This window comes from Kitasatospora sp. NPDC096077 (genome assembly GCF_040303245.1).
GTDB lineage: Bacteria > Actinomycetota > Actinomycetes > Streptomycetales > Streptomycetaceae > Kitasatospora.
In genome coordinates this window covers 1-57,671 of sequence record NZ_JBEOSV010000042.1, presented here as the reverse complement: position 1 = coordinate 57,671, position 57,671 = coordinate 1, and the positions used below count along the sequence as shown (strand labels likewise).

General features: G+C 74.7%; 36 protein-coding genes, 1 tRNA gene and 1 pseudogene (1 of these 38 running past the window's edge). 17 read left to right on the top strand and 21 right to left on the bottom strand.

Annotated elements, in window-relative coordinates; genetic code table 11:
- From ABTZ03_RS29145 to ABTZ03_RS29090, 12 genes and pseudogenes are all read left to right on the top strand, one after another.
- On the top strand, window positions 1-6,867 hold the 3' portion of the coding sequence (locus ABTZ03_RS29145; protein ID WP_350516082.1) for a non-ribosomal peptide synthetase. 1,242 nt of this gene lie to the left of the window's left edge; only the last 6,867 of its 8,109 coding nucleotides appear in the window; its start codon lies off the left edge, out of view; its stop codon occupies window positions 6,865-6,867.
- Window positions 6,864-14,291 carry a non-ribosomal peptide synthetase gene (locus ABTZ03_RS29140; protein ID WP_350516081.1) on the top strand — a complete coding sequence of 2,476 codons (7,428 nt, stop codon included), beginning with the start codon at window positions 6,864-6,866 and terminating at the stop codon, window positions 14,289-14,291. The genes ABTZ03_RS29145 and ABTZ03_RS29140 overlap by 4 nt, the downstream gene beginning before the upstream one ends.
- Window positions 14,288-14,491, top strand: a complete 204-nt coding sequence (locus ABTZ03_RS29135) for an MbtH family protein (protein ID WP_350516080.1) — start codon at window positions 14,288-14,290, stop codon at window positions 14,489-14,491. The genes ABTZ03_RS29140 and ABTZ03_RS29135 overlap by 4 nt, the downstream gene beginning before the upstream one ends.
- A gap of 273 nt (window positions 14,492-14,764) precedes the next feature.
- Window positions 14,765-15,013 (top strand): acyl carrier protein, encoded by a 249-nt coding sequence (locus ABTZ03_RS29130; protein WP_350516079.1) that lies wholly within the window; start codon window positions 14,765-14,767, stop codon window positions 15,011-15,013.
- Window positions 15,014-15,142: 129 nt separating this feature from the next.
- Window positions 15,143-16,417 (top strand): beta-ketoacyl-[acyl-carrier-protein] synthase family protein, encoded by a 1,275-nt coding sequence (locus ABTZ03_RS29125; protein WP_350516078.1) that lies wholly within the window; start codon window positions 15,143-15,145, stop codon window positions 16,415-16,417.
- Window positions 16,417-17,643 carry a beta-ketoacyl synthase N-terminal-like domain-containing protein gene (locus tag ABTZ03_RS29120; protein ID WP_350516077.1) on the top strand — a complete coding sequence of 409 codons (1,227 nt, stop codon included), beginning with the start codon at window positions 16,417-16,419 and terminating at the stop codon, window positions 17,641-17,643. The genes ABTZ03_RS29125 and ABTZ03_RS29120 overlap by 1 nt, the downstream gene beginning before the upstream one ends.
- Window positions 17,640-18,368 carry a 3-oxoacyl-ACP reductase FabG gene (gene fabG, locus ABTZ03_RS29115; RefSeq protein ID WP_350516076.1) on the top strand — a complete coding sequence of 243 codons (729 nt, stop codon included), beginning with the start codon at window positions 17,640-17,642 and terminating at the stop codon, window positions 18,366-18,368. Before ABTZ03_RS29120 ends, fabG begins: the two co-directional genes overlap by 4 nt.
- Before the next feature lie 23 nt (window positions 18,369-18,391).
- The gene (locus ABTZ03_RS29110; RefSeq protein ID WP_350516075.1) at window positions 18,392-20,215 is read left to right on the top strand and encodes a phytoene desaturase family protein; all 1,824 of its coding nucleotides are present in this window, start codon (window positions 18,392-18,394) and stop codon (window positions 20,213-20,215) included.
- 58 nt (window positions 20,216-20,273) lie between these two features.
- A complete protein-coding gene (gene sbnB / locus ABTZ03_RS29105) occupies window positions 20,274-21,320 on the top strand; it encodes a 2,3-diaminopropionate biosynthesis protein SbnB (RefSeq protein WP_350516074.1) in 1,047 nt (348 codons plus the stop codon).
- 161 nt (window positions 21,321-21,481) lie between these two features.
- Window positions 21,482-21,925, top strand: a pseudogene (locus ABTZ03_RS29100) (MaoC family dehydratase); the annotation flags it as partial.
- Between the two features lie 195 nt (window positions 21,926-22,120).
- Entirely contained in the window at window positions 22,121-23,440 is a 1,320-nt protein-coding gene (locus ABTZ03_RS29095) for a sensor histidine kinase (RefSeq protein ID WP_350516073.1), read from the top strand.
- Window positions 23,404-24,048, top strand: a complete 645-nt coding sequence (locus ABTZ03_RS29090) for a LuxR C-terminal-related transcriptional regulator (RefSeq protein WP_350516072.1) — start codon at window positions 23,404-23,406, stop codon at window positions 24,046-24,048. Before ABTZ03_RS29095 ends, ABTZ03_RS29090 begins: the two co-directional genes overlap by 37 nt.
- 59 nt (window positions 24,049-24,107) lie before the next feature.
- Here the strand turns inward: ABTZ03_RS29090 and ABTZ03_RS29085 are convergent.
- A tRNA-Thr gene (locus ABTZ03_RS29085) sits at window positions 24,108-24,181 on the bottom strand.
- Window positions 24,182-24,333: 152 nt separating this feature from the next.
- Here ABTZ03_RS29085 and leuE point away from each other — a divergent pair.
- Window positions 24,334-25,035, top strand: coding sequence for a leucine efflux protein LeuE (leuE, locus tag ABTZ03_RS29080; protein WP_350516071.1), 702 nt, complete (start codon window positions 24,334-24,336; stop codon window positions 25,033-25,035).
- Window positions 25,036-25,052: 17 nt separating this feature from the next.
- Here leuE and ABTZ03_RS29075 read toward each other — a convergent pair whose 3' ends face one another.
- From ABTZ03_RS29075 to bldG, 11 genes are all read right to left on the bottom strand, one after another.
- A complete protein-coding gene (locus tag ABTZ03_RS29075) occupies window positions 25,053-26,783 on the bottom strand; it encodes an alpha/beta hydrolase (RefSeq protein WP_502894619.1) in 1,731 nt (576 codons plus the stop codon).
- Window positions 26,784-26,946: 163 nt separating this feature from the next.
- Window positions 26,947-28,101: an alpha/beta hydrolase gene (locus ABTZ03_RS29070; RefSeq protein ID WP_350516069.1), complete on the bottom strand. Its 1,155-nt coding sequence runs from the start codon at window positions 28,099-28,101 to the stop codon at window positions 26,947-26,949.
- A gap of 275 nt (window positions 28,102-28,376) precedes the next feature.
- Window positions 28,377-29,588, bottom strand: a complete 1,212-nt coding sequence (locus ABTZ03_RS29065) for a DNA polymerase III subunit delta' (protein WP_350516102.1) — start codon at window positions 29,586-29,588, stop codon at window positions 28,377-28,379.
- Between the two features lie 228 nt (window positions 29,589-29,816).
- Entirely contained in the window at window positions 29,817-33,245 is a 3,429-nt protein-coding gene (gene tmk, locus ABTZ03_RS29060; protein ID WP_350516068.1) for a dTMP kinase, read from the bottom strand.
- Between the two features lie 261 nt (window positions 33,246-33,506).
- Window positions 33,507-36,392, bottom strand: a complete 2,886-nt coding sequence (gene topA, locus ABTZ03_RS29055) for a type I DNA topoisomerase (protein ID WP_350516067.1) — start codon at window positions 36,390-36,392, stop codon at window positions 33,507-33,509.
- A gap of 449 nt (window positions 36,393-36,841) precedes the next feature.
- Window positions 36,842-37,297 carry a DUF3592 domain-containing protein gene (locus tag ABTZ03_RS29050; protein ID WP_350516066.1) on the bottom strand — a complete coding sequence of 152 codons (456 nt, stop codon included), beginning with the start codon at window positions 37,295-37,297 and terminating at the stop codon, window positions 36,842-36,844.
- 155 nt (window positions 37,298-37,452) lie between these two features.
- Window positions 37,453-38,985, bottom strand: coding sequence for a DUF7059 domain-containing protein (locus ABTZ03_RS29045; RefSeq protein WP_350516065.1), 1,533 nt, complete (start codon window positions 38,983-38,985; stop codon window positions 37,453-37,455).
- A 131-nt stretch (window positions 38,986-39,116) separates the two neighbouring features.
- A complete protein-coding gene (locus ABTZ03_RS29040) occupies window positions 39,117-39,881 on the bottom strand; it encodes a small secreted protein (RefSeq protein WP_350516064.1) in 765 nt (254 codons plus the stop codon).
- Window positions 39,882-40,027: 146 nt separating this feature from the next.
- Window positions 40,028-40,396: a cyclophilin-like fold protein gene (locus ABTZ03_RS29035; RefSeq protein WP_350516063.1), complete on the bottom strand. Its 369-nt coding sequence runs from the start codon at window positions 40,394-40,396 to the stop codon at window positions 40,028-40,030.
- Window positions 40,397-40,653: 257 nt separating this feature from the next.
- Entirely contained in the window at window positions 40,654-41,073 is a 420-nt protein-coding gene (locus ABTZ03_RS29030) for an ATP-binding protein (protein ID WP_350516062.1), read from the bottom strand.
- Between the two features lie 158 nt (window positions 41,074-41,231).
- Window positions 41,232-41,573: an anti-sigma factor antagonist BldG gene (gene bldG / locus ABTZ03_RS29025; RefSeq protein ID WP_030289397.1), complete on the bottom strand. Its 342-nt coding sequence runs from the start codon at window positions 41,571-41,573 to the stop codon at window positions 41,232-41,234.
- Window positions 41,574-41,795: 222 nt separating this feature from the next.
- Here bldG and ABTZ03_RS29020 point away from each other — a divergent pair, with 222 nt between their 5' ends.
- Complete coding sequence (locus ABTZ03_RS29020) at window positions 41,796-44,159, top strand: DEAD/DEAH box helicase (protein WP_350516061.1); 2,364 nt, start codon at window positions 41,796-41,798, stop codon at window positions 44,157-44,159.
- Here the strand turns inward: ABTZ03_RS29020 and ABTZ03_RS29015 are convergent.
- The 8 genes from ABTZ03_RS29015 to ssd all read right to left on the bottom strand — a co-directional run bounded on the left by ABTZ03_RS29015 (window position 44,154) and on the right by ssd (window position 50,283).
- Window positions 44,154-44,798 (bottom strand): Rv3654c family TadE-like protein, encoded by a 645-nt coding sequence (locus tag ABTZ03_RS29015; RefSeq protein ID WP_350516101.1) that lies wholly within the window; start codon window positions 44,796-44,798, stop codon window positions 44,154-44,156. The genes ABTZ03_RS29020 and ABTZ03_RS29015 overlap by 6 nt on opposite strands.
- 32 nt (window positions 44,799-44,830) lie before the next feature.
- A complete protein-coding gene (locus ABTZ03_RS29010; protein WP_350516060.1) occupies window positions 44,831-45,376 on the bottom strand; it encodes a TadE family type IV pilus minor pilin in 546 nt (181 codons plus the stop codon).
- Window positions 45,366-45,638, bottom strand: coding sequence for a DUF4244 domain-containing protein (locus ABTZ03_RS29005; protein WP_502894618.1), 273 nt, complete (start codon window positions 45,636-45,638; stop codon window positions 45,366-45,368). Before ABTZ03_RS29005 ends, ABTZ03_RS29010 begins: the two co-directional genes overlap by 11 nt.
- Window positions 45,639-45,773: 135 nt before the next feature.
- Window positions 45,774-46,355 carry a type II secretion system F family protein gene (locus ABTZ03_RS29000; RefSeq protein WP_350516059.1) on the bottom strand — a complete coding sequence of 194 codons (582 nt, stop codon included), beginning with the start codon at window positions 46,353-46,355 and terminating at the stop codon, window positions 45,774-45,776.
- 242 nt (window positions 46,356-46,597) lie between these two features.
- Entirely contained in the window at window positions 46,598-47,617 is a 1,020-nt protein-coding gene (locus ABTZ03_RS28995; protein ID WP_350516058.1) for a type II secretion system F family protein, read from the bottom strand.
- 1 nt (window position 47,618) lies between these two features.
- The gene (locus tag ABTZ03_RS28990; protein WP_350516057.1) at window positions 47,619-47,825 is read right to left on the bottom strand and encodes a hypothetical protein; all 207 of its coding nucleotides are present in this window, start codon (window positions 47,823-47,825) and stop codon (window positions 47,619-47,621) included.
- Window positions 47,822-49,159, bottom strand: a complete 1,338-nt coding sequence (locus ABTZ03_RS28985; protein ID WP_350516056.1) for a TadA family conjugal transfer-associated ATPase — start codon at window positions 49,157-49,159, stop codon at window positions 47,822-47,824. Before ABTZ03_RS28985 ends, ABTZ03_RS28990 begins: the two co-directional genes overlap by 4 nt.
- Window positions 49,159-50,283: a septum site-determining protein Ssd gene (gene ssd, locus ABTZ03_RS28980; protein ID WP_350516055.1), complete on the bottom strand. Its 1,125-nt coding sequence runs from the start codon at window positions 50,281-50,283 to the stop codon at window positions 49,159-49,161. The genes ABTZ03_RS28985 and ssd overlap by 1 nt, the downstream gene beginning before the upstream one ends.
- A gap of 831 nt (window positions 50,284-51,114) precedes the next feature.
- Between ssd and ABTZ03_RS28975 the strand changes: the two genes are divergently transcribed.
- Window positions 51,115-51,912: an HAD family hydrolase gene (locus ABTZ03_RS28975; RefSeq protein ID WP_350516099.1), complete on the top strand. Its 798-nt coding sequence runs from the start codon at window positions 51,115-51,117 to the stop codon at window positions 51,910-51,912.
- Window positions 51,913-52,289: 377 nt separating this feature from the next.
- Here the strand turns inward: ABTZ03_RS28975 and ABTZ03_RS28970 are convergent, their stop codons facing one another.
- Window positions 52,290-53,180: a Fic family protein gene (locus ABTZ03_RS28970; protein WP_350516054.1), complete on the bottom strand. Its 891-nt coding sequence runs from the start codon at window positions 53,178-53,180 to the stop codon at window positions 52,290-52,292.
- Window positions 53,181-53,397: 217 nt separating this feature from the next.
- Here ABTZ03_RS28970 and ABTZ03_RS28965 point away from each other — a divergent pair, with 217 nt between their 5' ends.
- On the top strand, window positions 53,398-54,417 hold the full coding sequence (locus ABTZ03_RS28965) for an ATP-binding protein (protein ID WP_350516053.1): 1,020 nt from the start codon (window positions 53,398-53,400) through the stop codon (window positions 54,415-54,417).
- Between the two features lie 542 nt (window positions 54,418-54,959).
- On the top strand, window positions 54,960-57,335 hold the full coding sequence (locus tag ABTZ03_RS28960) for a SulP family inorganic anion transporter (RefSeq protein WP_350516052.1): 2,376 nt from the start codon (window positions 54,960-54,962) through the stop codon (window positions 57,333-57,335).
- Window positions 57,336-57,671 lie beyond the last annotated feature (336 nt).

Here is a 57,671-nt window from a genome sequence, read left to right as displayed (position 1 = left end):
GGCACCGTGGAACTCCACCTGGACGGCAACCCCGCCCTCTACACCGCCGCCGAACTCGCCACTCACCTGGCCCGGTTCGCGACCTTCCTGGACACCCTCGCCACCATGCCCGCCGACCGTCCGATCGGCCAGATCGGCCTGGGCGCGGCCGGCGAACCGCTCGGCCTGCTCGGCGACCGGGACACCACCGCCGCCCCCGACCAGGACCTGGTCGAACGGGTGCGCGCGATCGCCGCCGAGCACCCCGAGGCGGTCGCGGTCCGGGACGGCCGGGAACGGGTCGGCTACCGCCAACTGCTCACCCGGGCCGCCGGAACGGCCGCCCGGCTGTCCGCCGCCCGGGCGGGCCGCGGCTCGCTGGTGGCGGTGCTCGCCGAGCCGGGGGCGCCGTTCGTCACCGGGGTGCTGGCCGTCCAGGCCGTCGGCGCCGCGTACCTGCCGCTGGACCCGGCCGCACCCGCCGCCCGCAACGCCGCCCTGCTCACCGACAGCGGCGCCACCCACCTGCTGCTCGGCGCCGGCTGCACGGCCCCGACCGGCACCGAACACACCGGGCCCGCCGAACACGCCGGGCCCGCCGAACGCACCGGGCCCGCCGCACCCGCCGTGCTGCCGCTGAGCGACCCTTCCGACGCCGCCTGCAGCACCGAACTCCCCGCGGTCGGCAGCGGTCTGGACCTGGCGTACGTGATGTTCACCTCCGGCTCCACCGGCCGCCCCAAGGGCGCCATGGTGCACCGCGCCGGGATGATGAACCACCTCTGGGCCAAGGTGCGCGACCTGGACCTCGCCGCCGGTGAGGCCCTGATCCAGAACGCGCCGCTGACCTTCGACGTCTCGGTGTGGCAGATGTTCGCCCCGCTGATCGTCGGCGGCAGCGTCCGGGTGGCGGGCGCCGAGACCGCCGCCGACCCCCACGCGCTGTTCACGCTGGCCCGGGACGAGGCGGTCGCCGTCCTGGAGGTCGTCCCGTCCCTGCTGCGCGCCGCCCTGGACGCCTGGGACCTCGACGGCGACGCACCCCGACTGCCCGAGCTGCACTGGCTGGTGGTCACCGGCGAGGCCCTGCCCGCCGACCTGTGCCGCCGCTGGCAGGCCCGCTACCCCGACGTCCCGATGATGAACGCCTACGGCCCGACCGAGTGCTCCGACGACGTCACCCACGCCGTCATCGCGATCGACGACGAACTGGACGCCCGGGTCCCGATCGGCTCCGCCGTCCGCAACACCCGCCTCTACGTGCTCAGCGACGAACTCCAGCCCGTCCCGGTCGGCGTCCCCGGCGAACTGTACGTCGGCGGCGCCGGCGTCGGCCGCGGCTACCTCCACGACCCCGCCCGCACCGCCACCACCTTCCCCGCCGACCCCTTCACCGGCGACGGCACCCGGATGTACCGCACCGGCGACCGTGTCGTCCAACGCCCCGACGGACAACTGGAGTTCATCGAACGCCGCGACCACCAGATCAAGATCCGCGGCCGCCGCGTCGAAACCGGCGAGATCGAAGCCGTCCTGCGCACCCTCGACACCGTCACCGACGCCGCCGTCGCCGTCCTCCCCGACACCTCCGGCAACCCCCGCCTGATCGGCTACCTCACCGGCCCCGACGTCCGCCCCGGTCACGTCCGCGCCGAACTCGCCCAACTGCTGCCCGCGTACATGATCCCGGCCACCTGGCTGGTCCTGGACGCCCTGCCGCTCACCGCCAACGGCAAGCTCGACCGCAAGGCCCTCCCCCAGCCCGACCCCGCCGCCCAGGACAGCAGCCGCGGCCCGCGCACCGAACGCGAGCGCATCCTCTGCGACATCCTCGCCGAGGTGCTGGGCACCACCGGGATCGGCATCGACGAGGACTTCTTCGCCCTCGGCGGCGACTCCATCCGCTCCATCCAGGTGGTCAGCCGCGCCCGCAGGGCCGGGCTGCTCTTCACCACCCGGGACATGTTCACCCACAAGACCGCCGCCGCCCTGGCCCGGATCGCGGGCGGCACCGACACCCCCGCCCCCGACGCCGACGAGGCCGCCCGGGAGCGGGAGCACGGCACCGGTCCGTACGAACTCACCCCGATCAGCGCCCAGTTGCACGCCGACACCGGCCGGCTGGACGGCCCGGTCGCCGACTACGCCCAGTACGTGGTGGTCCGGGTCCCGGTCGAGCTGGACGCCGACCTGCTCGACACCGCCCTGCACGCCCTGGTGGACCACCACGACGCGCTGCGCACCCGGGCCACCGAGCCCTCCCCCGGCCTGTGGCACCTGGAGGCCCTGCCCCCCGGCGCCCTGACCGGCGTCCGGCTGGCCACCGCCGCCGAATCCGGGGGCCAGGAGGACGTACCCGCCTTCGCCGAACGCCAGGCCGCCGCCGCCCGCACCCGGCTCGACCCCGGCGCCGCCGTCATGCTCCAGGCGGTCCTGATCCCCGCCGCGCCCGAGGCCGACAGCGCCCACCTGGTGCTCTGCGCCCACCACCTGGTCATCGACGGGGTCTCCTGGCGGATCCTGCTGCCCGACCTGGCCGCCGCCTGCACCGCGCTCGCCGAGGGCCGCACCCCCGCCCCCGACCCGGTCGGCACCTCCTACCGCGCCTGGTCCCGACTGCTCGCCGACCAGGCCCGCACCCAGCACCGCGGCGCCGAACTCGCCCACTGGCAAAGGACCCTGGACGGCCCGGACCCGCTGGTCGGCAGCCACCGGCTCGACCCGGCGACCGATGTGTACGGCACCCGGCGCACCCTGCGCCTGGAGCTCGGCCCCGAGGTCACCGGACCGCTGCTCACCGACCTCCCGGCCGCCTTCCACGCCGAGGTCAACGACGTCCTGCTGACCGGCCTGGCCATCGCCGTCGCCGACTGGCGCCGCCGGCACGGCCACGCCGACCACACCCGGACCCTGATCGAGCTGGAGGGCCACGGCCGCGAGCAGCTCAGCGACCGTCTCGACCTCTCCCGCACCGTCGGCTGGTTCACCGCCGCCTTCCCGGTGCGGCTCGACCCCGGCGAGCCGGACTGGGACGAACTGTGGTCCGGCGGGCCCGCGTTGGCCGTCGCACTCAAGCGGATCAAGGAGCAGCTGCGCGCCCTGCCCGACCGGGGCGTCGGCTACGGCCTGCTGCGCTACCTCAACCCGCACGCCGCCCGGGTGCTGGCCGGCCGGCCCGGCCCGCAGATCGGCTTCAACTACATGGGCCGCTTCGACGCCCGGCGCAGCGGCCACTGGGAACCGGCCGGCGGGGACGGCGTGGTCGGCACCGGCGCCCACCCCGACCTGCCGCTGCCGCACCTGCTGGACGTCACCCCGGCCACCGAGGACCGGCCGGACGGTCCGCACCTGATCGCCAACTGGTCCTGGGCCGGCCGCACCGTCGCCGAGGAGGACGCCCGGGACGTCGCGGAGACCTGGTTCCGTGCCCTGGAACTGCTCGCCCGGTACCCGGGCCCGGGCGGCCGCACCCCCTCCGACCTGCCGCTGGTCCGGCTCGACCAGGCGGAGATCGACGAGTTCGAGTCCGAACTCGCCGCCGCCGGAACCGAGTTGCTCGACGTCCTGCCGCTCACCCCGCTCCAGCAGGGCATGCTCTTCCACGCCGACCACGACGCCGCGTCCGCGCAGGACGTCGACGTCTACACCCTGCAGATCGTCGCCGACATCGAGGGCGAGCTGGACCCGGCCGCCCTGCGCGCCGCCGGTCAGGCACTGCTCGACCGGCACCCCAACCTGCGCTCCGCCTTCCGCGCCCGGGCGGCCGGCGAGCCCGTCCAGGTGGTCCCCCGGCACGCCCGGCTGCCCTGGCTGGAAGCCGACCTGACCGAACTCCCGGAGCCCGCCCGGGCCGCCGAGCTGGACCGGATCACCGAGGCCGAACGCACCCGCCGCTTCGACCCGGCCGCGCCGCCGCTGCTGCGCTTCGCCCTGCTCAGCCACGGCGAGGACCGGCACCGCTTCGTCTGGACCAGCCACCACATCCTGGTCGACGGGTGGTCGATGCCGCTGCTGGTCCGCGAGCTGTTCGCGCTCAGCGCCCCCGCCGCCGCCACGACCCCCGCCGCCGCCACCATCTCCGGCGCCCCCGGTACGGACGCCGTCCCACTGCCCGACCCGGCCCCCTACCGCTCCTACCTCGCCTGGCTCACCGCCCAGGACCGCACCGCCGCCCGGACCGCCTGGCGCGAGGCGCTGGCCGACCTGGACGGCCCGACCCTGCTCGTCCCGGCCGACCACGGTCGCGCCCCCGCACTGCCGCGGTCCGTGCACACCGAGCTGCCGCCCGAGGCGACCGCCGCCCTCACCCGCTGGGCGCGCGGCCGCGGCCTCACCCTGAACACCGTGGTCCAGGGCTGCTGGGCCGTGCTGCTCGGCCGACTCACCGGCCGCCAGGACGTGCTGTTCGGCGCCGTCACCTCCGGCCGCCCGGCCGAGGTGCCCGAGGTCGAGTCGATGATCGGCATGTTCCTCACCACCGTGCCGGTCCGGGCCCGGCTGCACCCCGACACCCCGCTCGCCGAACTGCTGCACGCCCTCCAGGACCGACAGAGCGCGCTGCTCCCGCACGAGCACCTCGGACTCGCCGCGATCCACCGGGCCGCCGGGCTGACCGGCGAGGCCTTCGACACCGTGGTGCTGTTCGAGAACTTCCCGCTGGACGAACGGCACCTGGCCGGCGGCGCGGGCCCCCGGGTGGTCCGCGCCGAGGCCCGGGACGCCCGGCACCACCCGCTCAGCCTGGTGGTGCACCCCGGCGAGGCGCTCAGCCTGCGCCTGGACCACCACCCGGAGCTGTTCGGCCGGGACACCGCCGAACGGATCGCCCGGATCCTGCTGCACCTGCTGCACACCGTCACCGAGCGGCCCGAACTGCCGCTCGCCCGGATCGACGTGACCGCCCCGGCCGACCTCACCGGCACCGCCACCCCCGGCGAACTGGGCGGACTGCTCGGCCACTGGGACCAGTCACTGCCCGAGGAGAGCCTCGGCGTGGTCGAGCGGATCCGCGCGGTGGCCGAGCGCACGCCGGAGGCCGTGGCCGTGACGGACGCCGACGGGCCGCTCCGCTACCGGGAGTTGGTCGCGGCGGCCGGCCACCTGTCGGCGCTGCTGACCGGGGCCGGGGTGGGCACCGGCTCGGTGGTGGCGCTGCTCGCCGAACCCGGCGCGCCCTTCATCGCCGGGGTGCTCGGCGTCCTCGGCGCCGGGGCCGCCTACCTGCCGCTGGACCCGGCCGCGCCCGACGCCCGCAACGCCGCGCTGCTGGCCGACAGCGGAGCCGACCGGCTGCTGCTCGGCGCCGGGCACCGGGCACCGGACGGCGCCGGAGTCACCGTGCTCGGGCTGGAGCAGGCACTCGCGGTGCCCGTCCTGCCCGCACCAAACCCGCTGCCCGCACCGGCCTCCCTGCCGGAGCCGGTCGGCGGCGGTCTGGACCTGGCGTACGTGATGTTCACCTCCGGCTCCACCGGCCGCCCCAAGGGCGCCATGGTGCACCGCGCCGGGATGATGAACCACCTCTGGGCCAAGGTGCGCGACCTGGACCTCGCCGCCGGTGAGGCCCTGATCCAGAACGCGCCGCTGACCTTCGACGTCTCGGTGTGGCAGATGTTCGCCCCGCTGATCGTCGGCGGCAGCGTCCGGGTGGCCGGAACGGCCACGGCGGCCGACCCCACGGCACTGTTCGGGCTGGTACGGGACGAGGGCGTCGCCGTGCTGGAGGTCGTCCCGTCCCTGCTGCGGGCCGCCCTGGACGCCTGGGACCTGGACGGCACGGACGGCCCGGACGGCGGCACGCCCGAACTGCCGTCGCTGCGCTGGCTGGTGGTCACCGGCGAGGCCCTGCCCGCCGACCTCTGCCGCCGCTGGCACAGCCGGTTCCCGGACGTCCCGATGATGAACGCCTACGGGCCGACCGAGTGCTCCGACGACGTCACCCACGCCGTGGTCGGCCACGGCGACCAGTTGGGCGCCCGGGTCCCGATCGGCGGCGCCGTCCGCAACACCCGCCTCTACGTACTCAGCGACGAACTCCAGCCCGTCCCGGTCGGGGTCCCCGGCGAACTGTACGTCGGCGGCGCCGGCGTCGGCCGCGGCTACCTCCACGACCCCGCCCGCACCGCCACCACCTTCCCCGCTGACCCCTTCACCGGCGACGGCACCCGGATGTACCGCACCGGCGACCGCGTCATCCAACGCCCCGACGGACAACTGGAGTTCATCGAACGCCGCGACCACCAGATCAAGATCCGCGGCCGCCGCGTCGAAACCGGCGAGATCGAAGCCGTCCTACGCACCCTCGACACCGTCACCGACGCCGCCGTCACCGTCCTCCCCGACACCTCCGGCAACCCCCGCCTGATCGGCTACCTCACCGGCCCGGGGGTGGACCCCGAGCGGATCCGCCACCGGCTGGCCGAGCTGCTGCCCGGCTACATGGTCCCGTCCTCCTGGCTGGTCCTGGACGCCCTGCCGCTCACCACGAACGGCAAGCTCGACCGCAAGGCCCTCCCCCGGCCCGAGGCCGCCGAACAGACCGGCCACCGGGGCCCGCGCACCGAGTCCGAACGGATCCTCTGCGAGATCCTGGCCGAGGTGCTCGGCACCGCCCGGGTCGGCATCGACGAGGACTTCTTCACCCTCGGCGGCGACTCCATCCGCTCCATCCAGGTGGTCAGCCGCGCCCGCAAGGCCGGGCTCACCCTCACCACCCGGGACGTCTTCACCCACAGGACCGCCGCCGCACTCGCCCTCCTCGCCGAGGAGGCCGCAGCCTCGGCCGACGGCGCCGAGCCCGCCCCGCCCGAGCCCACCGGCAGCCTGGTCGAGCTGTCCGACGAGGAACTGGCCGATCTGGAACTCGAACTGAACGAGGAGCTCTCGTGACAAGCGGCCCCAGACCGACCCCGCCCAGGAGCACCACCGACCCGGCCCCGCCCGGGAACGCGGCGCCCTCGGCCGGGAGCGCGGCGCCCTCGGCCGGGAGCGGATCGAGGATCAGCGAGGTGCTGCCGCTCTCCCCGCTCCAGCAGGGCCTGCTGTTCCTCTCCTCCTACGACCAGGCCGCGCCCGACCTCTACACCCTCCAGCTGGTCGCCGAACTGGACGGCCCGGGCGCGGCCGACGGCAAGCGGCTGGCCGCCCGGCTGCGCGCCGCCTCCGCCGCCCTGCTGGAGCGCCACCCCAACCTGCGGGCCTGCTTCCGCCACCGCCGCAACGGCGAACCGGTCCAGGTGGTGCCCAAGGAGGCCGAGCCGGAGTGGCGGCTGCACGACCTCAGCGACCTACCGGAGGCCGAACGGGCCGCCGAGGCACGGCGGTTGGCCGAGGAGGACCGGCTGCGCCGGTTCGACCCGGCCCGGCCGCCGCTGATGCGGTTCACCCTGATCCGGCTCGGCGAGGGCCGCCACCGCTTCCTCTGGTCGGTGCACCACATCGTCCTGGACGGCTGGTCCTTCCCGCTGGCGGTACGGGAGTTGGGCCTGCTGGGCGATCCGGACCGGGCCGCCGCGCTGCCCGCGCCGGCACCGTACCGGTCCTTCCTCACCTGGCTGGGCGGCCGCGACACCGCCGCCGCCCGCACCGCCTGGGCGGAGCTGCTGGCCGACCTGGACGGGCCGGTGCGGGTGCTGCCGCCGGTCGGACCGTCGCCCGAACTGCCCGCCACCGAGCGGAGGTTGCTGAACAGCGAGCACACCGCCGCGCTGGCCGGCTGGGCCCGCGGCCGGGGCCTCACCCTGAACACCGTGGTCCAGGGCTGCTGGGCCGTACTGCTCGGCGGACTCACCGGCCGCCAGGACGTGGTGTTCGGCTCGGTCACCTCCGGTCGCCCGGCCGAGGTGCCGGAGGTCGAGTCGATGATCGGGCTGTTCGCCAACACCCTGCCGGTACGCGCCGACCTGCGCCCGGACCGGCCGGCGAGCGAGCTGTTCGCGGCCCTGGCCGCGCAGCAGCTGGCGATGATGCCGCACGAGCACCTGCCGCTGGCCGAGGTGCAGGCCGCCGCCGGGATCCGGGGCGAGCTGTTCGACACCGTGCTCGCCTTCCAGAGCTACCCGATGGACGAGGCGGCGCTGTACCGGGAGTCCGGCGGCACGGTCGGCGCGGCCCGGATCCACTCCGCCACCCACTACCCGCTCAGCCTCACGGTCCTCCCCGGCGAGCGGCTGGACCTCCGACTCGGCCACCGCGCCTCGGCCTTCGAAGCCGCCTTCGGCGCGGGCGGGGCGGCCCGGCTGCTCGACCGGCTGGTGGACGTCCTGGAGCGGGTCGCCGAGGACCCGGACACCCCGCTCGCCCGCCTCGGCGCCCCCGAGCCGGCCCCCGTCCCCCGGGCCGACGCCGTTCCGGAGGTCCGAGGGACGGGGGCGAGCGAGGCGGACACCACCGTCCCCGCCCTGTTCGCCGAGCAGGCCGCCCGCACCCCGGAGGCCGTCGCGGTCACCGCGCCCGACGCCGAACTCGGCTACCGCGAGCTGGACCGGCGCGCCAACCGGCTGGCCCGGCTGCTGATCGCACGCGGCGCCGGGCCGGAGACCTTCGTCGCCGTCGCCCTGCCGCGCGGCGCCGACCTGGTCGTCGCCGTCCTGGCCGTGCTCAAGGCGGGCGCCGCCTACCTGCCGCTGGAGCCCACCCACCCGGCCGAGCGGACCGGCCACGCGCTGGCCGACGCCCGCCCGGCCCTGCTGGTCACCGCCACCGGCCTGCTGCCGGACGCGGCCCTGCCGAGGATCGACCTCGACGCCCCCGGGACGGCCACCGCACTCGCCGCCGAACCGGCCACCGCGCCCGCCACCACCGTGGGGCCCGACCACCCGGCCTACGTCATCTTCACCTCCGGCTCGACCGGCCGCCCCAAGGGCGTGGTGGTGCCGCACCGGAACGTGGTCCGGCTGCTCGACACCACCCGCCCCCGGTTCGGCTTCGGGCCGCAGGACGTCTGGACGCTGTTCCACTCGATCGCCTTCGACTTCACCGTCTGGGAGCTGTGGGGCGCCCTGCTGCACGGCGGCCGGCTGGTCGTCGTCCCGTACGACGTCTCGCGCTCCCCCGACGCCTTCCTGGACCTGCTCGCCGCCGAACGGGTGACCGTCCTCAACCAGACCCCGTCCGCCTTCTACCAGCTGATCCGCGCCGACGCCGACCGCCCGCGCCGACTCGCCCTGCGCACCGTGGTGTTCGGCGGCGAGGCCCTGGACGAGCGCCGGCTCGCCGACTGGTTCGCCCGGCACCCGGAGGGCGCACCGCGGCTGGTCAACATGTACGGCATCACCGAGACCACGGTGCACGTCACCGCCCACGAACCGACCGCCGACGGAACCACCGGCTCGATCGGCCGGGCCCTCCCCGACCTGCGGACGCACCTGCTGGACGGCGCCCTGCGCCCGGTCCCGACCGGGGTGCCCGGCGAGCTGTACGTCACCGGCCCGGGCCTCGCCCGGGGCTACCTGGGCCGGCCGGCGCTGACCGCCGAACGCTTCGTCGCCTGCCCGTTCGAGGACGGCGGCGCCCGGATGTACCGCACCGGGGACCTCGGCCGGTGGCGGCCGGACGGCACCCTGGAGTATCTGGGCCGGATCGACGAACAGGTGCAACTGCGCGGCTTCCGGATCGAGTTGGGCGAGATCGCGGCCGTGCTCGGGCGGCACCCGCTGGTCGCCGAGGCCACCGTGCTGGCCCGCGAGGACCGCCCCGGCGACCGGCGGCTGGTCGGCTACATCGTCCCGGCCGCCATCTCCTCCGCCATCTCCCCCGACGCTCCCCACCTCGCCCAGGAGGTACGGGCGTTCGCCGCCGAGCGGCTGCCCGACCACATGGTCCCGGCCGCCGTGGTGATCCTGCCCGCGCTCCCGCTCACCGCCAACGGCAAGCTCGACCGGCGCGCCCTGCCCGCCCCCGTGTACGCCACCTCGGCCCGCGCCCCGCGCGGCCCCGAGGAGCGGCTGCTCTGCACGGTCTTCGCCGAGGTCCTCGGCCTGACCGGGATCGGCGCCGACGACGACTTCTTCGCCCTCGGCGGGCACTCGCTGCTGGCCACCCGGATCGTCAACCGGCTCCGGGCCGAACTCGGCGCGGAGCTCCAGGTCCGGGACCTCTTCGAGGCCCCCTCCCCGGCCCGCCTCGCCGCCCGCCTCGCCGCCCGGCCGGGCGGCGCACGGACCGCCCCGCTCCGCCCCCCGCTCACCGCCGCGGCGCCCCGCCCGGCCGTGATCCCGCTCTCGCCCGCCCAGCAGCGGCTCTGGTTCGTCGAGCAACTGGGCGCCCCCGGCGGGCTGTACCACATCCCGCTGGCCGTCCGGCTCTCCGGCCGGCTGGACACCCCGGCGCTGGCCGCCGCCCTGCGCGACGTGCTGGCCCGGCACGAGGCGCTGCGCACCGTCTTCCCGCGCCGCACCCCCGACGCCGGGACCGGGACCACCGACACCGACACCGCCGAACAGCGGGTGCTCACCCCCGCCGAAGCCGACCTCCCGCTCCCGGTCAGCCGCACCACCGAGGCCGACCTGCCCGCCGCCCTCGCCGCCGAGGCCGCCCGCGGCTTCGCCCTGGAACGGGAACTCCCGCTCCGCGCCCGCCTCTTCACCATCACCCCGGAGCAGCACGTGCTCTCCCTGGTGCTGCACCACATCGCCGCCGACGGCTGGTCCCTCGCCCCGCTCACCCGCGACCTCACCGCCCACTACCGGGCCCGTCGCGACGGCCGCCCGGCCGAACTCCCGCCGCTGCCCGTCCAGTACGCCGACCACACCCTCTGGCAGCACGCGCTGCTCGGCACCGAGAGCGACCCGGACAGCCGACTCTCCCGCCAACTCCGCTACTGGACCGAGCGGTTGCGCGACCTGCCGGTCGAACTGGCACTGCCCTACGACCACCCCCGCGGCACCCGGACCGACCACCGCGGCGCCGCCCACCACAGCACCGTCCCGGCGCAGCTCACCGACCGACTACGCCGCACCGCCGCCGACTGGGCGGCCAGCCCCTTCATGCTGCTGCGCGCCGCCCTCGCCGCCCTGCTCACCCGGCTCGGCGCGGGCACCGACCTCCCGCTCGGCAGCCCGATCGCCGGCCGCACCGACCAGCAACTCGACGAACTGGTCGGCATGTTCGTGAACACCCTGGTGCTGCGCACCGACACCTCGGGCGACCCGTCGTTCCGCGAACTCGCCGAACGGGTCCGGGAGTCCGACCTGGCCGCGCACCAGCACCAGGAACTGCCCTTCGAGAAACTGGTCGAGGTGCTCAACCCCGAGCGCTCGACCGCCCGGCACCCGCTGTTCCAGGTGATGATCGGCCACCACCGCACCGCGCCGGCCCCCGCCCCCGGCCCGGAACTCGCCCTCACCGAGGAACCCGTCCCGCTCCACACCGCCAAGTGGGACCTCTTCCTCCAGTTCACCGAACGACCCGACAGCTCGCTCACCCTCACCCTCGAACACCGCACCGACCTCTTCGAGCCCGCCACCGCCCGCCGGATCGCCGAGGCCTACCTGCGGCTGCTGGCCGCCCTGCTGGCCGACCCCACCGCCCCGATCTCCCGGCCCGCCCTGACCACCCCGGAGGAACGGGCCGAACTGCTCGCCCTCGGCACCCACCGGCTCGGCACCCCGCCCAGCACCGTCACCGCCCTGGTCGACCGCCGGATCGCCGCCGCCCCGCAGTCCGTCGCCCTGGTCCACGCCGGTCCGGACGGCCTGCGGCACACCGGCTACGCCGAACTGGACGCCCGGGCCAACCGCCTCGCCCAGCTGCTGACCGCCCGCGGCGCCCGCCGCGGCGAACCGGTCGCACTGCGGCTGGAGCGCGGCCCGGCGGTGGTGACCGCCCTGCTGGCGATCGCCCGCACCGGCGCGCCCTACCTGCCGATCGACCCGTCGTACCCCGCCGAGCGGGTGCACGGGATGCTGGCCGACAGCGGCGCCCGGCTGCTGCTCACCCAGCGCTCGCTGACCGGCATCGCCCTGCCCCCGGCCGTCGACGCCCTGGTCCTGGACGACCCCGGCACGGAGGCCGACCTCGCCGCCCGGCCCGCCACCGCCCCCGCAGTCACCGTCCACCCCGACGACCTGCTGTACGTGATCTACACCTCCGGCTCCACCGGCGCCCCCAAGGGCGTCGCGGTCACCCACCGCGCCGCCGTCCGCCTGGTGCTCGGTCTGCCGGAGCTGGCCCCCACCGCCGCGGACACCTTCCTGTACTTCGCGCCGGTCGCCTTCGACGCCTCCACCTTCGAGATCTGGGGCCCGCTCGCCCACGGCGCCCGGCTGGCGGTCCAACCGCCCGGCCCCGCCGACCCGCACGCCCTGGCGGACTTCCTCGACCGCGCCGGGGTGACCGTCGCCTTCCTCACCACCCAGCTGGTCAACACCCTGGCCGACACCCACCCCCGCGCCCTGGCCCCGCTGCGCGCCCTGCTCACCGGCGGCGAGGCCCACTCCCGCGACCACCTGGACCGGCTGCGCGCCGCCCTGCCCGGCACCACCGTCTTCCACGTCTACGGCCCCACCGAGACCACCACCTTCGCCACCGGCCAGGACCTCGGCCGCGCCGACGGCACCGTCCCGATCGGCCTGCCGATCGGCGACACCGGCGCGTACGTGCTGGACGAGGCCCTGCACCCGGTGCCGTACGGCGTGGTCGGCGAGCTGTACCTGTCCGGCCCGGGCCTGGCCCGCGGCTACCTGGGCCGGCCGGCGCTGACCGCCGAACGCTTCGTCGCCAGCCCGTTCGAGGACGGCGGCGCCCGGATGTACCGCACCGGGGACCTGGTCCGCTGGGACCGGCACGGCCGGCTCGAGTACGTCGCCCGCGCCGACCAGCAGGTCAAGATCCGCGGCCACCGGGTCGAACCCGGCGAGGTCGAACGCCTGCTGGCCGCCCACCCCGCCGTCGCCCGGGCCGCCGTGCTGGCCCCCGCCGACGCCGCCACCGGCCAGCGCCGACTGGTCGCCTACCTGGTCCCCGCCGAGGGCCGGCCCGCACCCGAACCGGCCGAGCTGCGCCGCCACCTGGCCCGCTCACTGCCCGAGCACCTGGTCCCGGACGCCTACGCCGTGCTGCCCGACCTGCCGCTGAACGCCAACGGCAAACTGGACGTCCGCGCCCTCCCCGAGCCGACCGCCGCCCCCGCCGCCACCCGCGCTCCCCGGACGGCCGCCGAGCGACTGCTCTGCTCGGCCGTCCAGCAGGTGCTGGAGCTGCCCCGGGTCGGCCCGGACGACTCCTTCTTCACCCTCGGCGGGGACAGCCTCAAGGCCATCCGGCTGGTCAACGCGGCCGGTCGGGCCGGCCTGCCGCTCACCCTCGGCGCGGTCTTCGAACACCGCACCCTGGAAGCCCTGGCCGCCACCGCCTCCGCCACCGCCACCGCTTCCGCCACCGCTTCCGCTTCCGCTTCCGTCTCCGTCCCGACGGAAGGCCACCACCTCGACCCGCTCGCCCCCGTCCTGCCGATCCGCCCCACCGGCAGCCACCCGCCGCTGTTCTGCGTGCACGGCGGCCTCGGCTTCGCCCTCCCCTTCGCCGCCCTCGCCGAGCACCTCGACCCGTCCCGACCGGTGTACGGCCTCCAGGCCCGCGGCCTGTCCGACGACGGCCCGCTGCCCACCGGGCTCGGCGAGGTCGCCGAGGAGTACCTCGCCCGGGTCCGGGCGATCCAGCCGCACGGCCCGTACCACCTGCTCGGCTGGTCCTACGGCGGGGTGGTCGCCCACGAGATGGCGGTCCGGCTGCGCGCCGCGGGCGAACCGGTCGCCCTGCTGGCCAACCTGGACGCCTACCCCGAGGACGCCCGCGGCGCCCGGCCGAGCGACGCCGAGTTCCTCGCCGACTTCCTGGCCGAGGCCGGGGCCGACACCACCGCCCTCCCGGACGGACCCGCGGAGCTCACCCCGCACTCCGTCGCCGCCCACCTCGCCCGCACCCCCGGCCCGCTCGCCGCCCTCCAACCGGCGCTGCTGGAGCGGCTGTTGGCCGTCATGCGGAACAACCTCGAACTGTTCCAGCGGTTCACCCCGCGGCGCCTGGACGACTGCCCGATGACCCTCTTCGTGGCCACCGGCGGCCCCCGCCGCCCCACCCCGGAGGAGCGCGCCCTCAAGCTCAAGAGCTGGGAGCCGTACGTCGGTTCGGCCGTCCGCGCGCACGACGTGGACGCCGGCCACCAGCAGCTGTTGCAGCCCGGCCCGGCCGCCACGATCGGCGCCGTCCTCGACCGGTACCTCGACACCGCCAAGACCGTCACCGCCAAGACCGACAGCACCAAGACCGACCCCACCCCGCCCGGACGGACCCACAGGAGCGAACCGGCATGACGAACCCCTTCGACCGCGAAGACGGCACCTTCCTCGTCCTCGTCAACGAGGAGGGCCAGCACTCCCTCTGGCCGTCCTTCGCCGCCGTCCCGGCCGGCTGGTCGGTGACACTGGACGCCACCGACCGGGCCACCGCCGTCGCCCACATCGAGGCCCACTGGACCGACCTGCGTCCGCTCAGCCTGCAGCGCCAGGACTGAACAACCGCCCGCCGCCGCCGAATTGCCGGATCCCCCGGCGAACGGCCCCGCCGACACCGCCCGCCGCACCCGCGGAGCCCCCGTCCCCCGGTGCGGCGGGCGGCCGTCCGCATTTCCCCGCACGACCCCCGCAGGCCACCCCACCAGCTCCCCTCCCTGCCCCGACTTCCGTCAGTGGACGGTCAGTTGAACGTCATCGACCCGTCATCGGCGCTGATTAGTTTTCTCGCCGGAAGCAGATTTCCGGGCATCTGGAAAACGGAGGAAACAAGCATGACGACGGTTGCGCCGGAGCGCCTCGCCCGTATCCGCGAAATCATCGCCGAGAACATCGACGTGCACACCGAGTTCTCCGACACCGCTTTGTTCGTCGACGAGTTGGGCGCCGACTCGCTCAAGCTGATCGACGTGCTGAGCGCGCTGGAGATGGAGTACTCCATCGTCATCGACATGAACGAGCTGCCGAAGATGGTGAACGTGGCGACCACCTGCCAGGTGACGGCGGCCGCGGCCGGCTGGTAGCCGCCCCACCCGCCCGAACGCACCGCACCCGCACACACCGCACCCGCACCCGCCGCACACCCCAACGCACCGCCCCCGTACGAACCCCTCCCGCCACCCCACCGCTCAAGGAGCTCAAGGAGAGGTCCCATGGACTCCACCGCACAGTCACCAGCGGCCCCCCGGTCCGGCGCGCCGACCGGACGCCGCCGGGTCGTCCTCACCGGCCTCGGGGCGATCTCCAGCATCGGTACGGGCGTCGAGGAGTACACCGCGGGGCTGCGGGCCGGCCGCTCCGGCGCACGGCCGATCACCCGCTTCGACACCACCGGCTTCGGCCAGAACACCGCCTGCGAGGTCCCGGACTTCGAGCCGGAACGCTGGATCCACCGGGTCCCGCTCCAGGAGATCGGCCGGGCCGGGCAGTTCGCCGTCGCGGCGGCCCGGATGGCGGTGGACGACGCCGGGCTGACCGAGGAGGACCTCGGCGAGCGCCAGGCCGTGATCACCGTCGGCACCACCGACGGCGAGTCGCACGACATCGGCCTGCTGGTCGAACAGGAGCTCGCCGCCGGGGACCCGAAGGCGATCGACCCGGTGCTGGCCCGCCGGATCAACGCCGGCCGGCTGAGCACCGCGATCGCCCGCGAGCTGCGGATGCCCAACGTCGAGCCGACCACCATCACCACCGCCTGCGCGGCCGGCAACTACGCGATCGGCTACGGCCTGGACGCGATCCGCTCCGGTGAGGTGGACGTCGCGCTGTGCGGCGGCACCGACGCCGTCTGCCGCAAGGCCTTCGCCCTGTTCAAGCGGTTCGGCGCGCTCACCCCGGACGTGGTCCGCCCGTTCGACCGCAACCGCCAGGGCATCCTGACCGGCGAGGGCGCGGGCATCCTGGTCCTGGAGAGCCTGGAGTCCGCGCTCTCCCGCGGCGCCCACATCTACGCCGAGGTGCTCGGCTACGGCCTCAGCTGCGACGCCGCCCACGCCACCGCCCCCAACCGGGACGGCATCGCCCGCGGCATCCGGCTCGCCCTGGCCGACGCCGGGGTCGAGCGCGACGAGGTCGACTTCATCTCCGCGCACGGCACCGGCACCAAGGCCAACGACAAGACCGAGTCGGCCGCGATCCTCGACGTGTACGGCGACACCCCACCGCGCACCGTCGCGGTGAAGTCGATGCTCGGCCACTCGATGGGCGCGGCCAGCGCGCTCGCCGCGATCGCCTGCGGCATCGCCATCGAGCACCAGTTCATCCCGCCGACCATCAACCACCAGGAACCCGACCCGGACTGCCCGTTGGACGTCGTCCCGAACCGGGCCGTGGACGCCGAGGTCCGGATCGTGGAGAACAACTCCAGCGCCTTCGCCGGCAACAACGCCATCCTGATCCTGGGCACGTACGGAGAGCGAGTCCGCTGATGACCACCGCCACCCGCTCCCCCGAGCACCCCGCGACCCCGCGGCCCGATGCGACCCCCGAGCGCCCCGGGTCCCCGTCGGCCCCGCTGGCCCCCGACACCCCCGTCATCACCGGCTGGTCGGCCGTCTCCCCGTACGGCCTCACCCGCCGGGCCTTCGCCGAGGGCCTGCGGTCCGGCGCCCGCACCGCCGTCGAACCGGACGCGGCGTACGGCCCGCTGCCCTCGCCCGAGGTCTGCCTGGTCCCCGGCTTCGACATCAAGGGCCTGCTCGGCCCCACCGGCACCACCAAGATGGACCGGCTCACCGCGCTCACCCTGGTCGCCTCCGACGGCCTGCTGAACGACGCCGAGGGCAACCGGGTGGTGGCCACCGACGAGCGCACCGGCGTGGTCCTCGGCATCTCGATGGGCAGCCTGGAGAACGTCACCAACTTCCTCAAGCAGTCGTACACCAACGCGCTGCCGTTCCACGTCGACGCCGGCCGGATCCCCTTCGGCAGCCTCAACCACGCCGCCGGCGCCACCGCGATCCGGCACGGCCTGACCGGCCCCAACACCACCGTCGCGGGCGGCCGGGTGAGCGGCCTGCTGGCGCTCAACTACGCCCGCCGACTGCTGGGTCAGGGCCGGGCGACCAGGTACCTGGTGGGCTCCGCCGAGGAGTTCTCCGCCGCGCACGCCTGGTTCGAACACGCCGCGGTCGCCCCCGGCGACCCCGCGCCGCTGCTCGGCGAGGGCTGCGGCCTGCTGGTGGTCGAGCCGGCCGGCTCCGCCGAACGCCCGGCGCTCGCCGCCGTGCTGGCGGTCGAGACCCGGGTGGACGTCGACGACGACCCCGGCGCCGCCGTCACCGCCTGTGTGCAACGCGCCCTGGCAAGGGCCGGCGCCACCGCCGAGGAGGTCTGGGCCGCCGTCCCCAGTGCCGCGCCCACCGCGGCCGGCCGGGCCGAACAGGCCGCGCTGGCCGCGCTGTTGCCCGCCGAGGCGCTCACCGCCGTCCCGCCCATGACCCTGCTCGGCGACACCAGCGCGGCCTCCGCCACCTTCCAGATCCAGGCGCTGCTCGCCATCGCCGAGACCGAACCGGCCGCGGTCGGCCGAACCGCCCTGGTCACCGCCGTCGACCGGGACGGCGCGGTGGGCTGCACCGTGCTGCGGCTCCTCGACCCGCACCGGGACACTCACCGTGACCCGCACCGTGACCCGCACCGGGACGCGGCATGATCGCCCTGGTCAGCGGCGGTTCCCGGGGCATCGGCCGGGCCGTCGTGCTGCGGCTCGCCCGGGACGGCTACGACGTCGCCTTCTGCTACCGCGCCGACGCCGAGGCCGCCGAACGACTGGTCGAGGAGGCCGGCGGCACGGGCCGCCGGATCACCGCCACCCGCTGCGACGTGGCGGACGCCGCCGAGGTCCGCGACTGGTACGCCCGCACCGAGCGCGAACTCGGCCCGGTGGACGCCGCGGTGACCTCGGCCGGCATCACCAGGGACCGCCCGGTGATCCTGATGCCCGAGACCGACTGGGATCCGGTGCTGCGCACCAACCTGGACGGCGTCTACCACGTGTGCCGCGCGGCCGCCTTCGCGATGAGCAAGCGACGCAGCGGAGTGATCGTCAACCTCTCGTCGGTGTCAGGGATTTACGGTAACGTCGGCCAGGCCAACTACGCCGCCTCGAAGGCGGGGATCATCGGGTTCACCAAGTCCCTGGCCAAGGAGTGCGGCCCGCGCGGCGTCCGGGCCAACGTGGTCGCTCCGGGGCTGATCGCCACCGACATGGTCGGCGACATGTCCGAGGCCGCCCTGGCGCGGATGCTGGGCAACGTTGCGCTCGGCCGGGTCGGCAAGCCCGAGGAGGTTGCCGATCTGGTCTCCTTCCTGCTGTCCGACCGCGCGGCGTACATCAGCGGGTCGGTCTTCGAGATCCACGGCGGCGGCACGTTCTGATGGTCCGACGAGTGGGGGCGGGAATGCGGGCAGCACAGCAGCCGACGGACGGGGGCGGCCGGGACCGCTACGACGTGATCGTGGTCGGCAGCGGCCTCGGCGGGCTGGTCAGCGCGGCCTACCTGGCCGCCGGCGGGCGCAGCGTGCTCGTCCTCGAACAGCACGACGTGGCGGGCGGCAACGCCCACGTCTTCCGCCGCCGGCGCAAGTACGAGTTCGACGTGGGCACCCACTACCTCGGCGACTGCGGGCCGGACGGGATCATCCCGGCCATCCTGTCCGGGCTCGGTCTGCGCGACCGGGTGAGCTTCCGCCCGATGGACAACGAGCACGGCTTCGACCGGATCATCACCCCCACCGCCACGCTGGACGTGCCGGCCGGCTGGGCCGCCTACCACGACCGGCTCCGGGCGGCGCTGCCGGAGGAGGCCGAGGGCATCGACCGCTACGTCGAACTCGCCCGGGCGGTGTCCGCCGCCAACCGGGCCGGGCTGCTCGGCAAGTCCGTGGTCGAGCTGTTCCGGGCCTCCCCGGAGACCATGCGCTGGACCCGCCGCACCCGCACCTTCGGCCAGGCCCTGGACCACTGCGGCCTCTCCCCGAAGGCCCGCACCCTGCTGGCCGCCCAGGCCGGCAACTACGGCACCATGCCGGACGGCATCACCTTCGGCGAGCACGTCGGCATGCTCGACCACTACCTGCGCGGCGCCTACTACCCCGAGGGCGGCGGGCAGGTAGTAGTGGCCGCCCTGGTGGAGGCGCTGGAGGCGTACGGCGGGGAGCTGCGCACCCGCAGCGAGGTACGCCGGATCCTGATCGAGCCGGGCAGCCCCGATCAGGGCGGCACCGGCCAGAGCGGCGCCGGCGCCGGGGCCGAACAGAGCGGCACCGGGGCCGGACAGAACGGCACCGGGGCCGGACAGCCCCCGCGCGCCACCGGGGTGGAACTCGTCGACGGCACCCGGATCTCCGCCCCGCTGGTGATCTCCAACGCCGACTACCGCCGCACCGTGCTCGAACTGTGCGGCGGCGAGCGGGCCTTCCCCGTCGACGTGGTCGAGCGCACCCGCGCCGCCACCATGCGCGGCGCCGTGGTCGCCCTGTACGTCGCGCTGGACACCGAGCTGCCCGGCCTGCCCAACGCCAACCTCTGGTGGCACGACAGCGACGACATGGAGGCCGCACACGCCGCCATGCTCGAACGCTGGCGGCGCGACGGCGTGCTGGACTCGCTGCCGCACCTGATGTTCTCCTTCGCCTCGCTCAAGGACCCGGGCGCCGGCGCGGTCTGCCCGCCCGGCCACAGCAACTTCCAGCTGCTCACCGGCTGCCCGCCCGGCCACGACTTCTGGGGCCTGAGCGGGGGCGCCGTCGACGGTGTCCCGTACCGCCGCAACCCCGCCTACCTGGAGCGCAAGCGCCAGGTCACCGAACTGATCCTGACCACCGCCGAGAAGGTGATCGGTCCGTTCCGCGAACACATCACCCACCTCGAACTGGCCACCCCGCTCAGCCAGGAGCGCTACACCCGCAGCTCCGGCGGCACCCCGTACGGCATGGCCAACTGGGGCACGGTCGGCCGTCGCCCCGACGTCCGCACCGAGGTCGACGGCCTCTACGTGGTCGGCCAGAGCGTGCGCTACGGCAGCGGGCTGAACGCGGTCGCCACCACCGGGATGGTCGCCGCCGGCCAGCTGCTGGACCGCCCGCTGCTGGCCGAGGTGGCGGCCGGCGCGGTGCTCGGCGACCCGGCCCGGCTGCCGGTCCGCGGCCCGGACTGGGACCCGCTGCTGGTCTCCCGCGGCCGGGCCCGGCAGGACGCCAAGGGCCTCGCCCGGATCGGCTGACCCCCTCCTCTCCTCCCGCCCCGGCCACACCCGCCTCCCCGACAGGAGCAGTGTCCCCATGACCCATGCCGCCGCGCCCCAGGCCCCCACCTTCGCCGTGGTCCCCGGCGCCCAGGTGCACGAGGCCCTCCACGGCCGCGAACAGGACGTCGTCGCCACCGTCGAGGCCGCGTACCGGCTGCACGGCGAGGGGCTGACGGTCAACCCCGACTCGTACTTCCTGCGCTTCCCGGACCGCCCGGCCGACCGGATCATCGCCCTGCCCGCCTCGGTCAAGGGCGGGGTCGGGGTGCACGGCATCAAGTGGATCTCCAGCTTCCCGGGGAACGTGGCGGCCGGCCTGCCCCGCGCCTCGGCCGTCCTCGTCCTCAACGACGCGGAGACCGGCTACCCGTTCGCCTGCCTGGAGAGCTCCATCATCAGCGCGGCCCGCACCGCCGCCTCCGCCGCCCTGGCGGCCGCCCGGCTGGCCGACGCCCGCGGCGAACGCCCGCGCCGGGTCGGCTTCTTCGGGGTCGGCCTGATCGCCCGCTACATCCACACCTACCTGGCCGCCAACGGCTTCGAGTTCACCGAGGCGGGCGTCCACGACCTCTCCGCCGACCACGCCCACGGCTTCGCCGACTACCTGCGCCGGTCCGGCGGCGAGCACCTCGCGGTCACCGTCCACGAGAAGCCCGAGGACCTGGTCCGCTCCGCCGACCTGCTGGTCTTCGCCACCGTGGCCGGCGAGCCGCACGTCACGGACCCGGCCTGGTTCGCCCACCACCCGCTGGTGCTGCACGTCTCGCTGCGCGACCTCTCCCCGCGGATCGTCCTCGACTCCTGGAACGTGGTCGACGACATCGAGCACTGCCTGAAGGCCGGCACCTCCCCGCACCTGGCCGAACAGCTGGTCGGCCACCGGGAGTTCGTGGCCGGCACGCTGTACGACGTGCTCACCGGTGCGATCACCCCGCCCGCCGACCGCCCGGTGGTGTTCTCCCCGTTCGGCCTCGGCGTGCTGGACCTCGCGGTCGCCAAGCACGTCTACGACCACGTGCTGGCCACCGGCCTGCTGCACACCGTCCCGGGCTTCTTCCACGAGCTCAAGCGCTACGGCTGACCGCCCCCGCACCCCACCGGACGCCCGCCCCCCACCGGGCGGGCGTCCCCCTTTCCCCCGCCACCCTCCCCCTCCCCCTCCCCCTCATCCCCCTATCTCGCCCCATCCACCGTCAGCAGAGCGTCAGTTGGCCGTCAGCCGCCAGGGCGGAGAATCACCCCATGAGATCCTTTGCCACCCTGGCCGAGTTCACCGAGGCGACCGGCGAGCACCTCGGCTACAGCGACTGGCTCGAAGTCACCCAGGACAGCGTGGACCGGTTCGCCGGCGCGACCGGCGACCTCCAGTGGATCCACGTGGACCCGGAACGCGCGGCCACCGGCCCGTTCGGCACCACCATCGTCCACGGCTACATGACGCTCGGCCTGCTGCCCGCGATGATGCGCGCGATCTTCGAGATCGAGGACGTCACCATGGGCGTCAACTTCGGCCTGGACAAGGTGCGTTTCCCGCATCCGGTCAAGGTCGGCACCCGGGTCCGCGGCGGCGCCCGGGTCACCAGCGTCCGGGAGACCCCGATGGGGTACCTGGCGGCGGTGCGGATGACCGTGGAGATCGAGGGCGAATCCCGGGCCGCCTGTGTGGCCGACACCCTCTCCCTCTTCCTCGCAACCCCCGCGCCCCGCTCCACCTCCGTGCCCACCCCCGTCCCCGCCCCTACCCCCGTCCCCGCCCCCATCCCAACCCCCGTGGCCCAAAAGGGGAGTTAGTACTACCGATCTGGACCCCCCACCCCCGCCAGAATGGTTCCACGGCCACCACGGCCGGGCAGCACGAAGGCAGCAGAGAGGAGCGCGTCCATGGACCGCACGATGCAGCTCGGGTCGAACCCGGCACCGGCCGAGATCAGGGGCTTCTCCGCCTCCGCCGGACTCACCGGACTACGGCGCGCGTTGACGCTCTGCTGGCTGTCGGTCACCGCCCTCGGCCGCTCCCTCGCCCTCACCACCGCGATCTCCCTGATCGGCCCCGGCCTCGGCCTGGTCCCCCGGGCGATGGACCGGGTCCGGGCCCTGGCGGCCCGTCAGCGCGGCCTGGCCGACGAGTGGTCGGGCGTACGGATCCCCGGCCCGCCCGGACCGCTGCCCCCCGCCCCCGAGGGCGCGGCCGGGACGATCGCCCGCTACCGCTGGATCATGAGCGACCGGCAGACCAAGCGGGAGTTCGCCTGGATCCTCACCGACCCGGTGGCCGGCGGCCTCCTCGCCTTCACGCCGATCGCCCTGGTGCTCAGCGGCCTCTGGGGCATCTTCCTGGCCTTCTTCGGCGTCCCGCTCTCCACCCAGTGGGACGGCCTCTGGTACCAGTTCATCCCGATCGACGGCCAGGCCACCGCCGTCCTGGCCGGCCTGCTCGGCCTGCTCCAACTCCCCTTCGCCCTCTGGGTGGCACCCCGCGCCGTACGCAAGCACGCGCTCTACACCCGCTCGATGCTCGCCCCGAGCGAGCAGGAGCTGATGGCCAGCCGGATCGAGCACCTCACCACCACCCGCTCCACCGCGGTGGACACCCAGATGGCCGAGATCCGCCGGATCGAGCGCGACCTGCACGACGGCGCCCAGGCCCGGCTGGTCGCGATGGGCATGACCCTGGACGCCGCCGAACACCTCCTGGAGACCAACCCGGACGCCGTCCGCGCCCTGCTGATCGAGGCCCGGGAGTCCTCCTCCAAGGCCCTGGAGGAGATCCGCAACCTGGTCCGCGGCATCCACCCGCCGGTGCTCGCCGACCGCGGACTCGCCGACGCGGTACGGGCGTTGGCCATGGTCTGCCCGGTCCCCACCGAGGTCGCGGTGGACCTCCCCGGCCGCCCCGAGATGCCGGTCGAGTCCGCCGCCTACTTCGCCATCTCGGAGATCCTCACCAACGTCTCCAAGCACTCCCACGCCGACCGCGCCTGGATCGACATTCGCTACGATCACGGCATGCTGCGCATCACCGTCACGGACACCGGCCGCGGCGGCGCGGACGCCACCCGCGGCACCGGCCTGCGCGGCATCGAACGACGGCTCGCCACCTTCGACGGCGTCCTCGCCGTCAGCAGCCCCGTCAACGGCCCCACCATGGTCACCATGGAGCTCCCGTGCGCATTGTCCTCGCCGAAGACCACTTCCTCCTGAGGGACGGCCTGATCCGCCTCCTCCAGGCCTACGGCCACGAGGTCGCCGCCGCCGTCGACAACGGCGCCGACCTCCTCCGCGCCCTCACCGACCACCAGCCGGACGTCGCCGTCGTCGACGTCCGGCTGCCCCCCAACTTCACCGACGAGGGCCTGCGCGCCGTCCTCACCGCCCGCCGCACCATGCCCGCCCTCCCGGTCCTCCTGCTCTCCCAGTACGTCGAGCCCCTCTACGCCCGCGAACTCCTCGCCAGCGGCGGCCGCGGCGTCGGCTACATGCTCAAGGACCGCGTCACCAACGGCACCCAGTTCCTCGACTCGATCCGCCGCGTCGCCGACGGCGGCACCGCCATGGACCCCGAGGTCATCTCCCAGCTCCTGGTCCGCAAGGAACGCGACGAATCCGTCGCCGCCCTCTCCGCCCGCGAACGCGAAGTCCTCGAATGGGTCGCCCAGGGCCGCTCCAACGCCGGCATCGCCCAGGGCCTCTTCATCACCGAGAAGGCCGTCGCCAAACACATCAGCAACATCTTCACCAAGCTCAACCTCCTCCCCACCGACGCCGACAACCGCCGCGTCCTCGCCGTCCTCGCCTACCTCGACCAATAACCCCGCCGCCCCAACGCAAAAGGCCCGGTCAGCGAACTGACCGGGCCTTCCAGCAACTGAGCCGCCTGCGGGATTCGAACCCGCGACCTACGCATTACGAGTGCGTTGCTCTGGCCAACTGAGCTAAGGCGGCACCGTTGCCACGTGTGGTGGCAACGCGGGCCAGTCTACACAGGTTCGCAGGTGATCCGTAGCCGGGCCGGGCGGTGGTCGGGTGGGCGGCGGGTGGGGGTGGGGAGGGGGCGGATGGTATTCGCTTCAATCGATCACCGGTACGACGTTACGATGAGCGCCCACCCCCACCCCCTCCCCACCTCCGGAGTCACCGTGTTCGGTGTCAACGACCTGGCGACGTACGTCCTCGGCGCCCTCGTGATCATCCTGCTGCCCGGCCCCAACTCGCTGTACGTGCTGTCGGTCGCCGCGCGGAAGGGCATCCGGACCGGGTACAAGGCCGCAGCGGGCGTGTTCGTGGGCGACCTCACCCTGATCAGTCTGACCTCGCTGGGGGCCGCCTCGCTGTTGAAGGCGAACCCGGCGGTGTTCGCGGTGGTCAAGTTCGGCGGCGCCGCCTACCTGCTGTGGATCGGGTTCGGGATGCTGCGGTCCGCCCGCCAGCTGTGGCGCGAGCACCGGGCCGAGGCCGACCCGGCGAACGCCGGTGCCGAGGCGGCCGCGGAGTCGGGTGAGCAGCCGTTCCGGCGGGCGCTGGTGATCAGCCTGCTCAACCCGAAGGCGATCCTGTTCCTGCTGTCGTTCTTCACCCAGTTCGTCGACCCGTCGTACGGGCAGCCCGCGCTGTCCTTCATCCTGCTCGGCGGGATCCTGCAGACCTTCAGCCTGCTCTACCTCTCGCTGCTGATCTTCGCGGGCACCACGCTGGCCACCGCCTTCCGCCGCCGCCGGCGGCTGTCCGCGACCCTGACCAGCGGCGTCGCCGTGCTGTTCGCGGGCTTCGCGGCGAAGCTGGCGGTCTCCTCCGCCTGACCGGGCGGGAGCAGCGCCTACCGGTCGCAGCGCTTGCCCGGTTCCGGGGCCTCCCCGGTGAGCAGGTAGCGGTTGACGGCGCCGTCCACGCAGGGGTCGTGCCGCCCGTACGCGGTGTGGCCGTCGCCGTCGTAGGTGAGCAGTCGGCCGGACTCCAGCTGTCCGGCCAGGGAGCGGGCCCAGTCGTACGGGGTGGCCGGGTCACGGGTGGTGCCCACGACGACGATCGGGGCGGCGCCCGCGGCCCGGACGGTGTGCGCCGCGCCGGTGGCCCGGACCGGCCAGTAGGCGCAGGTCAGCGCCATCCAGGCCATGTCGCGCCCGAAGTGCGGGGAGACCCGCTCGAAGTCCGGGAGCGCCCGCTGGACGTCCTCCGGCGAGCGGAACGGTGCGGGCAGGTCCAGGCAGTTCACCGCCGTGTTGGCGAACATCAGGTTGGGGTAGGAACCGTCCGCCTCGCGCCCGTAGTAGGCGTCGGAGAGCTTCAGCAGCCCGGTGCCGTCACCGGCCCTGGCATCGGTGAGCGCGGTGCGCAGCTTGGGCCAGAGGAACTCGGCGTACAGGGCCTGGACGACGCCGGTGGTGGCCTGGGCCCCGGTGAGCCGGCGTCCGTTGTCGGTGCTCGGCAGCGGGTGGGCGCGGACGGCCGCGAGCAGGGCCGTGAGCTGGTCGCCGACCTGCTGCTCGGTGCGGCCGAGCGGGCAGTCCTCGCGCCCGGCGCAGTCCCGGGCGAAGGCCGCCCAGGCGGTCTCGAAGCCGCCGGCCTGGGTGCGGTTGCCGGTGACGGCGTCGAGCGACGGGTCCATGGCGCCGTCCAGCACCACCCGCCCGACCTTGCTCGGGAACAGTCCGGCGTAGGTGGCACCGAGGAAGGTGCCGTACGACTTGCCGACGAAGTTCAGCCGCTCGTCGCCGACCAGGGCGCGCAGTACGTCCATGTCGCGGGCCGCCTCGACGGTGCCGAGGTGGCCGAGCGCGGCCCCGGCCTGCTTGCGGCAGCCCTCGGCGAACTCCTGGTCGACGGCGACCAGCGCGTCGATCGCCCGCTGGTCGCCGGGGGCCAGGTCGGCGGCGGCGAAGGCGTCCATCCGCTCACCGCTCAGGCAGTTCACCGGATTGCTGCGGCCCACCCCGCGCGGGTCGAGGCCGACCAGGTCGTACCGGGCGCGCACGGTGCGGTCGTACGTCCCGGCGACGGCCTCCAGGTACTCGATCGCCGAGCCGCCGGGCCCGCCCGGGTTGAGCAGCAACGAGCCGAGCCGGGAATCGCCACCGGAGCCGCCGCCCGAGCCGTCAGAACCACCAGAGCCACCCGTGCCACCGGGACCGCCCGGTCCGGCCGTCGCGCGGGCGGCCGAGAGGGTGAGGTCACCGTCGCCGGGGTGGTCGTAGTCCATCGGCACCCGGAAGGTGGTGCACTCGAACCGGCCGTCGCAGGGCTGCCAGGTCGGCCGCTGCGCGTAGTACGGCGCGAGCGCGGCCGGGACGGCGGCGGGCAGCGGCTCCAGCGGGGTGGCGGCGGTGTCCGGAGCCGCGCCGGAACGGGTCGGGCCGGAACGGGTCGGGCCGGCACCGGTGGTACCGGTCCCACCGGCCGCTTCCGGGGTGTCCCGGCTGCACCCGTCCGCCGAGACCGCCAGCAGCCCGACCAGCACCGCCACGGCCACCACCCGCGCCCCTGCCCGCGCCCGAACCGGCACCCCGGCCCGAACCGGCGCCGACACCCGACCCCGCCCGAAGGCCCTCATCCGCTTCCTCTCCACCACTCCGGGAAAGCACGAGAACGTACGCGAACCCACGCGAAAGCACGCGAACGTACGAGAACGTACGCAAACGTACGAGAACGAAGAAACGCCGCTGCCCGGTACCCACCCCGGGTACCGGGCAGCGTATCGCCGGCTCGGCCGACGCTCAGGACGCCTTGGCCAGCGCGTCGGCCAGGAACTGTGCCGCCTGCCGCACCAACCGCAGCCGCTCCCGGTCCGCGGTGTAGTCCTGCACGTTGTCCGAGATCCGCACCTCGGCCTTGGCCGCCGGGCCGGCGCCGGACTTGAGCGCGCTCTGCAGCTTGCGGGCCGCGTCCAGCCCGGCGGAGTCGCCCTTGGCGGCGGCCAGCAGCAGCTTGGCCGAGCTGCCCGCCGGGGCCTCGGCGCCGGTCTGGGTGAGCGCGGCGGCGTCGTACCGGCCGGAGACCGCGGCGGCCGCGCCGTACAGGTCGGGGCGGGCCAGTCCGGCCGCGGCGGCGCACGGCGCACCGCCCTCGACGCCGAGGGTGCCCCAGGAGGCCGGGCCGGGCGGGAGGGTGCGGAAGGAGGCCGCGACGGTGTTGCGCAGCGTCGCGTCGTCGGCGACGGCGGCCGGGGCCGCGGCGACCAGCTCGCAGGGGTGCGCGGTGCCGTTCGGGGCCTCCGGGGCGACCAGGATGAACGGCCGGGCGCGACCGGCCTGGAGGGCCGCGCCCACGCCCTCGAAGACGTCCGGCACCTCGGCGTCGGCGGTCTTGCCCGGGGTGGCGGCGTGCATCACCACGACCGGGAAGCGCGCATTCGGCTCCTTGGCGTACTGCGCGGGCAGCCAGACCCGGACGTTGCGCGGCTTCCCGTCGGGTCCGAGCACGGCGGACTGCAGCAGTTCGCCGCCGCCCGGGTGCCCGACGCTGTCGAAACGGCTGGCCGCGGCCGGCGTCGCGGTCGCGCCGGCTCCCGCACCCCCCGCCGCAGCCGGATCGGTGGCGGCCGGCGGCGCCGGCTGCTGCCGACCCGCCCCGCCGGAGGCCCAGGCCCCCGCAGCCGCCGCGTCCACCGCGGGCTCCGCCCGGTCCGTCCCCTGCCCGCCGTGGCTCAGACCGCCGAACGCCCCGAGCGCGGTGAGCACCGTCAGCGCGGTGACGCACACCCCGCAGACCATCGCCCCGCCCGCCCGCGCCAGCATCGGCCAACGGTCGCCCGCCAGTTCGTAGGTCGCGGCGGCCTGCAGGTCACGCCAGCGCTGGAGCGCGCCGCGCGCCAGCCAGATCCCGCCGACAGCGGCGGCCAGCAGGGGAATGACGAGGAGCGGACGAACCACGGAACGCACCACCTCGGACGAGGGCCGGCGCCGGACCGGACCCGGTGCCGTGCAGGAGGCGACCGCTCCGGCGGTGGGCCCTCCCGGTGGGGAGGCCGGGTACGGCCGGGCGCGGTCGGCCCCCAGCGTGCACAACGGGCGCGCCGTCACACGCGGGTGTGCCCGGCGAGTATCGCCCGTTCACTCGAAGGTGGGACGCCGGGCCGACCCCGGACGACTCCGGGCGGCGTACCAGCCCCGGACGGCGTACGGGCGCCCTCGACCCCGTGCAGGCCTCAGCCCGCCCGCAGCGCCACCGTCATCGCCTCGACCGCGAGCAGCGGGTCCACGTTGCGGTCCAGCGCCGTCCGGCAGGCCAGCACCGCCTCGATCCGGCGCAGCGTGCCCTCCGCCGTACCGTCCTGGGCGACCCGGTTCAGCGCCTGCCGCTGGTCCTCGTTGGCGAGTGAGCCGGTGGAGCCGAGCTGGATCGCCAGCACGTCCCGGTAGAAGCCGAGCAGGTCGAGCAGCGCGACCCCGAGGGTCTCCCGGCGGGTGCGGGTGGCGCGACTCTTCTGCCGCTTCTCCAGTTCCTTGACCGCCCCGGCCATGCCGCGCGGCGCCTTGCTGCCCTCGGCGGCGCCGTAGGCGGCCTTCAGGTCGTCCGTCTCCTTGGCGTCCTGGGTCTCGGCGAGCGCCTCGGCGTCGGCCTTGGCGGTGTCGACCAGGCGCTGGGCCGCGGTCAGGCAGCCGCCGATGTCGGCGACCTCCAGCGGGATCCGCAGCACCTCGGCCCGGCGGGTGCGGGCCTGCTCGTCGACGGCGAGCCGGCGGGTGCGCTCGATGTCGCCCTGCCCGGCGAGCGCGGCCAGCCGGGCGGTCTCCGGGTCGACGCCGTCACGGCGGACCAGCATGTCGGCGACCGCGTCGGCGGCCGGCGTGCGCAGCACCAGCAGGCGGCAGCGGGAGCGGATGGTCGGCAGCACGTCCTGGACGGAGGGGGCGCAGAGCAGCCAGACGGTGCGCGGGGAGGGCTCCTCCACGCCCTTGAGCAGCGCGTTGGCGGCGGCCTCGGTGAGCCGGTGCGCGGCGTCCACCAGGATCACCGACCAGCGGCCGCCGGTCGGGTAGCTGGAGGCGCGCAGGACCAGATCGCGCATGTCGCCGACACCGATGGACAGGCCGTCGGTCCGCACGTACTTGACGTCGGCGTGGCTGCCGGCCAGCACGGTGTGGCAGCCGTCGCAGAAACCGCAGCCGGGCGTGCCGCCCAGCGCGAGATCGGGGCTGGTGCACTGGAGGGCCGCGGCGAAGGCACGCGCGGCGGTGACCTGGCCGGCCCCGGGCGGGCCGGTGAACAGCCAGGCGTGGGTCATCAGGGAGGCGTTGCCGCCCTCCACCGGGACGGCGCCGCGGGCGGCCGCGACCGTCGCCCCGGCCGCCCGGGCCGCGGCGGTCAACTGGTCGACCACCCGCTCCTGGCCCACCAGGTCGTCCCAGACGGCCACTGCTGCTCCCAAGCTCCGTACGGCAGCGCTCCCGGCGCCGATTCCCCGCCGTCGAGCATACGTCTCCGCTCCGACAGCCACTGCTCCGTCCGGGTCACGCCCGGCCACGGGCCCGGGCCACGGCACGCCTCCCGTCCGACGGACTCCCCGTACGACGAACTCCCCGTACGACGAACGGGCGGCGCCACCCGGGGCCACAGCTCCGGCGACACCGCCCGCCCGACCGGCTCAGCCCCGACGGCCCCAGCGCCGGCCCTTGCCCTTGCCGCCGTCCTCGCCCCGGTCGTCCCCGCCGCGCCGCTCCCGGCTGCCCTGGTCGCCGTGGTCGCCCTGGTCGCCGTGGCCCCAGCGCGCCCACTCGTCACGCGAGCCGAGCAGGGTGTCGGTCAGGCTCGGCAGGTCGTCCATCGGCGTCTCCTCGGCCCACTCCGGTCGGGGCCGCTCGGCAGCGGGCTGCGGCCCGCCCGACTGCGGCCCGACGGACTGCGGCGCGGCAGGCTGCCCACCGTCCACCACCGGCAGCTCGCGGGTGCTGTCCAACGGCTCCTCGGACACCGGCGCCCCGGGCCTCGACGCCCCCGGCACCGGCGCCCCGGGCCGCCCGGAGTCGATCCGCGGCAGCACCGCCGTCTCCTCCACGGCCGGAACCCGCGGCAGCACCGCCGTCTCCTCCACGGCCGGAACCCGCGGCAGCACCGCCGTCTCGTCCACCGCCGGCACCGTCGGCAGCACCGCCGTCTCGTCCGCGGCCTCCGCCGCCCGGACCGCCGCCTGTCGGTCCCGCAGCGTCAGCTCCCGGGTCGCCTCGTCACCGAGGCCCCCGGCCGCAGCCCGCGGGGTCTCCGGGACCGACCGCAGCTGCGTCGTGGCCGCGTCCCCGCCCGCAGGCCGTTCCCCGGCCCGCTCCGAAGCAGACCGCTCCGAAGCAGACCGCTCAGAAGCGGCCCGCTCAGAAGCCGTCTCCGCCGCCGCGGCAGCCGCCGCCAGCGCCGCGGCCTGCGCCAACCGGGCCTCCTCGGCCCGCTGCAGCGCCTCCTCCGCCCGGCGCCGCTGCTCCTCGCGCGCCAGCTCCCGCTGCCGCTGCAGCTCCGCCTGCGCGGCCGCCTCGTCCGCGAGCCGCTTGCGCTCGGCGGCCTCCACGGCCAGCCGGGCCTCCTCGGCGGCCCTGCGCTTCGCCTCCTCCTCGGCCCGACGGCGGGCTTCCTCCTCGGCCCTGCGCTTCGCCTCCTCCTCGGCCTTGCGCCGGGCCTCGGCGGCGACCCGCTCGGCCTCCTCGCGCGCCAGCCGCTCCTGCTCCGCCTGCTCGGCCCGCAGCTGCGCCAGCACCTCCTGCCGCTTGCGCTCGGCGGCCTCCTCCTCGGCCTTCTTGCGGGCCTCCTCGGCGGCGCGCCGTTCGGCCTCCTCGCGGGCCAGCCGCTCCTGCTCGGCCCGCGCGGCCTTCTCCTGCTCGGAGAGCGGCAGCTCGCGGTCGAGCCGGTGCCGGATGGCGGTGGTGACGAAGCCGGGGGCCTGGCTGCCGTCGACGACCAGGTAGCGCGCCGGGTCGGCGGCCGCGAGGGCGAGGAAGCCGGCCCGGACCCGCTGGTGGAACTCGGTGGGCTCGGACTCCAGTCGGTCGAGCGCCTCGGTGAACCGCTCCCGGGCCCGGGTCGGGTCGACGTCCAGCACCACGGTCAGGTCGGGCAGCAGCCCGCCGGTCGCCCAGCGGGAGATCCGGGCCACCTCGGTGGCGGCCAGGTCGCGTCCGGCGCCCTGGTAAGCGATGGAGGAGTCCATGTACCGGTCGGTGATCACCACGGCGCCGCGGGCGAGGGCCGGCCGGATGACGTTCTCGACGTGCTCGGCGCGGTCGGCGGCGTAGATCAGCGCCTCGGCGCGGTGCGACAGGCCGGTGTTGCCGACGTCCAGGACGAGTCCGCGCAGCCGCTGCCCGACCGGGCTGCCGCCGGGTTCGCGGGTGAGCACGACCTCGTGGCCCTTGCCGCGGATCCACTCGGCGAGCGCCTGGGCCTGGGTGGACTTGCCGGCGCCGTCGCCGCCCTCCAGGGCGATGAAGAAGCCGGTGCCGGCTCCCCGGTGCGGCACCGGGCCGCCGGCGCCGCGCACCGCGTCCACCAGGTCCCGGCCGAACGGCACGGTGCCGCGCCGGTCGTCGGTGCGCAGCAGCACGACGGCGGCGAGCACCAGGGTGAGCAGCCCGGCGGTGGCGACGGCGAGGGCGCCGCCGCCGTGGATGAAGGTGAAGGAGCCGGGCTCGACGGTGCCGTACTCGACGTCCCCGTACCCGGCGGCGATCAGCGGGACGGCGACCAGCGCGGCCGCGACCACGACCCGGAGCACCGCGTACAGGTGCTCGGTGACCTTGGCCAGCCGGGCCTCCTCGACCTCCTGGGCGAGCAGGCCCCGCCCGGCCGAGACGACGATCCCGGCGGCCAGTCCGGCCAGCACGCTGAGCAGCAGGACCAGCACGAAGTCCAGCACCAGCCCGGCCAGGATCAGCGCGACGCCCTCGGTGAGCAGCGCCAGCGCGAGCAGCCGGCGGCGGGAGAGCGAGGGCAGGGTGGCCCGGGTGAACCGGGCGCCCAGCGCGGGGGCACCGGCCGCGGCGAGCACGACCAGGCCGTAGCCGATCGGCCCGGCCCGGTGCTCGACGGCGGTGAGCAGCGCCAGGGCGGCGACGCCCGCCATCGAGGCGAACCCGGCGGCGACGGCGAAGGTGAAGTACGGGGCGCTACCGGTGCGGCCCTTGCTCAGGGCGGGGCCGGGGGCGGCGTCGGTGGGGGCCCGCAGGCCGGTCAGCGGCGAGTGCGGGGCGACCGACACCGGACCGCCGGGCAGCTGCTGGAGGTAGCCGCGGACGGCCGCGGCGGCGAACAGACCGGCGGCGCCGAGCGCCGCGAAGGTCAGCTGGTGGGCGCGCAGCCAGTCCGAGCCGACCGCCGCACCGATGTTGTTGACCAGGGTGAGGGCGATCAGCCCGAGCGCGCCCAGCGGCACGGTGACCCAGCCGGTGAACCGGTCGATGCTCCGGACGGTGTCCAGGTTGGCGGCGGCGGGCCGCTGCTCGGCGACGGGGGCGTACGGGTTGGCGGGCGGCAGCAGGCCGGGGACGGCGGCGGCCTTGGCGATCCCCCGGACCCGCTCGGCGGCACCGGTGAGGAACACCGTGGCGAGCAGCACGTAGGTGGCCGCGCCGGAGGGCTTGGGGCCGGAGCTCAGCCAGACCGTCCACCAGGGTGCGACGGCGATCAGCAGGGCGCCCAGCACGTCCGCGCCGAACAGCGTCCAGCGCCGGTCCAGCTTCCCGGCGACCAGCTGGTGCACCGGCTCCAGCAGCGCCACGCCGACCAGCCCGGTGGCCGCCACCCGGACGGCGAGGACGGCGGCGGTGGCGAAGGCGAGGCTGCGCGGCAGGTCACCGAACCGGCCGCCCTGGGCGGCGGCGATCACGGTGAGCGCGAGCAGCACCATCAGCCCGAGCCGGTCGGCGGTGCCGCCGATCAGCTGGGTGGTCCACAGGCGCCGGTAGGACCTGGTCCGCAACAGCGCCCGGGCCCGGTCCACGGGGGTTCCGGCGGGCGCGACCTCGGGCAGCTCGGGCCCGGTGGCTCTGTCGGCCGGGGCGGCGCTGGGGGTGGGCTGCTCCTCGCTCGTCATACGGTCAGCGTAGCGGTCTGGGCTTTGCCCGATTGAGACGAACGGGGTTCCGGTTCGCCGTCATCACCGGCCCGTGACGATCCCTGCACAGAGCCGGGACCGTCCGGCGCGAGTCCGGAGACCCTCCGGTACGGATCCGGCGGCCGTCCGGTGAACGGCTCGGGCCCGCGCCCCCACATGGGGAGCACGGGCCCGCTACCGCCGACGACCTACCGACCTGTCGCCGACCTGTCGACGACCCACCCACGGGCCGCCGGCCGATCAGCCCTCGTCGGTGGCGGCGGTCTTGGCGGCCGCGGTCTTCTTCGCGGCCGTCTTCTTCGCGGCCGTCTTCTTCGCCGTCGCCGTCTTCGTCGTGGTGGTCTTCTTCGCCGCCGTCTTCTTGGCGGCCGTCTTGGTCGCCGTCGCCTTGGCGGTGGTGGTCTTCTTGGCCGCCGCCTTCTTCGCCGGGGCCTTCTTGGCCACCTTCTTCACCGGCCCGCGCGCCCGCTTCTCGGCGAGCAGCTCGTAGCCGCGCTCCGGCGTGATGGTCTCGACCTCGTCGTCCTTGCGCAGCGTGGCGTTGGTCTCGCCGTCGGTCACGTACGGGCCGAAGCGGCCGTCCTTGACCACCACCGGGCGCTCGCTGACCGGGTCGGTGCCCAGCTCCTTGAGCGGCGGGGCGGCGGCGGCCCGGCCGCGCTGCTTGGGCTGGGCGTAGATCGCCAGCGCCTCGTCCAGGGTGATGGTGAAGAGCTGGTCCTCGCTGGTGAGCGACCGCGAGTCGGTGCCGCGCTTGAGGTACGGACCGTAGCGGCCGTTCTGCGCGGTGATCTCGGCGCCCTCGGGGTCGCTGCCGACCACCCGCGGCAGCGCGAGCAGCCGCAGCGCGTCCTCCAGGGTGACGGTGTCCAGCGACATCGTCTTGAACAGCGAGGCGGTGCGCGGCTTGACCGCGTTCTTGCCGGTCTTGGGCGTGCCCTCGGGCAGGATCTCGGTCACGTACGGGCCGTAGCGGCCGTCCTTGGCGACCAGCATGTTGCCGTTGACCGGGTCCGGGCCGAGCTCGAAGTCGCCGCTGGGCTTGGCCAGCAGTTCCTCGGCCAGCTCGACGGTCAGCTCGTCCGGCGGCAGCTCGTCCGGGATGTCGGCGCGCTGGCCGGGCTCGCCCTCGACGGTGGAGGCGCGCTCGACGTACGGACCGTAGCGGCCGACCCGCAGGGTGATGGAGTCGCTGATCCGGAACGAGCTGATCTCCCGGGCGTCGATCGCGCCGAGGTCGGTGACCAGTTCCTTCAGGCCGCCCAGGTGGTCGCCGTCGCCGTTGCCGGCCTCGGCGGCACCGCCGGCCGCGCCGTCACCCTCGCCCTCACCGAAGTAGAAGCGCTTCAGCCACGGCACGGACTTCGCCTCACCGGCGGCGATCCGGTCGAGGTCGTCCTCCATCTTCGCGGTGAAGTCGTAGTCGACCAGCCGGCCGAAGTGCTTCTCCAGCAGGTTGACCACGGCGAAGGAGAGGAAGGAGGGGACGAGCGCCGTGCCCTTCTTGAACACGTAGCGGCGCTGGATGATCGTGTCGATGATCGACGCGTAGGTGGACGGGCGGCCGATCTCCCGGTCCTCCAGCTCCTTGACCAGCGAGGCCTCGGTGTAGCGGGCCGGCGGCTTGGTGGCGTGGCCCTCCGGGGTGATCCGCTCGGCGGCCAGCGGGTCGCCCTGGGTGACCTGCGGCAGCCGGCGCTCGCGGTCGTCGAGCTCGGCGTTCGGGTCGTCGGCGCCCTCGACGTAGGCCTTGAGGAAGCCGTGGAAGGTGATGATCTTGCCGGAGGCGGAGAACTCGACGTCCCGGCCGTCGGCGGAGGCACCGCCGACCCGGACGGTGACCGACTGGCCGACCGCGTCCTTCATCTGGGAGGCGACGGTGCGCATCCAGATCAGCTCGTACAACCGGAAGTCGTCGCCGCTCAGCCCGGTCTCGGCGGGGGTGCGGAAGCGGTCGCCGGAGGGGCGGACGGCCTCGTGCGCCTCCTGGGCGTTCTTGACCTTGCTGGCGTAGGTGCGCGGGGCGTCCGGCAGGTAGTCGGCGCCGTACAGCTGGGTGACCTGGGCGCGGGCGGCGGAGACCGCGGTTTCCGACAGCGTGGTGGAGTCGGTACGCATATAGGTGATGAAGCCGTTCTCGTACAGCTTCTGGGCCACCTGCATGGTCCGCTTGGCGCCGAAGCCCAGCTTGCGGCTGGCCTCCTGCTGGAGCGTGGTGGTGCGGAACGGCGCGTACGGCGAGCGGCGGTAGGGCTTGGACTCGACGCTGCGGACACCGAACGCGGTCTGCTCCAGGGCGGCGGCCAGCTGACGGGCCGCCTGCTCGTCCAGGTGCAGGGTGTTGGTGCTGCCGGCCTTGAGCCGGCCGTCCGAGCCGAAGTCGCGGCCGGTGGCGATCCGCTTGCCGTCCACCGAGGCCAGCCGGGCGCCGAAGGTCTCCGGGTTGGCGGCGTCCGCCGGGGTGCGGCCGGTGCCGAAGGTGCCGACCAGGTCCCAGTACGAGGCGGTGCGGAAGGCCATCCGCTCGCGCTCCCGCTCGACCACCAGACGGGTCGCCACGGACTGCACCCGGCCCGCCGACAGCTTCGGCATGACCTTCTTCCACAGCACCGGCGAGACCTCGAAGCCGTAGAGCCGGTCGAGGATGCGACGGGTCTCCTGGGCGTCGACCAGACGCTGGTTCAGCTCGCGCGGGTTGGCCACCGCCTCCTGGATCGCCGACTTGGTGATCTCGTGGAACACCATCCGGTGCACCGGCACCTTGGGCTTGAGCACCTGCTGGAGGTGCCACGCGATGGCCTCGCCCTCGCGGTCCTCATCGGTGGCGAGGAAGAGCTCGTCGGACTCCGCGAGCAGCGACTTCAACTTGCTGACCTGGGACTTCTTGTCCGCGTTGACCACGTAGATGGGCGCGAAGTCATGGTCGACGTCGACCCCGAGACGGCGCACCTCGCCGGTGTACTTGTCCGGCACCTCGGCCGCGGTGCTGGGCAGGTCGCGGATGTGCCCGACGCTCGCCTCGACGATGTAGCCGGGGCCAAGGTAGCCCTTGATCGTCTTCGCCTTGGCCGGCGACTCGACAATGACGAGTCGCTGTCCGTGCGCGGTCTCGCTGCTCGGGGACACCTTCGCTCTTCTCTCCCGGTCCTTATGTGGCTGGTCGGCGCCGGCAGCACGGGCTGCGCTCCGCCCGTCCCCTCCACCGTCCCGGGGTCGCCGCTGTACGACACCCCACCAGCGGAGTGTGACCGTACCCCGGCCACCCTTGTCAAACGGACGGTTACCGCTTTTTCGCTTGCCGGGCTCACCGACGCCACTCGAACGGTAACCCGATGACGGAGGTTCGCGCCCCGTGGAGGGTGGCATCGGCAGGTTCCGGAGGATGGAATGACGGATTTCAAGATCTGTCAACGGAAAAATCGGCGCGCTTGCGGTACCGCACCCTCCGGATCACGCCGGGGTGCCCGATATGAACCTGTACGCCCGGTACACCCGGTGTGGCTGTCCGGCCCGGTGCGGACCGGGTACGGCGGAAAATCGTCGGTACGGCCGGTCCGTCCGGTCCGCCCGTGACCTCAGCGGCCGATCGCCGCCAGCAGCCCGGCGCCCGCCCCGAGACACGCCACGCCCAGGACCGTCCAGAGCAGGTCGACGACCGCCGGCCGGGCGACCTCGCCCGCCGCCAGCACCGCCCGGCTGGGGCGGTCCGGGTCGTAGCGGATCCGCACCGAGGCGCCCGGCGCGAAGCGCTCCGGACGGCGCAGCGGGGTGTGCCCGCGCGGCCGGGTGAGCACGAGCTCCGCGACCTTCGGCACCGCGCCGCCGACCGTCGGCAGCACGGAGAAGGAGAGCAGCGGCGCGCTGTCGAGCTGACCGTGCACGTCGTTCTCGGCGACGACGGTGGCCACCGCCGCCACCCCCCGTCGGCGCACCCGGTGGCGAAGGCGCACTTCGGCGGCGCACCAGAGCAGCAGCACGCCACCGAAGAGGGCGAGCACCGACCCGCCCACGGCCGCCGTCGTCGTGTCCACCCCTGGCCCCCGGCTCCCCAACTCTGTCCACAGCCTGTGGACAGAGCCTCACAGCATCCGACCAACAGGGGACGGCCGGACGGGGACCGCCGGACGAACCACGGGGTACGGGCGGGTGAACCGGAACCGACCGGGCCGGGCCACCCGGACCCGCCTCACCGCACCGGGTCGATGAACCCCTGCTCGGTCAGCAGCCGGAGCGACTCCGGCACCCGGTCCCGCAGCACCACCCGGTCCTCGCCCAGCAGGTGCGCGATGGCGTCCACGATCTCGCCCGCCGACAGCGTCCCGTCGCAGACCCCGACGAACCCGGCGCCCACGGTGTCCACCTTGGTGGCCCGCCGCATGCCCCGGTTGTGCCGCAGCACCACGTGCTCCGGGTCCTCCGCCCCCGGCGCGCCGACCTGCTCCTGGACCACCTCGTCGGCCAGCACGTAACGGGCCGCGAGCAGGCCCGCGTCGTCGTGCGAGCGCAGGAAGTCCTGCCGGTCGAACCATTCGTCGATGTGCGGGCCGAGCGGCTGCTCCACCGGGTGCGGCCACTCCTCCACCCGGACGGTCGGACGCTCCGCGCCGCTCGCCCGCAGGTTGATCCAGCCCATCCCGATGCCCTCGACCCGGCCCGCCTCGAAGGCGTCCAGCCACTCGCCGTACCGGGCCTGGTAGTCGCCGCCCGGACCGCGGTGGTCACCGCCGTCGCGCAGCCACAACTCGGCGTACTGGGCCACGTCCTGGACCTCGCGCTGGACGACCCAGGCGTCCAGCCCGGTGCCCGCCACCCAGCCGGCCAGCCGCTCGTGCCAGTCCTCGCCCTTGACGTGCTGCCAGTTGGCGAGCAACTGGCAGTAGCCGCCCGGCTCCAGGTGGTCGGCGGCCGACCGCACCAGGTTGCGGCACAGGTCGTCGCCGGCCATGCCGCCGTCACGGTAGGTGAACCGGCCGCCCGGCGAGATGACGAACGGCGGGTTGGAGACGATCAGGTCGAACCTCCGCTCCCCGACCGGCTCGAAGAGACTCCCGGTGAGCACCTCGGTGGTGTCGAACCCGGAGAGCGCCAGGGTCAGTTCGGTGAACCGCAGCGCGCGCGGGTTGAGGTCGGTGGCGGTGACCCGCCCGGCGTGCCGGGCCGCGTGCAGCGCCTGCACGCCGGAGCCCGAACCGAGGTCCAGCGCCGCCCGGACGGGGCGACGCACAGTGATGTTGGCCAGCGTCGTGGACGCCCCGCCGACCCCCAGCACCAGGTCCTTGCGGGCCACCCCGTGGGCGGTCTCGCCGGAGCCGATGCCGCCCGCGCCGCCCACCGCGCAGCCCAGGTCGGAGACCACCCAGGCATCCGAACTGGGCATCCCGGCCACCTCGTTGGCGTACGGCCGGACGTCCACCGTGGCCCGCACCAGATCCCCGTCCGGGCGCAGCCAGCCGTCCGCCAGGCAGTCCTCCACCGGCAACGCGGCGGCCGCCGCCTGGTACGGCACCGGCTGCTGCAGCAGGAACAGCCGCACCAGCGTCTCCAGCGGGCTGCCGCCACGCGTCGCGCGCAGCGCCGGGACCGCCTCGCTACGGGCCAACGCCGCGTAGCCGGTGGGCCCCAGCAGGTCCAGGCAGCCGTCGGCGGTGAACGAGGCGGCCAGCAGCGCCTCGCGCAGCTTGGCCAGACGGGTCGGGTCGAGAACGGGGCTACTGATCACCCCGCCATTGTCCCCCGCCCGACCCCACCCCGGCCCCACCGGCCGGACCGGGACACACCCACCGCCCACAACGCAGCGGGCCGGGGCCGCTCCTTCGAGCGACCCCGGCCCCTGCTGCTTCCCGCCCTCGATCAGCTCGCGCTGGGCGAAGGCGCCGCCGAGGCCGACGCCGCCGGGCTGCCGGCGCCCGCCGAGGGGGTGGCCGCCGGGCTCGTGCTGTCCGTCGCGCCCGGCGCGGGGGTGCCGCTGGGGGCGCCGGCCGAAGCGGACGCGCCGGCGCTCGGGGACGCGCTGCCGCCCCCGGCGGCCGGGGAGCCGCTGGCACCGCCGCTCGCCCCCGCCGCGGCGGGGGTGGCCGGGGTGGGCTTGCACCCCTCCTGCTTGGCCATCGCCGCGCCCAGGTCGCCGTGCTGCAGCTTGCTCTGCGCCTGGGTGGACAGCGAGGACAGCTGCCGCATCTGGTCGGCGACGCTGTTCAGCCCGTCCGCGAACTTCGCCTGGTCGTTGTTGGGCAGCGCGTCCAGCTTCTTCTGGACGTCCAGGTAGCCGTCGGCCGCCTTCTTCAACTCGTCGACGGTGTCCTTCTGCAGGGCCGCGCCGTTGTCCACCTTGGGCGCACCGGCCGCGTCGATCGCGGCCGCGATGTCCTGGTTGGTCTTGGCCAGTCGCCCGATGTCCGCGGAGAGCCGCTTCTGCAGGTCGGCCGGGCCCTCGCCGGTCTTCACCTGGGCGGTGTCGGCGAGCGCGCTCTGCGCCTGGGCGATCGGGTCCTTGGCCGCGCCGCAGACGTTCGACGCCCAGGACTCCAGCTGCTTGCTGTTGTCGTCGCCGCAGCCGACGGCGCCGAACGCGAGCAGCACGCCGAGGGCGGGTACGGCCAGCAGTCGCTTGTTCACCGGGAGATGCCTTTCGGTTTCGGTCGTCTTCGGTCGTCGAACCTACACGGCCGTCACCGAACGCCCGGTTCCCGGCTGCTCCGCCGCCGGCCCGCCCGCAACCCGGCCCACCATGGCACGACCCGTCCCACGACTCCCGCCACCGCTCAGGCCGGCTCGACCCGGATCGGATCGCCCGGCCGGACGGTGCGCAGCACCTGAGGGTCCCCGTCCAGCAGGCCGAGGACGTTGCAGGGGCTGGCCAACCGGCACTCGCCGGCCCGCGAGACCGGGGTCGGACCGTACGGCAGCGCAAGGCTGTCACCGTCGGTCCAGAACGCGACCGTGCCCGGCTCGACCACCTGCCGGGCGGTGGACTCCCGCGGCACGCTGACGGGCGTGCCGAAATAGACCTCCTCGCCCCAGGTGACGGCCGTCGAACTGATCGGCAGCTCGGCCCGGAGCGCCTCGGTGGTGGGGGTGGCCGCCAGCGTGGCGGTGACCTGCCCGGCCGGCCACAGGATGCGGATCCGCATGTGCTTCCTCTTCCGCGACAAGGTCCGATCGTGGATCGGACCCGGTCGTGCCGGAAGCAGCGAACCGCCAGGTTCAACACATTGTCAACGAGTGTCCGGAGAGCGGAATCCGGACCACGCCACAGGAGCGGCCCTCACACCCCGCCCGGGCAGGCCGCGCCCGGGCAGACCACCGCCGGGACAGACCACCGCCGGGACAGACCACCGCCCGGGCAAGCTGCGGCCGGGCAGGCCGCGACCGGAACCGCCCGACGAGGTCAGACCGCGACGGAGGCGACCGAAACCGGCCAGCTCATCCGGATCACGCCACCGTCGGCGCCGTTGGTGACCTCCAGGTCCTCGACCAGACCGGTGATCACGGCGAGGCCCAGGGTGTCCTCGTCCGGGTCTCCGCCCTCGGCGGCACCGGCCGTCGGAACGGCGGCGGGGCCCGCCTCGTCCTCGACCTCGATGAGGAAACGCTTCTCCTGGTCGGTCAGAGCGACCCGGACCGTGCCGCCGATGCCACCGCGCTGGTGCAGACCGACCGCACGGGAACAGGCCTCACCGACCGCGAGCCGGACCTCGTCGAGCACCGACTCGTCGACCCCGGCCCGTCTCGCGACGGCCGCGGCGACCAGCCGGGCCGTCCGCACGTGCTCGGGAAGCGCGCTGAATCGAAGTTCGACGGTTGCCATCTCTCCCCCTCGGGGTGCTCCGACCGGGGCCGACGACGCGGCCCCGCGGACCGGCTCGACCGGCCCTGAGGCGTCCGGGAGCGACGGGGCCGCGCGGGCCCCGGCGCCCCTGGACGCATGGAACGGGCGGGCCGGCCGCAAGGGCCGGCCCGGACGCGTCAGTCGGTCGCGGAGACCGCGTCGTCCACCGAGGTGTGGATCGGGAAGACCTTGGTCAGACCGGTGATCCGGAAGATCTTGAGAATGCGCTCCTGGTTGCACACCAGGCGCAGCGAGCCCTCGTGGGCACGCACCCGCTTCAGACCGCCGACGAGCACGCCGAGGCCGGTCGAGTCGAGGAAATCGACGCCCTCCATGTCGACGACGAGGTGGTACTTGCCGTCGTTGACGAGCTCGACCAGCTGCTCCCGCAGCTTCGGGGCGGTGTACACATCGATCTCGCCGCCAACCTCGACGACCGTACGATCGCCGACTGCACGGGTCGACAGGGACAGGTCCACGGAACCTCCAGCACCTTGCCTTGCTACGTCATGTGCGATCCTCGGCCGGACGGCCGCCACCGCATGGTCGCGAGCCCGGACGCGCCAAGCCAACGCGTGGCAAGCCTCAGCGCTGCGACCCACGGCCGTACGGCCGTCACGGCCACATTCAACCACCTGCGACCATGCCCGCACGATGGCTTACGACGATTCTGCGTCACGCCGGTGACACACTGGGTCCTCATGCCGCCCCGACACAGCCTGCCCGAGGCACTGCTCACGACCCTGTCCACCAGTCGGGGGCGGGCCGACCGGCTCACCCATACGGAGCACCTTCCCGCCCGACCTGCGCGTTATTCACCGTGGCCCGACTCGATCCGACCGGAGATCGTCGCCTCGGCCCTGGACGTCGGGGTGGAACAGCCCTGGGCGCACCAGGCAGAAGCGATGAACCTGGCCAAAAGCGGCCAGACTGTGGTGATCGCCACAGGCACCGCCTCGGGCAAGTCGCTGGGCTACCTGGCGCCGGTACTCAGCGACCTGCTGGAGGGCACCGAGGCCCGCAACGGCCGCGGCGCCACCGCGCTCTACCTGGCCCCGACCAAGGCGCTCGCCGCCGACCAGCGCCGGCGCGCCGCCGAACTCGCCCCGCCGAGGGTCCGGGCCGCCCTGTACGACGGCGACACCCCGCCGGAGGAGCGCGAGTGGGTCCGCCAGTACGCCTCCTACGTGCTCACCAACCCGGACATGCTGCACCGCGGCATCCTGCCCGCGCACGCCCGTTGGTCCTCCTTCCTCAAGGTGCTGCGCTACGTGGTCGTCGACGAGTGCCACAGCTACCGGGGCGTGTTCGGCTCGCACGTCGCCCAGGTACTGCGGCGGCTGCGCCGCCTCTGCGCCCGTTACGGTTCGTCACCCACCTTCCTGCTCGCCTCCGCCACCACCGCCGACCCGGCCGCCACCGCCCGGCGGCTGACCGGCCTGCCCGCCGTGGCCGTCACCGAGGACGCCTCGCCGCGCGGACCGATGGTCTTCGGCCTCTGGGAGCCGCCGCTGACCGAGAACGTCGGCGAGCACGGGGCCCCGGTACGCCGCACCGCCACCGCCGAGGCCGCGCACCTGCTGACCGATCTGGTCGAACGGCAGACCCGGACGGTCGTGTTCGTCCGCTCCCGCCGGGCCGCCGAACTCGTCGCCCTGCAGGCCCAGGACCAACTCGGCCGTCCGCTCGCCGACCGGGTGGCCGCCTACCGCGGCGGCTACCTCGCCGACGAACGCCGGGCCCTGGAACGCGATCTGCACTCCGGCCGACTGCTCGGACTCGCCTCCACCTCCGCTCTCGAACTCGGCGTCGACATCTCCGGACTCGACGCCGTCCTGATGGCCGGCTATCCCGGCACCCGGGCCTCGCTGTGGCAGCAGGCGGGCCGGGCGGGCCGCGAGGCCCAGGGCGCGCTGGCCGTCCTGATCGCCCGGGACGACCCGCTGGACACCTACCTGGTGCACCACCCGGAGGCGCTGTTCGCGACCCCGGTCGAGGCCACCGTGCTCGACCCCGACAACCCGCACGTACTCGCCCCGCACCTGTGCGCGGCCGCGGCCGAACTCCCGCTCACCGACGCCGACCTGGAGCTGTTCGGCCCCTCCACCGCACCGTTGCTGCCGGTGCTGGAACGGCGCGGTCTGCTGCGCCGGCGCTCCGACGGCTCCTGGTACTGGACCCGCCGGGAGCGTGCCGCCGACGCCGTCGACCTGCGGGGCAGCGGCGGCAGCCCGGTGCAGATCATCGAGGCCGACACCGGTCGGCTGCTCGGCACGGTGGACGCCGCGGCCGCCCACACCACCGTCCACACCGGTGCCGTCCACCTCCACCAGGGCCGCACCTACCTGGTCCGGGAGCTCGACCTGGAGGACTCGGTCGCCCTGGTCGAACCGGCCGACCCGCCGTACACCACGGCGGCCCGTAACATCACCTCCATCTCCGTCCTCGACACCGACACCACCGTCCACTGGGGCGAGGGCCGGCTCAGCTTCGGCTCGGTGGAGGTGGTCAACCAGGTGGTCGGCTACCTCCGGAAGCGGATCTCCACCGGGGAGATCATGGGCGAGAGCAAGCTCGACCTCCCGCCCCGCACCCTGCGCACCCGCGCGGTCTGGTGGTCCGTCACCGAGGACCAACTGCTCGACGCGGACCTCCTGCTAGACCAGCTGCCCGGCGCCGCCCACGCCGCCGAGCACGCCTCGATCGGCCTGCTCCCGCTGTTCGCCACCTGCGACCGCTGGGACATCGGCGGCGTCTCCGTCCCGCTGCACCCCGACACCGGGCTGCCCACGGTGTTCGTCTACGACGGCCACCCGGGCGGGGCCGGCTTCGCCGAACGCGGATTCCAGCGGGCCGTCCAGTGGTTGACCGCCACCCGGGCCGCGATCGCCGCCTGCGAGTGCGAGCGCGGCTGCCCGTCCTGCGTCCAGTCGCCCAAGTGCGGCAACGGGAACGACCCGCTGGACAAGGCGGCCGCCGTCCAGCTGCTGGACGTCCTGCTGGCCGGGGCACCTGCGGCGGACTCCGCCGCCGAGTCGGCCGGTGGAGCACCGGACGCCTCATGAGACCACCTCCTTCCTGAGCTCCTCCGCCTCCCTGAGGCCCGCCGCACCCGCGACGAACCCCGACTCCGTGACGACCACCGCCCCCTCGGCCGCCGGCCCCTCGACCGCCGACCCCTCGACCGCCAGCGCCGTGGCGCCAGCTGTGGCACCCCCGCCTCGCACCTCGCCGGGGCCGTCCTCGGCCGTGGTGGCCGGGGCCCGGATTGGTCCGGCCCGGGCCCTCGCCCGCGCCGGACCGACCGGCAGTCGCAGCGGGATCCGGCCCACCGGCACCTCGGCCACCACCTCGACGGCGTCCGCCGAGCGGTCCACCGCGCAGGACACCAGACCGGCCCCCTGCGCCGCGGCGACCCCGGCGGCCCGACCGCAGCCGCCGTCCGGGTCCAGCAGCAGCCGGTCCGCGGCCGCGAGGGCCGCCAGGTCGGCGGCCGACTCGGCCCGGTGCCGGGCGGTCACCACCGCGCCGACCGCGATCGTCGCGGCGAAGACCACCGTGCCCAGCATCGCCAGGGCGAGCAGCCAGACCGTCGCCGAACCGGCGTCCGGCCCGTACCCCGCCCCGGGCCCGCAGGGCTCGCCGCACCCACCACTCCGACCGGGCCGGCCAAACCGACCGGGCCGTCCGGGCAGTCCAGGCATCACGACCCGAGCGGTACGGACCCGAGCGCCGCTCAAGCGGGCCACGAGCCTCCGCCTCCCTCCGTGATGCCGCCCAGCACGTCCTCCCGCGCGGCCACGGCCGTCGCACCGACCCGCACCGCGAGCAGGCCGCCCAGCCGGCCCGGCGCCGCGCAGGGGGCGTCCACGTCGATCCGCACCGTGTCCGCCGCGACCGCCATCCGCACCCGTGCTCCCGGCGGAGCCGCCGCCCGGGCGAGTTCGACGGCGTTCGGCTCCCCGCGTGCGGCCGCCCTGGCACCGATCCGCGCCGCGTCCACGCAGGTGATCTGCGCGGCCGCCGCGAGCACGGCCCAGATCAGCATCGCCGCCAGCAGCACGAGCGCGGGCAGCACCACTGCCGTCTCCGCCGTGACGAAGCCCGCGTCCCCGCGCCGCACCGGCCGCCGGACCTCCCGGCCGTGCTCCGCCTCCGAACTCCCTTCGGCCGCCCGGGAGTCGGGCGCGGCACCGCCGGTACGCCCACGGGGCGAGGCGGCGGGCCGAACCCCTGCGGCACGGATCCGGAAGCCGGAGCTCGGCCGGGCGCTACGTCGCATGGAGCGCCCGCTCCAGCATCGAGGTCAGCGCCCCGGTGATGGCCTCGCTGGTCACCACCTTGTACAGCCCGGCGGCAAGGGCACACGCCGCGAGCGTTCCGACGGCGTATTCGGCCGTCGTCATCCCCGCGTCCGACCGGCCCCGGCGCCGCACCACCGTGCGCGCCCGGCCCACGGCCCTGAGCCCCTTCCGTCGCCACGTTCCGGCCAACTGCCCTTGCGGGTGCCCGATGCCCGGCCTGATCGCGATCACTGCAGTCATGGTTCTCTCCTGTCCGATCTCTTCTGATCGTTACTGGTCTTTCCTGGTCATCTCCGGTCGGCCCTGGACTTCTTCGAAGCCCATCGGACCCGTTCTGGCTCCTCCACCTCCCCCATCGACTGCTCCGACGCCCACTCACCTCGCCTGCGCGAAGAGGCTGGTGAGGCCGATCACCACCGGCACCACCCCGATCAGGACGAACGCCGGGAGGAAGCAGAGCCCGAGCGGCGCGGTGGCGAGCACCGCGGCCCGACGGACCCGGGTGTGGGCCGCCCGGGCGGCGGCCGTCCGCTGGGCCTGGGCCAGCCCGATCAGCGGACCGGCCACGGGAGCCCCACCGAGGCTCGCCCGAACCAGGCAGCGCGCCAGCGGTGCCAGCGACGGATGCTGCTCGCCCAACCTGGTCCAGCACAGCTCCGGCGGTGCGCCCAGGGCCAGTTCGGCCCCGATCGCCACCAACCTCGGCCCCAGCGGCGCGCCCACGCTCCGGCCCACCGCCACCACCGCCGCCGAGGGCAGCGCCGCTGCGCCGAGGCAGGCTGCCAACAGTTCGGCGCCCAAGGGGAGTTGCCTGATCAGCAGCTCCTCCGCCAGGGCCGCACGGCGGTCCGTCGGCGACCGGGCCCGGGCCGACCACCGATGGAAGCCCACCGCCGCCAGCACCCCGGCCGCCACTCCGACGCCTCCGCCGACCAGCACCGCCACGGCCAGCCCCACACCGACCGCGGTTACCGTTCTCCGCCGACGCCCGGCACCCGAGACCCCCCACCGACGCCGCCCCCGCACCGATTCCTGCGCCCGTGGGCGTGCCCGTGACCGGAAGCGAGCCCGCCCCCAGGGGGACGCCCGCCGCCCGGCCCTGTGCCACGCCCCCACTGCCGCCGCCATCAGCACCGGCGCCACCAGTACCGGCGCCACCGTCGACAGCAAGCCGACCGGCACCCACTCGACGCCCCGCATCACCCCACCCCCGCTCCGACGCCGGCCCCCCGCGCCCACCGGAGGCCCCGCCAACCGCCCTCGCTCCCGCCCGGCCCTTCGACACCCCCGCCAGAAAGGCCGCCGGAGCCCCGTGGAGCCTCCAACGCGCCCCGAGCCGCTCCCCGGACGATCCGGGCCGTCCAGAGCACTCCCAGCCCCTCCAGGGCAGCTCCCACCCCGAGGCAGCCGAGCCCGGCCGAGGTGTGCAGCAACACCTCCAGTGGGCGGGCCCCGAGCGCCCCGCCCAGGAGCAGCCCCGCTCCCGGCAGAGCGGCCAGGACCGCGATCGTCGTACGCGGCCCGGCCAACTCCCCGGCGATCTCCTCCGCCAGCGCCCGCTCACCGCGCAGCGCCTCCGCGACCCGGTCCAGCGCGGCGGCCAAGCCCGACCCGCCGTCGGAGGCGACCTGCCAGCAGGCCGCGACCGCCGCCGCCCCACTGCCGCCGGGCAGTTCGGCCAGCAGGTGCAGCGCGGCGGGGACGTCGCCGCCGTAGCGCCCCGCCGCCAGCCGGGCCACCGGCTCCGCCCCGAGCCGGCGCAACCCGTCCGGATCCGCGGCGAGCCGCGCGGTCACCAGGTGCAGGGCCTGCTCGGGTGTCGAGCCGCTGCGCAACTCCGCTGCCAGAGCGGCACAGAGCTCCAGTACGGCGCCGGCCCGCTGCCCGGCCTCCACGGCGAGGCGCCGCCGGAGCCGCCACCGCCGAAGCGGCAGGACGGCCAGCAGGCCCGCGAGCACCGGCACCGGCGACGCGGTGGCCTGTCCGACGGCCAACCCCGCCGGAAGAGCCAGCAGTTCGGGCGCCAGCAACCCCCGGATCCGGCGCCTCGCCCGCCACACCACCTCCGGCCCCGCCACACCCACCGGGGGCCCGCTGCCCGCCACCACCAGCCTGCAGCGACGCCCACCCGGCAGCTGTTCCTGAACGGCCCGCCATCCGGCGACGGTCAGCAGACACAGCACCACCGCCCAACCGAGCATGATCTGACTCTGCGTCATGTCATCCACCTCCACGCCCTCGTCCCTTTCGCTCCCACACCCCGAGCAGTGCCACCGCACCCGCCGCACACCCGGCCAGCAGCAGCACGAACCCGATCTCCACCAACCTCAGCTCCCGTGCCGCCTGGCCCGCCGTCGCCAGCGGCAGCACGGACACCACCACCGCCAACCCGGCCGACACCGCCACCGCGACCGCCACCGCGCTCATGGCGCCCCCGCCCCGAGCACCACCCCGCGCGCGGCGAGCAGCCCGACCAGCCGCTCCCAGCCCGCGCCGGGGACCAGACCGCCCGCTGCGGGGAACTCCACCGCCGGAGTGGTCACCGCCAGCCCGGCGCCGTCCCCGGTCAGCGTGTGGATCTCCGCCACCCGGCGACGCCCCGAGCCCGGATCCCGGACCAGGTGCACCACCACGTCCAGCGCGGCCCGCAGTTGGCTGTGCAGGGCCGGCCGGTCGAGCCCCGCGAGCGAGCCCAGTGCCTCCAGCCGGACCGGCACGTCCGCCGCCGTGTTGGCGTGGACGGTGCCGCAGCCGCCCTCGTGCCCGGTGTTGAGCGCGGCCAGCAGGTCCGACACCTCGGCCCCGCGCACCTCGCCGATCACCAGCCGGTCCGGCCGCATCCGCAGGGCCTGCCGGACGAGGTCCCGAAGGGTGAACTCGCCCAGCCCCTCCTGGTTCGGCGGCCTGCTCTGCAACCGGACCACGTGCGGGTGGGCCGGTCGCAGCTCGGCGGAGTCCTCCGCGATCACGATCCGTTCGTCCGGCCCGACCAGGCCGAGCAGGGCCGCGAGCAGGGTGGTCTTGCCGGAGCCCGTCCCACCCGAGACCAGCAGCGAGAGCCGCGCCCGTACGATGCCGGCCAGCAGCTCGGCACCCTCCGGCGGCAGCGCGCCGCCAGCCGTCAACTCTCCGAGCGTGAACGGCCTGGGCCGACACACCCGCAGCGAGATGTGGGTGCAGCCCGCCGCGATCGGCGGCAGCACCGCGTGCAGCCTGGTGCCGTCCGGCAACCGGGCGTCCACCCAGGGCCGGGCGTCGTCCAGCCGCCGCCCGGCCGCGGTGGCCAGCCGGTGGGCCAGCCGCCGCACCGCGTCGGCGTCCGTGAACCGGACCCCGGTGGCCCGGTGCAGGCCGCCGCCACGGTCGACCCACACCTCCTCCGGACCGTTCACCAGCACGTCCGTGACGTCGGGCGCCGCCAGCAACCGCTCCAGCGGGCCCGCACCCACCAGTTCGGCGCGCAGTGAGCGCACGGTGTCCAGCACCTCGTCCCCGCCGAGCGGCGGCCGGGTGGCCCGCAGCACCACCGCGACCGAGCCCGCCGTCGGAGCGGCCCCCGACTCGGCCAGTCGCAGCCGGACCGCGTCCACCAGCTCCGCCGCCCGCTCCTCGCGGGCCGTCCGGCCGTACGGACAGGGCTCGTGCCCGGCCTGCGACGGCCCGCCGGGCGGCGGCACACTCCTGAGCAGCCGGTGCTCCCGCGCACCGTCGCCCGGGCCCGGCGCACCGCCCCGCATTCCCGTTCTGCGCAGACGGACCATCAGTACGCACCTCCTCCGACCGCCGACACCGGCGGCAGCACCTCGTTCAGGAAGGTCGCGCAGAAGCGCGCGAGCGGGCCGCCGTCCCGCGTACCGGGCGGGACGCCCTTCTCGACGTCCTCGGCGAGGCCCGGTTCCGGTTCCAACTCCCCGGCCAGCTCCAGCCGCAGCCCGCGGGCGATCCGGGGCGCCGGGAGCCCGCCGGCCCGCAGTGGCCGGACCACCGCCCGGACGTCCCCGAGCCGCATCCGGGCCGCCGCCGCGACCCGGTCGGCGGCCGCCACCGCCCGCAGCTCGGCCGGGACGACCAGCAGGGCCAGGTCGGACTGCTCCAGCGCCTGCCCGGCGGCCGCGTCCAGTTGGCGCGGCACGTCGACCACCACCAACCCGCCGCGGCGGCGGGAGGCGGCCAGCACGCTGCGCATGGCCTCCGGGGGCACCGCCAGGGTGTCGCCGCGGTCCCAGGACAGGCAGGACAGCGCGGGGAGCCGTTTCAGGGCCGGCAGCGCCCGGATCAGTTCGGCCCCGTTGACCCGCCCGCGCGACCCGGCGAGGTCGGGCCAGCGCAGCCCGCGGGCCGTCTCGCCGCCGAGCAGGATGTCCAGGCCCCCGCCCAGCGGGTCGCCGTCGAGGAGCACCGTCCGCCGCCCCGTCCGCGCGGCCGTGACCGCGAGGGCGCAGGCCAGGGTCGAGGCCCCGGCCCCGCCCCGGCCGCCGAGTACGGCGACGGTGAGGGCCGGGGAGCCGACGCCCTCGGCGGCGTCGGCGATCCGGTCCAGCAGCCAGGCCTCGGCGTCGGGCAGGAACAGCACGTGCTCGGCGCCGAGTTGGACCGCTCTGACCCACACACCGGGGTCGTCGAGGTCCAGCCCGAGCAGCAGCACCCCGGCACGCCTGCCCAGCCCGGCGCAGTGCTCCGCCCGGTCGTCCCCGACCAGGACCAGCGGGGCGCCCTCCCACAGCTCGCGGGGCGGCGGCGCGCCCCTGATCAACCTCGGCTCGGCGCCCGCTGCCGCGCAGACCCGCAGCAGGTGCTCGGCCAGGCCCTCGTCCCCGGTGACGACGAGCGGCCCGGCGGCCGCGGGGCCTTCGGTGGTGATGTGGTCGGCGATCGGCGTCGACATGGTGTTCTCCCCTCTGCGCCGTCGGCCACCTGGGCGGCCGCGGCGCGCATCGGACGGTTCCGGCGGACGGCCGCCAGGCAGACCTCTGGGAGAGGAAGGGGGATGAGGCCCTTGCCCGGCGACCGCCGCCGACCATCACGGTGGGGGGAGATCCGGATTCCGTCATCCGGGTTCCGATTGCCTGTGGATAACTCGGGGGTTGTGGATGAAAACGTTCACCCGGGCGGGGGGCTAATCGGCGAAGAATTGACGAAAGGGGGTCACCGAGATGAACCAGCCGTCCGTCGACGCTCGACCGACCACCGCCCCCGCACCCCCGCTCGGCGTGCTCCGCACCCCGCCGGGACGGCTCCGCGGACCCGGTCGGATCCAGCCGCGCGCGCCGTGCGCGCCATGAGCAAATGGCAACACAGAGTGACGAAAGGTGGTGGACGGGCGGAGCCGTCGACACCACCTGTACACCGTCGGCGAGACCCTCGCGGAAGCCCCCGCGGAGGGCCTTCAAGCCCTGAAAATGGCCCCGGACGTGCGACGACCCCCGCCGGGGGGGAGAGCGGGGGTCGTCTATCCACAGCCCGACTCGGGGGGGAGGAGCCGGACCGGGTTAGCACGGTCGCGAACGATCCGTGACTTCCATGGTGTACCCGAGCGGCCAGAAACACAAACCCGCACGCCCACGAGTACGCCGAATGGCGGGGTGTTTTGTGGCTCCCTCTATCCTCGGTTCCCGTGGACACCACCGAGAACGCCGACGACCACGCCGACGAGTCCCAGGGCGACCGCACCGGGCCCGAGGAGCAGGGCGCACCCGCCCGCCCCCGGCCGAACGGTCTGCGCACCGCCGCCTTCTTCGACCTCGACAAGACCATCATCGCCAAGTCGAGCGCGCTGGCCTTCAGCCGCCCGTTCTACCAGGGCGGCCTGATCAACCGTCGGGCCGTGCTGCGCAGCGCGTACGCCCAGTTCGTCTTCCTGGTCGGCGGCGCGGACCACGACCAGATGGAGAAGATGCGCGAGTACCTCTCCGCGCTCACCCGGGGCTGGAACGTCCAGCAGGTCCGGGAGATCGTCGCCGAGACGCTGCACAACCTGATCGACCCGATCATCTACGACGAGGCCGCCTCACTGATCGAGCAGCACCACGCGGCCGGCCGGGACGTGGTGATCGTCAGCAGCTCCGGTTCCGAGGTGGTCGAGCCGATCGGCGAACTGCTCGGCGCGGACCACGTGATCGCCACCCGGCTGCGGGTCGAGGACGGCTGCTACACCGGCGAGATCGAGTACTACGCCTACGCGGAGAACAAGGCCGCCGCCATCCGGGAGTTGGCCCGCACCGAGGGCTACGACCTGGCCGCGTCCTACGCGTACAGCGACTCCTCGACCGACCTGCCACTGCTGGAGGCGGTCGGCCACCCCTCCGCCGTCAACCCGGACCGCGCACTGCGCAAGGAGGCGCAGGCCCGGGAGTGGCCGGTACTGGTCTTCGACCGGCCGGTGCAACTGCGACGGCGGCTGCCCGAGTTCTCCGCGCCGAGCGGTTCGGTGCTGACCGCCGTGGCGGTCGGGACGGCCGCGGTGACCGCCGGGGTCATCTGGTACCTGGCCCGGCGCCGCCGGCCCGCCGCCTGAGGCGCCCGCCTTCGGCACCGGCTAGCACGAAAGCCCGCAAAACGGGCAATCGACACAGACTTCTCGTTTCGGGTTCCCCTTTCGGGCGAAACGCGATACAAATGAAGCAACGGCCCGCGAGACCCGGTCAGGACCGAAGAGGTCAAACCGACAACGCAGTTCAGGCCCCACGGACCGCGTGTACAGATATCCGAGCACCCACATGCAGCCGACCCGCTGTCGGGCCGCCGGACCAGACGAACGGGCAGGATCCCCGTCTGATCGGCACTTCCGGTGCATGCTTGGTCACCCGGTATCTGCACCAGCGGCGGCACCCAGCAGGATCAGGTGCCGCCGCATCTCGCTTTTCCGGCCCGTTCCGTTCCGCCCGCCCCAGGTCAGGCCATCCCGCGCTGCATCGCCTCGCAGACCGCCGTGCTCTCCCGGACCCCGAGCCGCAGCGCCCGCCCGCAGTGGGCGATCCAGGCGGCCATCCCCTCGGCGGTGCCGGCCAGGTAGCCGGCGAGGGCGACCCGGTAGGCGTCGGTGCCCAGTTCGGCCAGGCCGACCTCGGCGGGGCAGATCGACTTCGGGTCGAGGCCCTCGGCGATCAGCACGATCCGCTGGGCGGCCCGCGCGATCAGCCCGTTGTGGCTGCCGAACGGCCGCAGGGCGAGCAGCTCGCCGTGCACCACCGAGGCGACCACCAGGGCCGGCGTGCCCACGCCGTGGCCCTCCGCACGGGCCACCAGCAGCCGGGAGAGCTGGTCCAGCCGGGCCGCGACCTCCTCCGCGTCCGGCGCCGGCGGCAGCACCGGCAGCGGTCCGACGACGGCCTCGACCTCGACGCTCTCCACCGGTTCGAGGTCCAGCGGGAACAGTTCCTCGGCGCGCTCCCCGGCCCGGCGCGGCCGACCGGCGGCCGGGTCGGCGTCGCCGACCGCGAGCAGGTGCAGCCGGGCCAGCACCTGGAGCGGCGAGTGCCGCCAGACGCTGAGCAGCTGGCCCGCCTCGGCGGCGATCCGCAGGGCCGCACCGACCGTACGGGCCTCGGCGTCGGCGCTGAAGTCGGTGCGCCGCCGGACCTCCTCCAGCGGCCAGTTCGCCCCGGCCACGGCCGCCGAGGCGCGGGCGCCGCGCAGCGCGGACTCGGAGGTGACCTCGGCCGCGCGGCGACGCATCACCCGGTGGCCGTAGAGCCGGTCGACGGCCTTGCGCACCTCGGCCACGGCGTCGGGCACCCCGGGGAGCTGGGCCAACGGGGCGAGGGGATCTGTTCCAGTGCTCACCTACCCGAGAGTAATGAACAGCCGGCCCCTCCCGGAACAGCAACCCCGCATCACCCGTTAGAGGCAATCCTCACTTCCCTCCCCCGGCGGGACCCAAACCCCGGCTAGCATGACCACTATCGGAGACGATAACGATTTCCACTTAGGGGCGCCCCCGCACGCGCGCCCCGAGCACGCGGCCCCTCCCCAGGGCCCAGAGCGAGAGCCGGAGCCCCAGATGAAGATCGCCTTCGTCGGCAAGGGCGGCAGCGGGAAGACCACGCTGTCCGCACTGTTCATCCGCCACCTGGCCGCCGTCGGCCGACCGGTCATCGCCGTCGACGCCGACATCAACCAGCACCTCGGCCCCGCGCTCGGCCTGACGGACGCCCAGGCGGACGAGCTGCCCTCGCTGGGCGCACACCTGCCGGAGATCAAGGAGTACCTGCGCGGCAGCAACCCGCTGATCCGTTCGGCCGACGAGATGATCAAAACCACGCCGCCCGGCCGTGGTTCGCGCCTGCTGCGGATCGTCGAGGAGAACCCGGTCTACGCCGCCTGCGCCCGCCCGATCGCACTCGACGAGGGCTCGGTCCGACTGCTGGCGACCGGCGCGTTCACCGAGGAGGACCTCGGGGTGGCCTGCTACCACTCCAAGGTCGGCGCCGTGGAGCTGCTGCTCAACCACCTGCTGGACGGGCCGGAGGAGTACCTGGTCACCGACATGACGGCCGGTTCGGACTCCTTCGCCTCCGGCCTGTTCACCCGCTTCGACCTGACCTTCCTGGTCGCCGAGCCGACCCGCAAGGGCGTCTCGGTCTACCGCCAGTACAAGGACTACGCCCGGGACTTCGGGGTGCAGCTGCGGGTCATCGGCAACAAGGTGCAGGGCCCGGACGACCTGGCGTTCCTGCGCCGCGAGGTCGGCGACGACCTGCTCACCACCTTCGGGCAGTCGGACTGGGTGCGCCGACTGGAGCAGGGCGCCGAACCGCCGCTGAAGTCGCTGGAACCGGCCAACCGGGCCGTGCTGGAGGAACTGCGGGCCGAGGCCGAGACGGCGTACGGGCTACGCGACGCGCACCGCTACACCGAGCAGGCCGTCCTCTTCCACCGGCGCAACGCGGAGAGTTGGGCCAATGCCAAGGTCGGCATCGACCTGGCGACCCAGGTGGACGAGGACTTCGTCCTGGGCGGGTTCCCCGGCGAGTTCGCGCCCGACGCCGCACCGGCCACTCCGGCGGGCGCCACCGCCTGACCCCTCCGCGGACGGCACCGCCACGGACCGGACGGGCCGCGGCCTCCCCCTCACCCCGGGGAAGGCCGCGGCCCGTTCGCCGTGTCGGCCCGACCCGACCACCCGGCCCCCGGCGGGATCGCCCCCGAGCCCCGGCTGCATCGGCCCCGAGCCCCGGCCGGATCGCCCCCGAGCCCCGGCCGGATCGTCCCCGAACCGCGCCCACCAGCAGATTCCCGTCGGTTCGAACACCACCCAATGGGGTGAACCCGGGATATTCCGCTTCCCTCCGGGAGCGACGCTGTGCAAAGCTTTCATTACTCTCGGTTTACCGAATCTTGATGACCCGCCCCAACGGCCCACGGTGAGAATCCCGCACCTCGCCCTGGCCCTTGGCGGGCCCAGATGGTCGACGCCGGCCGGTGACACCCGCACTCCCCCGCCGTGCCCACGCCATCCCGCCACACCGTCGCGACCCACGACAGCCGATCCGCCCCCGAGCCCCACCCCGGACTCACCGCCGGACCTGACTGCGTTCGTTCCCCCGGACAGACGGGAAGACCATGACCCTCGACATCTCCAGCGCACCCATCGCCTCCGACACCACCGACCACGCGCCACCAGGCCCCAGTGCCCGGGCCCGCTGGGGGTCGGACCTCTCCGCCTCCCTGGTGGTCTTCCTGATCGCCGTGCCGTTCTCCCTCGGCATCGCGCTCGCCACCGGCGCCCCGCTCACCGCCGGGCTGGCCGCCGCGGCCGTCGGCGGCATCGTGGTCGGGCTGTTCGGCGGCACCCCGCTCCTGGTCAGCGGCCCGTCCGCCGCACTGACCGTGATCACCGCCGGGCTGATCGCCCAGTACGGCTGGCGGGCCACCTGTGCCGTCACCGTCGCCGCCGGGCTGCTCCAACTCCTGCTCGGCGCACGCCGGGTGGCCCGGACCGCACTCGCGGTCTCGCCCGCGATCGTGCACGGCATGCTGGCCGGGGTCGGGCTCACCATCGCCATCGCACAGCTGCACGTCGTCCTCGGCGGCTCACCGCAGAGCTCGGCGATCGCCAACGTCCTCGCGCTGCCGGGGCAGTTGGCCGGTCCGCACCCACCGGCGCTGCTGGCCGGCACGGTGACCGTGGCCGTGCTGCTGGGCTGGTCCCGGCTCGGCCGACTCCCCGGCCGCGCGGGCGAGTTCGGCGTCCGCCTGGCCAAGGTGCCCGGCCCGCTGGTGGCGGTGGCCGTCGCGACCCTGCTCACCCTCGCCCTGGACCTCCGGCTCGCCCACATCGAACTGCCCGCCTGGCAGCCGAGTTCGCTCGTGCCCGCGCTGCCGCACGGTCCGCTCGCCGGGGTGCTCGCCGCCGTCCTCACCGTCACCGCCGTCGCGAGCGTGGAGTCACTGCTGTCCGCCGTGGCGGTGGACCGGATGTCCCAGCGCACCGGTGACCTCGACCGCGAGCTGCGCGGGCAGGGCCTCGCCAACCTGGTCAGCGGGCTGGTCGGCGGACTGCCGATCGCCGGCGGCGCCGTCCGCAGCACCGCCAACATCCGGGCCGGCGGGCAGACCAGGTGGGCCTCGGTGCTGCACGGCGTCTGGGTGCTCGTCGCCGCGCTGGCGCTGACCGGCGGACTGCGCCGGATCCCGCTCGCCGCGCTGGCCGCGCTGGTGCTGGTGGTCGGCCTGCAGATGGTGAGCTTCGCGCACATCCGCAATGTGCACCGGCACCGCGAGTTCCCGGTCTACCTGACCACCCTGCTCGCCGTGGTGGCCTTCGGGGTGCTGTGGGGGGTCGGCCTCGGCGCCGGCACCGCCGTGCTGCTCGCGCTGTACCGGCTGACCCGCGCCCACGTGGACGTCGAGACCGGCCCCGACGGCTCGGTCACCGTCCACACCCACGGGCCGCTCACCTTCACCGCCGTCCCCCGGCTGAGCCGGGCGCTGACCGGGATCCCGGCGGGCGCCGAGGTCACCGTCGTGCACGACGGCTCCTTCCTGGACCACGCCGCCTACGAAACGCTGCACGACTGGCGGACGGGGCACCAGGCCGCGGGCGGGCGGGTCTCGTTGGTGACCCGGCGCCAGGACGACGAGGTGCTCGACCCCGACGGCACCGTGCGCGCCGGCAGCTCGCCGGCCCCCCACCGTTGCCGGGCCTGGACGCCCTGGGTCGGTCACCACTGCATCGAGCAGCAGGAGGATCCGCACGGCCGGCTGCTGGACGGCGTCCGGGTGTTCCAGCAGCACACCGCCCCGCTGATCAGGCCCGAGCTCGCCCGGCTGGCGCGGGAGGGGCAGTCGCCCTCCCAGCTCTTCCTGACCTGTGCGGACTCCCGGATGGTGACCAGCATGATCACCAACAGCGGCCCGGGTGACCTCTTCACCGTCCGGAACGTGGGCAACCTGGTGCCGGCCCCGTTCGAGCCCGGTGCGGCCGACGACTCGGTGGCCGCCGCGGTGCAGTACGCGGTCGAGGCGCTGGAGGTCCGCTCGATCACGGTCTGCGGCCACTCCGGCTGCGGCGCGATGAAGGCCCTGCTGGAGGGGGTGCACGAGCGCCCCGGGCCGCCCACCCCGCTGACCCGCTGGCTGCGCAACGGCCGCGGCTCGCTGGACCGGCTCCGACGGGCCCCGGCCGAGTTCGCCGACCGGCCGGTGGTCGACCTGGCGGAGCAGCTCTGCATCACCAACGTGGTCCAGCAGTTGGATCAGCTGATGGCGAACCCGGCGGTGGAGCGCCGGGTCGAGGAGGGCAGCCTACGGCTGGTCGGGATGTACTTCGACTTCGCCACCGCCCAGGCCTACGTCCTCGACCGCGCCGCCGGGACGTTCAGCCCGGTCGAGGCCCGCGCCACCGGCCGGCCTGACGACGATTCGGCCGAACGGGTGAGAAACGACAGCCGGGTTTCGGTCGACGGCAGCGAGGAGGGCCCCCAGCTGGCCGCCTGAGAGCCGGGTCCGTGTCCCCGCCGGGCGGGCCGGGGCACGGGCCCACCGGCCACCGCGCGGCCTGCCGTCCCGATCGGCGGGCTGCGCGGTCGGTCGTTCGACGATCGGTCAAAGGTCTACACCAATTCCAAGGAGCCTCTTGTCAACTGCCCCGTTCGCCTGGTGAGCTTGTGCGCTGGGACACACGGGACAATCCCCACGCACGGGATCGCCCCAGATCATGAACTCGATGAGGAGTGCGCGTTGAGCAACGAGAGCCTGGCCAACCTGCTCAAGGAGGAGCGGCGTTTCGCCCCGCCGGCAGAGCTCGCCGCAGCCGCCAACGTCACCGCGGCC

Coding starts and splice junctions, on each gene's coding strand:
- ABTZ03_RS29135 (WP_350516080.1), top strand. CDS start 14,288: ATGACGAACCCCTTCGACCGCGAAGACGGCACCTTCCTCGTCCTCGTC.
- ABTZ03_RS29130 (WP_350516079.1), top strand. CDS start 14,765: ATGACGACGGTTGCGCCGGAGCGCCTCGCCCGTATCCGCGAAATCATC.
- ABTZ03_RS29125 (WP_350516078.1), top strand. CDS start 15,143: ATGGACTCCACCGCACAGTCACCAGCGGCCCCCCGGTCCGGCGCGCCG.
- ABTZ03_RS29120 (WP_350516077.1), top strand. CDS start 16,417: ATGACCACCGCCACCCGCTCCCCCGAGCACCCCGCGACCCCGCGGCCC.
- fabG (WP_350516076.1), top strand. CDS start 17,640: ATGATCGCCCTGGTCAGCGGCGGTTCCCGGGGCATCGGCCGGGCCGTC.
- ABTZ03_RS29110 (WP_350516075.1), top strand. CDS start 18,392: ATGCGGGCAGCACAGCAGCCGACGGACGGGGGCGGCCGGGACCGCTAC.
- sbnB (WP_350516074.1), top strand. CDS start 20,274: ATGACCCATGCCGCCGCGCCCCAGGCCCCCACCTTCGCCGTGGTCCCC.
- ABTZ03_RS29095 (WP_350516073.1), top strand. CDS start 22,121: ATGGACCGCACGATGCAGCTCGGGTCGAACCCGGCACCGGCCGAGATC.
- leuE (WP_350516071.1), top strand. CDS start 24,334: ATGAGCGCCCACCCCCACCCCCTCCCCACCTCCGGAGTCACCGTGTTC.
- ABTZ03_RS29075 (WP_502894619.1), bottom strand. CDS start 26,783: ATGAGGGCCTTCGGGCGGGGTCGGGTGTCGGCGCCGGTTCGGGCCGGG.
- tmk (WP_350516068.1), bottom strand. CDS start 33,245: ATGACGAGCGAGGAGCAGCCCACCCCCAGCGCCGCCCCGGCCGACAGA.
- ABTZ03_RS29035 (WP_350516063.1), bottom strand. CDS start 40,396: ATGCGGATCCGCATCCTGTGGCCGGCCGGGCAGGTCACCGCCACGCTG.
- ABTZ03_RS29030 (WP_350516062.1), bottom strand. CDS start 41,073: ATGGCAACCGTCGAACTTCGATTCAGCGCGCTTCCCGAGCACGTGCGG.
- ABTZ03_RS29020 (WP_350516061.1), top strand. CDS start 41,796: ATGCCGCCCCGACACAGCCTGCCCGAGGCACTGCTCACGACCCTGTCC.
- ABTZ03_RS29015 (WP_350516101.1), bottom strand. CDS start 44,798: ATGCCTGGACTGCCCGGACGGCCCGGTCGGTTTGGCCGGCCCGGTCGG.
- ABTZ03_RS29010 (WP_350516060.1), bottom strand. CDS start 45,376: ATGCGACGTAGCGCCCGGCCGAGCTCCGGCTTCCGGATCCGTGCCGCA.
- ABTZ03_RS29005 (WP_502894618.1), bottom strand. CDS start 45,638: ATGACTGCAGTGATCGCGATCAGGCCGGGCATCGGGCACCCGCAAGGG.
- ABTZ03_RS28995 (WP_350516058.1), bottom strand. CDS start 47,617: ATGACGCAGAGTCAGATCATGCTCGGTTGGGCGGTGGTGCTGTGTCTG.
- ABTZ03_RS28990 (WP_350516057.1), bottom strand. CDS start 47,825: ATGAGCGCGGTGGCGGTCGCGGTGGCGGTGTCGGCCGGGTTGGCGGTG.
- ABTZ03_RS28985 (WP_350516056.1), bottom strand. CDS start 49,159: ATGGTCCGTCTGCGCAGAACGGGAATGCGGGGCGGTGCGCCGGGCCCG.
- ssd (WP_350516055.1), bottom strand. CDS start 50,283: ATGTCGACGCCGATCGCCGACCACATCACCACCGAAGGCCCCGCGGCC.
- ABTZ03_RS28965 (WP_350516053.1), top strand. CDS start 53,398: ATGAAGATCGCCTTCGTCGGCAAGGGCGGCAGCGGGAAGACCACGCTG.
- ABTZ03_RS28960 (WP_350516052.1), top strand. CDS start 54,960: ATGACCCTCGACATCTCCAGCGCACCCATCGCCTCCGACACCACCGAC.